At 33.7% G+C, this 57,671-nt stretch carries 60 protein-coding genes (2 of these 60 running past the window's edge); 32 read left to right on the top strand and 28 right to left on the bottom strand.

The genetic code is table 11. The annotated features are described in order from the left end of the window. Together T367_RS23650 and T367_RS0104750 are read left to right on the top strand one after the other, a co-directional pair. Positions 1–855, top strand: the 3' portion of a protein-coding gene (locus T367_RS23650; RefSeq protein WP_051568348.1) for a hypothetical protein. Its footprint begins 555 nt before the window's first position; only the last 855 of its 1,410 coding nucleotides appear in the window; its start codon lies beyond the left edge, outside the window; the stop codon is at positions 853–855. Between the two features lie 235 nt (positions 856–1,090). Next, positions 1,091–1,645 carry a hypothetical protein gene (locus T367_RS0104750; protein ID WP_027418820.1) on the top strand — a complete coding sequence of 185 codons (555 nt, stop codon included), beginning with the start codon at positions 1,091–1,093 and terminating at the stop codon, positions 1,643–1,645. On the opposite strand, the gene T367_RS0104745 is transcribed toward T367_RS0104750, so the two are convergent. Next, positions 1,642–2,070 carry a hypothetical protein gene (locus T367_RS0104745; RefSeq protein WP_027418819.1) on the bottom strand — a complete coding sequence of 143 codons (429 nt, stop codon included), beginning with the start codon at positions 2,068–2,070 and terminating at the stop codon, positions 1,642–1,644. The two genes, T367_RS0104750 and T367_RS0104745, sit on opposite strands and share 4 nt — an antisense overlap. Positions 2,071–2,623: 553 nt before the next feature. Between T367_RS0104745 and T367_RS0104735 the strand changes: the two genes are divergently transcribed. The 18 genes from T367_RS0104735 to T367_RS0104650 all read left to right on the top strand — a co-directional run bounded on the left by T367_RS0104735 (position 2,624) and on the right by T367_RS0104650 (position 15,674). Then, complete coding sequence (locus T367_RS0104735) at positions 2,624–2,827, top strand: hypothetical protein (RefSeq protein WP_027418817.1); 204 nt, start codon at positions 2,624–2,626, stop codon at positions 2,825–2,827. A gap of 56 nt (positions 2,828–2,883) precedes the next feature. Further along, the gene (locus T367_RS0104730) at positions 2,884–3,354 is read left to right on the top strand and encodes an RNA polymerase sigma factor (protein ID WP_027418816.1); all 471 of its coding nucleotides are present in this window, start codon (positions 2,884–2,886) and stop codon (positions 3,352–3,354) included. After that, on the top strand, positions 3,347–3,919 hold the full coding sequence (locus T367_RS0104725; RefSeq protein WP_027418815.1) for a hypothetical protein: 573 nt from the start codon (positions 3,347–3,349) through the stop codon (positions 3,917–3,919). Before T367_RS0104730 ends, T367_RS0104725 begins: the two co-directional genes overlap by 8 nt. Before the next feature lie 109 nt (positions 3,920–4,028). Next, positions 4,029–4,757, top strand: a complete 729-nt coding sequence (locus T367_RS24475) for a lysozyme inhibitor LprI family protein (RefSeq protein WP_084274310.1) — start codon at positions 4,029–4,031, stop codon at positions 4,755–4,757. Between the two features lie 278 nt (positions 4,758–5,035). Beyond that, on the top strand, positions 5,036–5,497 hold the full coding sequence (locus T367_RS0104715) for a hypothetical protein (protein ID WP_157454125.1): 462 nt from the start codon (positions 5,036–5,038) through the stop codon (positions 5,495–5,497). A 111-nt stretch (positions 5,498–5,608) separates the two neighbouring features. Next, positions 5,609–6,070, top strand: coding sequence for a hypothetical protein (locus T367_RS0104710; protein ID WP_027418813.1), 462 nt, complete (start codon positions 5,609–5,611; stop codon positions 6,068–6,070). A 132-nt stretch (positions 6,071–6,202) separates the two neighbouring features. Continuing rightward, positions 6,203–6,604 (top strand): hypothetical protein, encoded by a 402-nt coding sequence (locus T367_RS0104705; RefSeq protein WP_027418812.1) that lies wholly within the window; start codon positions 6,203–6,205, stop codon positions 6,602–6,604. Between the two features lie 111 nt (positions 6,605–6,715). Beyond that, positions 6,716–7,222 carry a tetratricopeptide repeat protein gene (locus T367_RS21390; RefSeq protein ID WP_051568347.1) on the top strand — a complete coding sequence of 169 codons (507 nt, stop codon included), beginning with the start codon at positions 6,716–6,718 and terminating at the stop codon, positions 7,220–7,222. Further along, positions 7,209–8,762: a rhomboid family intramembrane serine protease gene (locus T367_RS0104695; RefSeq protein ID WP_027418811.1), complete on the top strand. Its 1,554-nt coding sequence runs from the start codon at positions 7,209–7,211 to the stop codon at positions 8,760–8,762. The genes T367_RS21390 and T367_RS0104695 overlap by 14 nt, the downstream gene beginning before the upstream one ends. A gap of 293 nt (positions 8,763–9,055) precedes the next feature. Continuing rightward, a complete protein-coding gene (locus T367_RS21385; RefSeq protein ID WP_051568346.1) occupies positions 9,056–10,021 on the top strand; it encodes a hypothetical protein in 966 nt (321 codons plus the stop codon). 163 nt (positions 10,022–10,184) lie between these two features. Further along, positions 10,185–10,880, top strand: coding sequence for a DUF2293 domain-containing protein (locus T367_RS21380; protein WP_051568345.1), 696 nt, complete (start codon positions 10,185–10,187; stop codon positions 10,878–10,880). 85 nt (positions 10,881–10,965) lie between these two features. Continuing rightward, positions 10,966–11,781 (top strand): LytTR family DNA-binding domain-containing protein, encoded by an 816-nt coding sequence (locus T367_RS0104680; RefSeq protein ID WP_027418810.1) that lies wholly within the window; start codon positions 10,966–10,968, stop codon positions 11,779–11,781. Positions 11,782–11,853: 72 nt separating this feature from the next. Then, positions 11,854–12,534 carry an MBL fold metallo-hydrolase gene (locus T367_RS0104675; RefSeq protein WP_027418809.1) on the top strand — a complete coding sequence of 227 codons (681 nt, stop codon included), beginning with the start codon at positions 11,854–11,856 and terminating at the stop codon, positions 12,532–12,534. 159 nt (positions 12,535–12,693) lie between these two features. After that, positions 12,694–13,038: a cupin domain-containing protein gene (locus T367_RS0104670; protein ID WP_027418808.1), complete on the top strand. Its 345-nt coding sequence runs from the start codon at positions 12,694–12,696 to the stop codon at positions 13,036–13,038. A gap of 8 nt (positions 13,039–13,046) precedes the next feature. After that, positions 13,047–13,451: a group III truncated hemoglobin gene (locus T367_RS0104665; protein ID WP_027418807.1), complete on the top strand. Its 405-nt coding sequence runs from the start codon at positions 13,047–13,049 to the stop codon at positions 13,449–13,451. Between the two features lie 119 nt (positions 13,452–13,570). Next, positions 13,571–14,236 (top strand): CPBP family intramembrane glutamic endopeptidase, encoded by a 666-nt coding sequence (locus T367_RS0104660; protein ID WP_027418806.1) that lies wholly within the window; start codon positions 13,571–13,573, stop codon positions 14,234–14,236. A 100-nt stretch (positions 14,237–14,336) separates the two neighbouring features. After that, positions 14,337–14,867: a hypothetical protein gene (locus T367_RS0104655; protein WP_027418805.1), complete on the top strand. Its 531-nt coding sequence runs from the start codon at positions 14,337–14,339 to the stop codon at positions 14,865–14,867. A gap of 48 nt (positions 14,868–14,915) precedes the next feature. Further along, positions 14,916–15,674 carry a hypothetical protein gene (locus tag T367_RS0104650; protein ID WP_027418804.1) on the top strand — a complete coding sequence of 253 codons (759 nt, stop codon included), beginning with the start codon at positions 14,916–14,918 and terminating at the stop codon, positions 15,672–15,674. A gap of 64 nt (positions 15,675–15,738) precedes the next feature. Here T367_RS0104650 and T367_RS0104645 read toward each other — a convergent pair whose 3' ends face one another. The 16 genes from T367_RS0104645 to T367_RS0104565 form a co-directional block, all read right to left on the bottom strand. Continuing rightward, a complete protein-coding gene (locus tag T367_RS0104645; RefSeq protein ID WP_027418803.1) occupies positions 15,739–16,155 on the bottom strand; it encodes a hypothetical protein in 417 nt (138 codons plus the stop codon). A gap of 247 nt (positions 16,156–16,402) precedes the next feature. Continuing rightward, a complete protein-coding gene (locus T367_RS0104640) occupies positions 16,403–16,888 on the bottom strand; it encodes a hypothetical protein (RefSeq protein ID WP_027418802.1) in 486 nt (161 codons plus the stop codon). A 43-nt stretch (positions 16,889–16,931) separates the two neighbouring features. After that, positions 16,932–17,630, bottom strand: a complete 699-nt coding sequence (locus T367_RS21375) for a DNA alkylation repair protein (protein ID WP_035842479.1) — start codon at positions 17,628–17,630, stop codon at positions 16,932–16,934. Positions 17,631–17,675: 45 nt separating this feature from the next. Beyond that, a complete protein-coding gene (locus T367_RS0104630; RefSeq protein WP_027418801.1) occupies positions 17,676–18,428 on the bottom strand; it encodes a hypothetical protein in 753 nt (250 codons plus the stop codon). Positions 18,429–18,475: 47 nt separating this feature from the next. After that, a complete protein-coding gene (locus T367_RS0104625; RefSeq protein ID WP_027418800.1) occupies positions 18,476–18,961 on the bottom strand; it encodes a GyrI-like domain-containing protein in 486 nt (161 codons plus the stop codon). 46 nt (positions 18,962–19,007) lie between these two features. After that, positions 19,008–19,433 carry a T9SS type A sorting domain-containing protein gene (locus tag T367_RS0104620; protein ID WP_084274308.1) on the bottom strand — a complete coding sequence of 142 codons (426 nt, stop codon included), beginning with the start codon at positions 19,431–19,433 and terminating at the stop codon, positions 19,008–19,010. Between the two features lie 381 nt (positions 19,434–19,814). Continuing rightward, the gene (locus tag T367_RS0104610; RefSeq protein ID WP_027418797.1) at positions 19,815–21,209 is read right to left on the bottom strand and encodes an alpha/beta hydrolase family protein; all 1,395 of its coding nucleotides are present in this window, start codon (positions 21,207–21,209) and stop codon (positions 19,815–19,817) included. Then, positions 21,206–22,111 (bottom strand): mechanosensitive ion channel family protein, encoded by a 906-nt coding sequence (locus tag T367_RS0104605; RefSeq protein WP_027418796.1) that lies wholly within the window; start codon positions 22,109–22,111, stop codon positions 21,206–21,208. Before T367_RS0104605 ends, T367_RS0104610 begins: the two co-directional genes overlap by 4 nt. 16 nt (positions 22,112–22,127) lie before the next feature. Further along, positions 22,128–23,150, bottom strand: a complete 1,023-nt coding sequence (locus tag T367_RS0104600; RefSeq protein ID WP_035842535.1) for a tryptophan 2,3-dioxygenase family protein — start codon at positions 23,148–23,150, stop codon at positions 22,128–22,130. A gap of 162 nt (positions 23,151–23,312) precedes the next feature. Next, a complete protein-coding gene (locus T367_RS0104595) occupies positions 23,313–24,119 on the bottom strand; it encodes a DUF3108 domain-containing protein (RefSeq protein WP_027418794.1) in 807 nt (268 codons plus the stop codon). A gap of 201 nt (positions 24,120–24,320) precedes the next feature. After that, a complete protein-coding gene (locus tag T367_RS21370) occupies positions 24,321–25,337 on the bottom strand; it encodes a glycosyltransferase family 9 protein (RefSeq protein ID WP_051568344.1) in 1,017 nt (338 codons plus the stop codon). Then, the gene (locus T367_RS0104585) at positions 25,327–26,097 is read right to left on the bottom strand and encodes a glycosyltransferase family 2 protein (RefSeq protein WP_027418793.1); all 771 of its coding nucleotides are present in this window, start codon (positions 26,095–26,097) and stop codon (positions 25,327–25,329) included. Before T367_RS0104585 ends, T367_RS21370 begins: the two co-directional genes overlap by 11 nt. Positions 26,098–26,135: 38 nt before the next feature. Continuing rightward, a complete protein-coding gene (locus T367_RS0104580) occupies positions 26,136–27,884 on the bottom strand; it encodes a hypothetical protein (RefSeq protein WP_157454124.1) in 1,749 nt (582 codons plus the stop codon). Then, positions 27,881–28,576, bottom strand: coding sequence for a hypothetical protein (locus T367_RS0104575; RefSeq protein ID WP_027418791.1), 696 nt, complete (start codon positions 28,574–28,576; stop codon positions 27,881–27,883). The genes T367_RS0104580 and T367_RS0104575 overlap by 4 nt, the downstream gene beginning before the upstream one ends. After that, a complete protein-coding gene (locus T367_RS0104570) occupies positions 28,569–30,281 on the bottom strand; it encodes a DUF349 domain-containing protein (RefSeq protein WP_027418790.1) in 1,713 nt (570 codons plus the stop codon). Before T367_RS0104570 ends, T367_RS0104575 begins: the two co-directional genes overlap by 8 nt. A gap of 31 nt (positions 30,282–30,312) precedes the next feature. Next, on the bottom strand, positions 30,313–31,242 hold the full coding sequence (locus tag T367_RS0104565) for a PfkB family carbohydrate kinase (RefSeq protein ID WP_027418789.1): 930 nt from the start codon (positions 31,240–31,242) through the stop codon (positions 30,313–30,315). Between the two features lie 123 nt (positions 31,243–31,365). Here T367_RS0104565 and T367_RS0104560 point away from each other — a divergent pair, with 123 nt between their 5' ends. The 3 genes from T367_RS0104560 to T367_RS0104550 all read left to right on the top strand — a co-directional run bounded on the left by T367_RS0104560 (position 31,366) and on the right by T367_RS0104550 (position 33,027). After that, the gene (locus T367_RS0104560; RefSeq protein WP_027418788.1) at positions 31,366–31,722 is read left to right on the top strand and encodes an MmcQ/YjbR family DNA-binding protein; all 357 of its coding nucleotides are present in this window, start codon (positions 31,366–31,368) and stop codon (positions 31,720–31,722) included. 5 nt (positions 31,723–31,727) lie between these two features. Then, positions 31,728–32,108: an RNA-binding S4 domain-containing protein gene (locus tag T367_RS0104555; RefSeq protein ID WP_035842475.1), complete on the top strand. Its 381-nt coding sequence runs from the start codon at positions 31,728–31,730 to the stop codon at positions 32,106–32,108. A 106-nt stretch (positions 32,109–32,214) separates the two neighbouring features. Next, positions 32,215–33,027 carry a hypothetical protein gene (locus tag T367_RS0104550; RefSeq protein WP_027418786.1) on the top strand — a complete coding sequence of 271 codons (813 nt, stop codon included), beginning with the start codon at positions 32,215–32,217 and terminating at the stop codon, positions 33,025–33,027. 6 nt (positions 33,028–33,033) lie between these two features. On the opposite strand, the gene ispG is transcribed toward T367_RS0104550, so the two are convergent. Together ispG and metG are read right to left on the bottom strand one after the other, a co-directional pair. Then, positions 33,034–34,968: a (E)-4-hydroxy-3-methylbut-2-enyl-diphosphate synthase gene (gene ispG / locus T367_RS0104545; RefSeq protein ID WP_027418785.1), complete on the bottom strand. Its 1,935-nt coding sequence runs from the start codon at positions 34,966–34,968 to the stop codon at positions 33,034–33,036. An 11-nt stretch (positions 34,969–34,979) separates the two neighbouring features. Further along, positions 34,980–37,058, bottom strand: coding sequence for a methionine--tRNA ligase (metG, locus tag T367_RS0104540; RefSeq protein ID WP_027418784.1), 2,079 nt, complete (start codon positions 37,056–37,058; stop codon positions 34,980–34,982). A 409-nt stretch (positions 37,059–37,467) separates the two neighbouring features. Between metG and T367_RS0104535 the strand changes: the two genes are divergently transcribed. Beyond that, positions 37,468–38,337: a S66 peptidase family protein gene (locus T367_RS0104535; protein WP_027418783.1), complete on the top strand. Its 870-nt coding sequence runs from the start codon at positions 37,468–37,470 to the stop codon at positions 38,335–38,337. A 50-nt stretch (positions 38,338–38,387) separates the two neighbouring features. On the opposite strand, the gene T367_RS0104530 is transcribed toward T367_RS0104535, so the two are convergent. From T367_RS0104530 to purN, 6 genes are all read right to left on the bottom strand, one after another. After that, on the bottom strand, positions 38,388–40,586 hold the full coding sequence (locus tag T367_RS0104530) for a T9SS type A sorting domain-containing protein (protein ID WP_027418782.1): 2,199 nt from the start codon (positions 40,584–40,586) through the stop codon (positions 38,388–38,390). 42 nt (positions 40,587–40,628) lie between these two features. Further along, a complete protein-coding gene (locus T367_RS0104525) occupies positions 40,629–43,205 on the bottom strand; it encodes a VPS10 domain-containing protein (RefSeq protein WP_027418781.1) in 2,577 nt (858 codons plus the stop codon). Positions 43,206–43,337: 132 nt separating this feature from the next. After that, complete coding sequence (locus T367_RS21365; protein WP_035842472.1) at positions 43,338–45,278, bottom strand: YgiQ family radical SAM protein; 1,941 nt, start codon at positions 45,276–45,278, stop codon at positions 43,338–43,340. A 38-nt stretch (positions 45,279–45,316) separates the two neighbouring features. Next, complete coding sequence (locus tag T367_RS0104515) at positions 45,317–46,165, bottom strand: hypothetical protein (protein WP_027418780.1); 849 nt, start codon at positions 46,163–46,165, stop codon at positions 45,317–45,319. Between the two features lie 29 nt (positions 46,166–46,194). Further along, entirely contained in the window at positions 46,195–46,779 is a 585-nt protein-coding gene (locus T367_RS0104510; RefSeq protein WP_027418779.1) for a MarC family protein, read from the bottom strand. Positions 46,780–46,848: 69 nt separating this feature from the next. Next, complete coding sequence (gene purN, locus T367_RS0104505) at positions 46,849–47,421, bottom strand: phosphoribosylglycinamide formyltransferase (RefSeq protein WP_027418778.1); 573 nt, start codon at positions 47,419–47,421, stop codon at positions 46,849–46,851. A gap of 87 nt (positions 47,422–47,508) precedes the next feature. Here purN and T367_RS0104500 point away from each other — a divergent pair, with 87 nt between their 5' ends. The 4 genes from T367_RS0104500 (at position 47,509) to rnc (ending at position 50,501) form a co-directional block, all read left to right on the top strand. After that, positions 47,509–48,180 (top strand): nitroreductase family protein, encoded by a 672-nt coding sequence (locus T367_RS0104500; RefSeq protein WP_027418777.1) that lies wholly within the window; start codon positions 47,509–47,511, stop codon positions 48,178–48,180. A gap of 66 nt (positions 48,181–48,246) precedes the next feature. After that, positions 48,247–48,483: an acyl carrier protein gene (locus T367_RS0104495; RefSeq protein WP_027418776.1), complete on the top strand. Its 237-nt coding sequence runs from the start codon at positions 48,247–48,249 to the stop codon at positions 48,481–48,483. A 40-nt stretch (positions 48,484–48,523) separates the two neighbouring features. Beyond that, complete coding sequence (gene fabF, locus T367_RS0104490) at positions 48,524–49,777, top strand: beta-ketoacyl-ACP synthase II (RefSeq protein WP_027418775.1); 1,254 nt, start codon at positions 48,524–48,526, stop codon at positions 49,775–49,777. 4 nt (positions 49,778–49,781) lie between these two features. Beyond that, positions 49,782–50,501 carry a ribonuclease III gene (gene rnc / locus T367_RS21360; protein ID WP_051568343.1) on the top strand — a complete coding sequence of 240 codons (720 nt, stop codon included), beginning with the start codon at positions 49,782–49,784 and terminating at the stop codon, positions 50,499–50,501. Positions 50,502–50,503: 2 nt separating this feature from the next. Here rnc and T367_RS0104480 read toward each other — a convergent pair whose 3' ends face one another. Next, the gene (locus T367_RS0104480) at positions 50,504–50,944 is read right to left on the bottom strand and encodes a YqaA family protein (RefSeq protein WP_027418774.1); all 441 of its coding nucleotides are present in this window, start codon (positions 50,942–50,944) and stop codon (positions 50,504–50,506) included. A 126-nt stretch (positions 50,945–51,070) separates the two neighbouring features. On the opposite strand from T367_RS0104480, the gene T367_RS0104475 reads away from it, so the two are divergent. Then, complete coding sequence (locus T367_RS0104475; protein ID WP_027418773.1) at positions 51,071–51,445, top strand: hypothetical protein; 375 nt, start codon at positions 51,071–51,073, stop codon at positions 51,443–51,445. Between the two features lie 56 nt (positions 51,446–51,501). Here the strand turns inward: T367_RS0104475 and metK are convergent, their stop codons facing one another. Beyond that, positions 51,502–52,755, bottom strand: a complete 1,254-nt coding sequence (gene metK / locus T367_RS0104470; protein ID WP_027418772.1) for a methionine adenosyltransferase — start codon at positions 52,753–52,755, stop codon at positions 51,502–51,504. 97 nt (positions 52,756–52,852) lie between these two features. Beyond that, positions 52,853–53,713 carry a pantoate--beta-alanine ligase gene (gene panC, locus T367_RS0104465; RefSeq protein WP_027418771.1) on the bottom strand — a complete coding sequence of 287 codons (861 nt, stop codon included), beginning with the start codon at positions 53,711–53,713 and terminating at the stop codon, positions 52,853–52,855. Between the two features lie 99 nt (positions 53,714–53,812). Between panC and T367_RS0104460 the strand changes: the two genes are divergently transcribed. The 3 genes in view from T367_RS0104460 to glmS are tightly spaced (at most 3 nt apart) and all read left to right on the top strand, a layout consistent with a single transcriptional unit that may run on beyond the window. After that, a complete protein-coding gene (locus T367_RS0104460) occupies positions 53,813–54,631 on the top strand; it encodes a glycogen/starch synthase (RefSeq protein WP_027418770.1) in 819 nt (272 codons plus the stop codon). A gap of 3 nt (positions 54,632–54,634) precedes the next feature. Next, positions 54,635–55,984, top strand: coding sequence for a DUF4270 family protein (locus tag T367_RS0104455; RefSeq protein WP_027418769.1), 1,350 nt, complete (start codon positions 54,635–54,637; stop codon positions 55,982–55,984). A 1-nt stretch (position 55,985) separates the two neighbouring features. After that, positions 55,986–57,671, top strand: the 5' portion of a protein-coding gene (gene glmS / locus T367_RS0104450; protein ID WP_027418768.1) for a glutamine--fructose-6-phosphate transaminase (isomerizing). Its footprint extends 159 nt past the window's final position; only the first 1,686 of its 1,845 coding nucleotides appear in the window; its start codon is at positions 55,986–55,988; its stop codon lies beyond the right edge, outside the window.

Genomic DNA, 57,671 nt, shown 5'->3' with positions numbered 1-57,671 from the left:
GGCGGCTATTATTTTAACAACGATTTGGAGAACTATACCATTGCGCCGTCATTCACCTTATTCAAGAAAAAATTAAACATTGGCCTGAATACAGGTTATCAAGTCAATAATTTATCAGCTGAAAAATCAGCAACTACCAATCGGTGGGTTGGTAACCTCAACGCGACTTATGTGCCGTCAAATAAATTGATTTTTTCGGGTACTTATTCTAATTTCAGCAGTTTTACCAAGAACCGCCCAACCACCGATCCCTTTTATTTCACTGGAGCAGATACCTTAAATTTTTACCAATTAACACAAAATGCTTCGGGTATGGTGAACTATTCCTTTGGTGATGCAGCTGTTAAAAACAATTGCCAATTGCTTTACAATTATCAAGAGTCTACCAGTCTTGTTGGGAATTTAGAAAACGGTGGTGCATTTGGAACCTCAATCGGACAATTACCCGAAGGTGTTCCGGCTAAAACACATTTAGTAAACCTTGCATATACCCGATCGATGTCAAAATCGGGATTCGCCATCACAGCGGCAGGCAATATCAATAAGACCGACGTTGGTGAGTTCAATACATTGTTTATCGGTCCAACATTAAATCTACAAAAGAAGGTAATGTCTCAAAAAGGAAGTCTGAGTTTAGGGAGTACTTATAATCGTCAATATACAGCGGGCTTATTAAATAGCAATATTCTTAACCACCGTTTATCTTTCACCTTTACACCCAAAAAAGACAATGAAAAACTCGGTCAAGCCAGCTTTTCGGCCAATGCCAATTTAATGCAGCGATTTGCTATAGAAGCAACCCAATCCAATGTAACAGAATTGAATGTTTTTGTCAATTTTGGTTATAGTTTTTAGATGGAATAGAGATTGAAAATTTTGAATTTAATTCGTTAATTTAGTAGAACTGTGACATTCAAAAGGAATTCAAATACTTTGTGGTATTTAGCAAATTCTCAAATCTTTAGCGTACATTTGCTTATGTGACGCTTATGTGACGCTTATGTGACGCTTATGTGACGCTTATGTGACTAAACCTTTCTATCACTAACATAACACATTGAATAACAGTGTGTTTATTAAATGTATTAATGTGACTGAGATAGAATTAAACATCCTTTTAAGTGAACTTAGAGCACTACCTGCGGAAACAGAATGGTTAGAATTCAAAGAAAATAATGGCCAAGATTTAGGTCAATATATCTCAGCAAGTCGTAATAGGAAAGATGAACTCAAAAAAATTAGCATTCTCACATTTATATGCCTTTCCCCGAATGTTGCTTGTGCTAAATCTTGGTATGGTCCACCAGAAGGAGTCGTCTTTGGAGTTTTAATAGGAATTGTGCTTTTGGTATTGGGAGTTACCATCTTAATATCTCGAATCATTAAATCAATTTTAGAAAAAAAACGTAATGAAAAGAGAAAACATATCCGGTTTCAGAGCCTAATTGGTACGCTGTTTATATTAGGATTTTTAATAGCTCAAGAAAATTGGTCTTGGTTAAAATCAAAATTGACATTAGAAATCTTTAATGATGAATACTATCCTAATATTTTTACATTAATATTTATGAGTATAATATTTATGTCAATTGGTTCATTAATAGGATATTTTGTCACACCAATTGATAATAAAAAAAGGAATTAATCAATCTTCTCTATTTTGTCTACCCACAATTCACAATATGCTTGACTTGCACCGCGCAAGGTTCCAGTTACTCTAATCCGACTACCCAAGGGAACAATATTCCCATCATTATCATATACTTTAACATCACTAGGGCTGTACTGCGCAGGGAGTGTTCTCATGCAATTTTCGGTTGCATCTTCTAAACTAAGTATCTTTAAAGTAGGTACGCGTACTTTAGTTTTGGTATCTTTTATGCCCATATGCATGCGAGCACCATGAGTAGTCATATTAGCCGGTAAATATAGGTTACCTTCAGTCGTGATGAACTGTTCTTTATATTCTTCAATACAAATTTTATCTAGATCTACTTCGACTGGTGTTGAAGGTCCGCAAGAAGTAACGGAAATAATTAAAAAGGTGATTAGGATTTGAATAGTTTTCATGAAATGAATTTAATTAAAATGTTTTAAAAATTCTGAAATGGCCGCTAAAAAAATGAAAATAGCTAAAGCTTTTGCTACATAATTGTAACCTTTGGTACTAAAAATTCCTTTAATTAATTTTACAAATGGTCTGACAGATCTTTCCTCTTGATCTTTTCCTAGAACAAACCAAAAGTACCCTGATAGTGCAAGTAAAATCAATCCGAAAACAATATGCATGAGACAAATATAATGATAATGACGAATCGAAATAAGGAAATAAATCAATTCTCATTTCCTCTAGATTTCATTCTTGTATAGAATAAGTTAAAATGGTTTTACGACTTATCATATAAATGAAAAAACGAATAAAATAGCTGACAAAATGAATAGTGAAAATCTTAATGAAGCGTTGTATGAATTTATAATGGAGTAGCATAAATACGAACAAAAAAATAGCCGCTGAGATCGTAAATTTAGGTGCGTTGAAAATGAATTAAAATTATTTTCTAAAAAATCTGTAACATTTTACCACACATTGTATCTAAAGAATAACAATACAAAAATTAAAACAATGTGTACAAAAAGAAAATCCAAATGGTTTGCCTTCATTTCAATCGGTCTTTTAATGATCGTATTGCCAAATATTATTGACCATATTCATTCAATATCAATAACAGAATTAACAAAAACGATATTGATGGTAGTCGGAATAACTCTTGAGTTGATTGGCATCATTCTTATTAGCGGAAAAAGCAAACAAACACAACATCAATAAATTTTGTAATTAACTTTGACAAAAGCAATTCAGACAAAGCTTGATTTATTCATTTTATGGATTTTGAAGAAATATATAAAACCTATTCATCAAAAATTTTTCGCATTTGCCTTGGTTATTTTAATGATTATGAAATGGCCAAAGACATCACGCAAGAAACATTTATTGCTGTATGGGAAAACCTTCCAAAATTTAATAATAATGCATCTGTAGGGACTTGGATTTATAGAATAGCAACGAATAAATGTCTGCGTCAAATACAGAAAGAGAAATCCAATCTTAAAGCTGAACTTCCCTCAGACTTAAAGTATGTAGCACCCAATTTTGAAAAAGAAGAAAAACTTTCAAGATTGCATCAGTACATTTCTGAATTACCCGAATTGGAAAAGATAATTATCACACTTTCATTAGAGGACGTACAACAAGAAAAAATTGCAGAAATTATAGGAATCTCACATGCCAATGTTCGTGTGAAATTCCATCGAATTAAAGCAAAACTCACCAAAAAATTCAAAGAAAATGGATGATTTTGACGATTTAAAGCAATTATGGAATACGCATGACTCAGTAGATATTCCAAATTTAGAGCAAATGCAAACGGTTATTGCAAAATACCAAAAAACGAAAAAGCGAAATGCCTTTTTAGCCACTACCTTATTTATATTTTGTGGACTTGCCTTTATTGCTATCATCCTTCTACAAAAACAAACATTTTGGACCACCATATTTGGCGAAATGATGATTTTAAGTGGGTTTGTTTCAGGTATCATACTCAAACTTAATTCGCTAAAAAACATCACGAATCATCAATTAAAACCGAACAAAGATTATCTTCAAGATTTAAGCAATACTACTCATCGAAAAATGAAACACGCTAGTTGGCATTTAATACTTTCAGTATTGCTCTTAGTAATCGGTTACGGTTTTTTTATTTACGAAAAACTGCAAGCAAATCAAACTACATTAATTTTAAGCTATATTGGAATTGGTCTTTTTACCTTAGGCTTGTATTTTATTTTCAGACCATTGGTTAATAAAATTTCGCACAATAAAATCGAGAAAATGATTAAGGAAATTGAGGATTTAAAATGATGCACAACTTTTATATTGAATCCCAATTTGTTTAAGGTGTAAGTGGAATAAATATTATATTACACAGATCCAAAATATAGCCAAGAGCTCATAAACAAACTCCTTTAAGATGAAACGCACCCTTTTTATATTGTTTTTAACTTTTAATTTATGCGGTTATACGCAATCGCAAGCTGAAATGAATGCTGAAGCTTACGAAGAATATAGTGAATCTGACAAATTATTAAATGATGTTTATAAAGTCATTTTATCGAAATACAAAACAGATACCCTTTTCATTACAAATTTGAAAAAGTCCCAAAGATTATGGGTAAAATTTAGAGATGCTGAAATGGAAATGAAGTATCCTGATTATTCTGAAGAAAACTATGGATCTGTTCAACCGACTTGTCGTGCTTTATATTTAAAAGAATTGACAGATCAACGAGTTGAAACACTTAAAGTTTGGGTTCGAGGAATAGAAGAAGGAGATGTTTGCACAGGTTCTGTTCAAATTGTTGAATGGATAGATTCAGATTATATGGGTAAAGCTCAAATAAATAAAAATGGAAGTATTTGGATGAATTCGAATATGAACAAAGACCATCGCATTTTCGGGTATAAAAAAGCCAATGTCAATTCGACCAAAATGATTCTAATTTCAATTTTCACAAATGAAGTTGAATTTAATCCTTTTAATTGCAAGTATGGGGCCTATTATGACACAAGTGGAATGACAGATTTGCAATTAAAATATATTTCAACTGAAAATGAATTCCTAAGAATTCAAGTGATTAAAAACAACAAGAACGTTGATGAAATTTTCATGTTGAAAGAATGCTTTGAGTTTGTGGACTAAATCAATTGGTTAGGACGCTATAAAAAAGCTGATCAAAGCATTTACAAACAGGTTTCTTAGCCTTTGAAAATTTTAAACTAAGTAAAGGTGTATAATACTATCAGAATCTTTAAAAGCTATGTAAAACAACATTTTAACCAACCTAAATCATTAAAAACACGTTATAGTAATATATGTCCTTGGACATATTAAATTTCTTATTAACCGTGTTTTATGATTGCTGTTATATTATGAAGTTTGATCAGGTTAAAACACTCTTTTTTAATCAAAACTATGCTATGAAAAATTTTAAATTCTTGTTAATTATTCTCTTATTATTCACGCTTTTTTCTTGTAAAAAAGAAACCATTGAAACCATTCCTACAGGCTTATATGAAGTAAAACTGCAAAACATCAAGCATAAAGAGCACGATATAAATGAACAAGTGCATGTTGTTGAATTAGTTTCAGTAAATGACAATTATATTGTCTTTGCTCCTGTTGACAGCCCTGGTGAGAATGTTCAACTTTCTCGAGGAAGAAAAGATGACGTTTCGGGCGAGCTACCAATTTCGTTGTTTGGAAATCCACCAAATCCTTTTAGAGCAGTGAAAGCTGATGGTAAAATTTTAATTACTGAAGATATTGTTTATATAGCAGGCAGGTTTACAGGATATATGGAACAACATGGCAGTCCAGGTGGTGCCCCAGTTTCTTACTATCCTGTGGAAGGTGAGTTTTATTTGCTGCGCAAAGAATAATATTAATTTAAATAGTTTGCAGACCTGATTAATTTTTAAAGCGTCTTAATCGAAGTCAGTAATTTTGAAGTTCAACCAAGATAAGCAACATCTTTATTTAAAAAAAACACTATGAAAAAATTAAAATTCACCTTAATTATTCTCCTTTTGGCAAGTTTGTTTTCTTGTAAAAAAGAAACCATTGAAACCATTCCTGCAGGCTTATATGAAGTAAAGCTGGAGCATATAAAAAATAACGATAGTCTGTTTCCCAATCAAACCCATATTGTCGAAGTTGTATCTATAAGTGAAAATTATATTGTTTTTACGCCTGTTTCAGACTATCTTGGAGAAGTTCAGCTACACATAGGTAAAAATGATCATTTTTCGGGCGAATTACCTATTTCGTTGTCTACAGATCCCCTTATTCCATTTAAAACAATAAAAGTCGAAGGCGAATTCTTATTTAATAAAGATTTAGTAAATTTAGAAGGTACTTTTTCCGGATATATCAGGGAAGAAGACAGACCAGGACCTCAGATAAATGCATATTTTCCGGTAACTGGTAATTTTTATATGCAGGCTATAGAATAATATTTGTATTATAGAAAGTCGCGTCAATCTTGCAATTATTATGGAATATTGCAGAATTTAAAGTCTATTCTCAACATTTCAAATCAACCTACACCGATTAAAGTCTTACTTTTGAGGATAGAAAATTACATGATGGACGAGATATACGTAAACCGAGAAATAAGAGAAACCCTAATTGATTTAGCGGTAAAAAATAAAACGGTTACCTATGCGCGATTGAATACGAGTTCAGATTCAGGATATAATTTTCAAGAACCCGAAGATCGCGAAAGTTTTGCTGAGGATATTGAAGCCATTTCATTGAGTGAAGTGAAAAATGGCAGACCTCCTTTGGGTGCTGTGGTTGTTTATAAAAGTGGATCCGTCAGTAAGCCTATTCTTGAGAGCCTTTATAATATGTGCGAAGAGCTCTATGACTTATCTCCAGAAACAACAAAGCCTAATGCCAAGTTTTTAAAAACATTGCAAGCCAAATGCCACGAATTTTGGCAGGAGACTGAAAATTACAAGAACTTTGGGCCGAAAAAGTGGTAAAGCTTGAAAAGTTCTTGAAATAACTATCTAAATTTATTTGCTAGTGCAATCATTTAAACCAGAATTGCTAATTTTAAGCGAAGTAAAAAAATAAATACCCTTTTATTTATAATGACTGAAGGCGAAAAAACTAGAATCAAGAATAAGATCGTCAAGATTAAAAAAGCCTTAACCGCGGATAAAAAGCATTGGGGTGGTGAATACCATGATGGGAGTGGATTACGCTATTTACAACCCGCATTATATATTCAATTGCATGATTTTACCGGTGCATTGAGAAACTTTAATTGGTTCGATAAAAATTTTCCAGATGATTGTTGCTCACCACAATTCTACTTTGAATATGCCCTCACTTTATTTAAAACCAAAAGAATTGAAAAGGCTGAAAAGAAAATTATAGAAAGTTTACAATGTAACCACTATATGGTTAATTATTTTCTAGATCACAATTCACTTAATGGATTGGATCAATCACAATGGGAAATTAAATCGTTAGTGCAATATTTCCCGTATAAAAAAGAAGACCCAATTGTGGAAGGTTTTACAGCATGGTTGACTGATATTTCTAAAAGTAAAAAGTTTATCAAAGCAAAAAAATCAATCATTGAAAGATCTTAAAATAAAAATTCAGACAGTATTTCTGCCTTTTATATATGTTTCCATAATCACCTGCGTTGTTTACGGTATTATTCGGTGGGGTTTCGATTTTCAATTGGGCCTACTCTTATTAACTGATGATATTTTAAATTTCTGGATTCCAATGGCTATTTCAACCATTATTGGTCTTTATTGGATTCGACCAAGAATACGTGTTCTAACTCTCACTAGTAAATCGATTAAAACACAACACGCATTTCAAATAATATCAGTTTTAGCGATTGCCGCGCCAATTATTGTTAGCCAACATTATATAGAGAAATCAGCTTTTAACCTTATTGAAATAAATAGTGTCGAGGAAATCAAATCCCATCCTACCGAAAAATATTTTAAGGTTGTCAATTACGAAGTAGATAGGAATAGTTGGTTTCCTTTTACCTTCCGAGAAATTGCCGGAAAGAATCATGAAGATTTAGATTATTATCAATATTATAACTGCGTTTTCTCAGCTAATAAAAACATTTGGAGTGTTTTAGAATACACGCTATTCTTGGATAATATAGGAAATACATCAGACAATTATTCAAAATACATGGCATTTAACGATGCTTCACTGAAGGATTTCCAAAACTACGATTACGCTGCCGTTCATTATTTTGAGAAACTGTCGAATTCAGAAAAAAGAAATAGAATTTTGTTGGCGATCAAAAAAAATAATGATCAGATAAATCCAGATGAACAAATAATTTTAATGCCGAAAATGGATTCCTTTGAGAACAAACTAGGTAATAATTTTATATGGATATTTGGAACATTCGTAATCAGTGCTTTAGTGATGTTCATCCTCATTTACATCGCCAAAATTGATCCAAAAGGGCTGCAGAATTTTAAAAATAATGTTCCACCGGAAGAGGATGACTTGAAAGAAATCCTCCAATTTTTGAATCCAAAAGGGCCGCATAAAATAACTGCTATCGTTCTATTATTAATGCTCTTTGTCTTCATTGTATTATCCATGCTAGGCTACAATCTGTATGCCCCCATTAAAGACGAATTATTAGCATTGGGAGCAAGCAGGAACAAAGAAGTTGAATCTGGTGAGTACTGGCGTATGTTTACATCATTATTTATTCATTATGGCATCTTACACTTTATAATTAACCTATTCGGACTGGGTGTCGCATTGGCCATGTTAGAAAGAGTAATTGGTGATTGGCGTTTAATTTTCGCAATAATTCTTTGTGCTATAATCGACGCATATGCAAGTATTTATTGGGCTGAATTCTCCGTAATCGTAGGTACGTCAGGGGCAATTTACGGGCTTTTTGGCATTATATTCGTCTTTTATCTCTATCGAAATTTCTTAAACGAACCCTTAGATATTATGTGGCTATCAATTATCACCTTCATTATCATTAACTTTTTGTTCGAATATCAAGGATATGACAATAGCTTTAAAATTGGCGGATTGATAACTGGAATTATTCTCGGATTCATTTATATTTATACAGATAAAACACTATTAAAAAAGCCGAAATTTAATTTTTTTGATCATCAATAGATCAAAAACAATCAATAACTCGTCACCTAAATCGATTAAAGATTGAATTTATCCAAAAAAAGGCACCTTTTTAGCCAAAATCAGCTCATTTTGACTGAAAAAATGAAATTTTCACACCATTTCGACTGAAAATGAATTTTTTTTCATTTTTTTTAAGAACCACAAACCCACATATAACCACCTGATTATATAGATGTTAATAAAACGCCTGTTCAAACACCCGAATCGTAAATTCAAAATAATAATTAACCATTACTTCATCTTTTACGTGTTCTAACAAAACAACTTTGAATATGAAAAAAATGAAAATGTTCGCCTTACTCGGCACAATATTAATCGCAACGTCTTGTAAAAAAGATGAACCTGTTATAGTAGATCCAATTGATGAATCAGGACCTAGTGCAACAGCTTTAACTAACTTCATTAATAATAATATTGAAGACAGAACGCAGCACTTTACAGTAAATGCAAATGCTACTATTTTAGTTACCGGCGCTAACGGAACTACACTTTCTTTAGGAGCAAATATGTTAGAAGATGCTAGTGGTAATCCTGTAACTGGAAACGTAGATATTTCTTTAATTGAAATCGATACAAAAGCAGATATGGTTTTGCTTGACAAATCAACAAATGGATTAAAAGCAAATGGTGATCATTCAACTTTAATATCTGCTGGTGAATTCTTTGTAACCGTTACACAAGGTGGTGATGAAATGGTTTTATTAGAACCAATGAAATTAAAATCCCCAGTTAGAGAATATGATGATGAGATGAGAAAATTTGTAGATGTTGGAGAAGAGGATTTATTGTGGGGTATTGCAGAAGATAGTCTTCTTGAACTTATTGATACAATGATTGATGGACGCGTTATTTTTACGGTAGAATATGGAATTCTTCCTGGCGAATGGGGATGGACGAATATCGATAAATTCTATAACGATCCTCGACCAAAGACAATGATCTACGCAGAATTACCAGATGGTTTTGACAATACCAATACTGAGGTTTATATCTCTTATAATGGAGAGTCGAATGCCTTGGCAAATTTTGATGTTTGGGAAGATGGAAGATTTACTGAACACTATGGCTTAATTCCAATTGGTTTAGAAGTGAATTTTGTTGCTGTAGCAATAATTGATGGTGTATTAAACTATGTGATTCAACCAACTACAATTGTTGATAATCACGTGGAAGAAATCACTGGATTTACAAGTATAAGTGAAGATGAATTGACAACTTTAATCAATGATCTCCCATAATTAGAACTTAAATACTTACGCTGTAGAAGAGCTACTTCCGTAACGGGAGTAGCTTTTTTTTAGAACGTACATAATTACGAGTAGTAAAATTTATAAAATAAAAGTGAATGCTTAAATACATTCGCCTTTATTAATCTCCTATTTTTGAGCAAAAATTAAGAATTTGGCAACTGTATCTCAGAATATCTATTTAACGAAGAAAGAAAAACTAAAATGTTCAAAATGTCATTCCCCTATTCTTGCAGGTGAAGCATTCGTTGGCGAAACAGAACAATCTAGAGGTACCTGTTTTTCATGTTCTGACTTTGTTGGTTATCCTTTATTACCTCCTGGTAATGCTGCATTGACAAGAAGATCAAAAAAACATTCAGCACTTTGTGGTGTTTTATTGACTTGGAATCAAAGACGAAAACGATTTGCACGCAAAGGACAATACGTTGAAGCAGCTGCCATTGAAAAAGCTAAAATAGAATGTGCAGCGGATCAAAAAATAAGAGATGAAAAAAATGCGAAAGCTGCCATTGTTCGAGAAAAACAAGATAAGATTTACATTGAAAATTTTGCCATAGCTATTAGAGAGATTTACCCTTCTTGCCCTGTAAAAAGAGAATATGCTATTGCCCAACATGCTTGTGAAAAACATAGTGGTCGTGTAGGTCGAACAGCAAATGCGAAAATCTTTGATAAACAAATGATCGACTTAGCCGTTGAAGCGCATATTCGACACATGGAAACAAACTATGATGCACAGTTCGGAAAAGGTAAACGAAAAAAAGAAATTCGATCTGATGTAAAATTCGACATTAAACGTGTAATGATGCAATGGCGACAATTGCCAACGCTTGATTTGTTTGAATAATTTGATTTAATTCATTTAAATCAGTTATCAATTCAATAATATGGCTAGTTTTAAGTATGCTATTTTTTCAAAAACCTTTCGTTAGTTGAATTTCCTGCATCAACAAATACACTTTATATCGTCTTTAAAAAAGAAGGTCATAGCTGCTTTTATTTTAGGTGTTTTTCTGTCATTTATTATCCTTTTTCTTGAGCCTTTTGACACCAATCAATACGAATCAAACAATAGACTTTTAAATTTATTGGGCTTTGGTGGTTTACTAACACTTGTATTTCTATTGCAAAGTATTCTTGAAAATAAATGGTATTACAATAACAGCAAAGTTTGGACAGTGACTTATGAAATCATTTCGGTATTCCTATTCTTTGCTATTTCAGGATCGGTAATTTATTTTTATAATCACTTTTATATCAATGGACTTGAATACAAAATAGCATCCCATTGGTGGTATTATAGAACAATCGTCCTCATTATGATTCCTGTAATTGCACCAGTATATATTTATTTAAGACAGCGATTTGGCGAACGAATTGTTCCACTCGCTAAAAGCACAATAATTATTACCGGTGCAAATAAGAACGAAGAATTAATCATTGAAAAGGATGATTTGTACTTTATCAAAGCCATTGAAAACTATATTGAAATAGGTTATATAGACGCCGATAAAAACCTCATCACAAAAACCTTTAGGCAGTCCCTCTCAAAAGTCCAACAACAAATCCCTTTCATTGAAAAATGCCACCGATCATTTCTCGTAAATATGAATCAAATTAGTGCTATTGAAGGCAATTCTCAAAGTGCTAAAATTACTTTTAAAGATATCGATAAAAAAATTCCATTGTCCAAAACACTTTACAAAACGATCTCGGACAAATTTAACTTATCGGTTCGTCAAAAATAGAATCGTTTCATCACTTTTTGTAGCAAATAAAAGGAATTCGTGCTTTATTTGAAATAAAAAAAATTCTAGTTTATGAACGCAATTAAAAAGGTGAACCTTATTCTTTTGATTATATCTTTATTGATTATACCCAATATTGGTTTTAATCAATCCAATGAAATTACAATTAGATATATCGGAAACTGTGGTCTACATTTTACCGATGGAGAAACCGATATCTATACAGATTTTCCTTATAAATCAGGCGCACATCATTATGCGGAATATGAGGATTCAGAATTAGAGAATTTAAAAGAAAATGCTTTTTATATTTTCACTCATAAGCATAGTGACCATTACTATAAAGGCAAAATGAATAAAATACTTAAAGCTAAAAATGGTAAAAAATATGGTAAATGGAATATTCAAGCATTAGAAAATCTCGCTGCAGTGATTCCAGCATTTCACATAGAAGTATATAAAACCAAACATCTATTTTCATTTGCGCATTATTCTTATTTAATTACTTGGCACGGGAAAAAATTATTTCTTTCAGGAGATACTGAACATAGTGAAACAATTGCGGGAATTGAAGGATTAGAATGGGCCTTTATTCCAGCTTGGATTGCAAGGGATATTTGGGAAAGCGATTTAAAAATCGATTCGAAAATGATTGGTATATATCATATCGGACCGCGAGACAAGATCAATATTGTAGGCGAAAAGTACTTAATGTTAGACAAGCAAGGTGAAATCATCATTGTACCCTATTAATATCGTCTAAAAAGTATTTTCAGTCCCTTCGTCTTTTTTTGGATTAACAAAATTTACATTTCTAAAACCTAACAAAAATCATATATTCTATATTCGGATAGTTTTGTCCTTAATAGGATTCGATGTAACTTTGCACAAGAATCACAAAATCCTATCAAAATGAAAATAGCATCATTTAATGACGAATTAGAATATAATGAAACACGTGTTGTTACCAAAGTAATTGTTGAATCATCTTTTTCAAAAGAGATAAGAATACTGTTTAAACAAGGACAAATAATGAAAGAGCACAAGACGGCTTATCCAATTATTGTTCATGTATTAGAAGGTGAAATAGAATTTGGTGTTAAAGGAGAAACGCTTCATCTAACTGCTGGATCGGTGATTTCTCTTGAAGGCAATATTCCACATGATTTAACTGCACACGCTGATAGTATTGTTCGATTAACACTTTCAAAATTAGACAAAGTTGAACGGGTTGAAAAGGTCATCAATAACGATTAATAACAGTTATGAAAGAAATAGATAGCAGAGTAGACGTGCGTCTTTTGGTGCATTCTTTTTACGCTAAAATTCGAAAAGACGATTTATTAGGCCCCATATTTAATGGACATATCCCTGATCAGGCTTGGCCTGCACATTTAGAAAAACTGACTGACTTTTGGGAAACCAATTTGTTTGGTATTGCCAAATTTAAAGGAAATCCTGCAGCAAGACATGCCACTGTTGATGCTAACCTCGAACATAGCATAGACCAAGTTCACTTTGGAAAATGGCTGCAATTGTGGTTTGAAACGATAGATGAATTGTTTGAAGGTGACCGTGCATTAAAGGCAAAACAATCCGCCAGAAAAATGTCAACTGGTCTGTTTTTGGCGATTTGGAATAATAGGCCGAAGGAGAAGAAGGAACTTTAATCGAGCTTTATACCTGTAGACCAGAAATCGTAGTTTATTTGTTTTTAAAAACGAATTCAGTACATCATTTATTTAAGTGGAAAGCAAACAAATTATATTTAAATTAGGCTAAAAAAGTTTTGAAAACTATTGCAGTCACCATTTTGTCTACGCTAATCTTTATTATTGGCATTGAGCTTATTGTCTCTTGGATTTTTATAGCAATAACATTAGAAATTCAGGGGTACTATGTGATTTTTCAATTTATTCAAGGTCTTTTACAATTAACGGCGGTACTAATTTTCACATACTTAGTCAGGAAAAAATCTTTTAAAAATTTAATTGCAAGCACAGCTTATAAATGGTATTTGATCGGGTTTATTTTAGGTGTAATTTTTGTATTTATTCAAACGCCCTTAAATTGGTGTTATAATTATCTTTTTTCAAGTCAATATTCTATTCGCTATAATCTTGATGGTTTTCCGACTTTATTTGATTTAAATATTATTCCATTAGTTTTCTTTATTCCTATTGCCGAAGAATTGTTCTTTAGAGGGTATATTCAAAATATTTTGCAGAAAAAATTAAATGTATATATAGCGATTATTATTGCGTCAGTTTTGTTCGCTTCAATACATGCACCTTATTCAAATTTATTTACAGAATATTCAAATCAAGACTGGCATTCATTCTATATTACGTTGTTTGGTGGAGCAATTTCCGGAATTCTTTATTTTAAATCTAAATCAATCGGCCCTTCAATTATCTTTCATATTTTCTGGAATTTAATGGTTTTGATTGTTTGAAGAAAACTGGGCTAACAACTCAAAATATGCGTCAAAACTGATCTTGTCAAGGGTTTAATTTTTATACATCTATAAATTTTTAAACTAAGTTAATAGTTAATTGAAAGCCAAAATACAAAGAATTACACTAGTATGTTTATTCCTACTACTCAAATTAACGACTGTTAATGGTCAAGAACTTTTCTTTTCTGACGGCATTGGGGAAATTGATAGAATAACATATAAAAACTTAATAAAATCTATTGGCGAGCCAGATACGTTAATTAAAACTTCATTCTCTATTGGCAAAGTAAAACCAAACATCAAAGTTATTTATGGGGAGCACGATATCATTTTCAATTTTTTTCCGAAACGTAAATTGGTTAAACAGAACCAACCTCATCGTTTAAAATCAATCGAGATTAGTGGTGATTCTAAACTTAAGATCAATGATTTTTATATTCATCAATTCAATCTAACTACAATCGTAGATTGTTTCGGTGTACCAACAGCATCCTATAAAACCGACGATGGTCAATTAAATTATACTTTTCAATTGAGACATAAAAGAATTAGTTATACTATCCATTCAAGATTTAAAATTGATGGAAGTTTAATATTCCTCCGTATTGAATTGAACACCATTGAATAAATTATAGGGCTATAAAACTCGTATATTTATATGCTCTGTTATGACCTTATGGAACAATCGAAACTAATTATTGTATTTCTCTTAATCATTCTATTTCCATACATCTCTTTTGCAGATGCTGCCCCAAAGCTTGATCCAAAATTGGAAATAGAAATAAATGCTGAAACTGGTGAATTAATCCGTTTTGATACAATAATCGTATTCGTACAATATCAACAAAGAGAAAACATAGACACCTTAACCAACTTCCATAAGACAGGAACATGGTGGGAAACTGGAGGAGTAAGTAATTTTCCAGCCGATAGAATTATAATTCATTTTAGACATGAAGTGAAACACTTTCAGCTATACATACAAAACGGTAGTGAAACATATACTTCCAAGTTTATTTATCCAATTAGAAGTTGGAGCTACCTCGAATTTTCAGCAAAAAACGGTGAATTAATACTTAACAATAATCTTTTCTATACCCAATGGTTCAATTACTTTATTTCTTTAGGTTTGACCATATTTTTAGAGCTTTTAATTCTTTTACTTTTTAAACAGTTACGTGATCAATACAAGGCCGTTGTTCTGTTTGTCTTTAACGCTAATTTTATAAGTCATCCTTTATTATGGTATCTTGATACAAATTTTGAAAATTCATTGATTTTACTTGAAATTGGCGTAATTCTAGTTGAATTCAGTCTATTATTTTGGTTTTTTAGAAATAAAATGCCTTTTCCGATCTTAATCATATTTATATTAACTGCAAATTTATTTAGTTGGATTTTTGGTGGAATCTGTTATTGGATTATCACAAATTAAAAAGGTGAAGTTCGACATCAAACTTCACCTACTAAATTATATACGCTATTCAAATTGGTTTTACCTATTTAAAAAGGTGAATCCAAGATTGTTCTAAATTCAATTTTACGGGTGCTGGAAATTCGGCATGAACGATTAATGTATTCTCGTGATGTTGCTCTAAATTATCCAACACTTTACGGTCTAATAATAAAATTGTAGACTGCCCGTGGTGATCTGTCTTATCTAAGATCGTTTTGCCGTTAAATTCACAAATCCACAGTGTTTCAGGCATATTCTCTTCATAGAAAACCTCAAGTGAAGGCACTTGATAATAGTTCAATTCTTTCACATCTTCTAAGTCAAAAACTAAACGCAATAAACCACCCTCAAGGTCAATTGCCTCTTTTGTTACTCCTAAGTCTTCAAAAGATAATTTACCTGCAGTTGCTGCATCGAATTTTACTTTTATTTCTCCTTGATTTATTTCTACTTTGCTCATCTTGTTTGTTTTATTTGTACACTTAAATGTAGTGCAGATGAGGGTATTTAATAATGACTTATGTCAGTAGAAGAAGCGTGATTTATCAGTTTGACTGCTTGAAGTTCATATAATTGTATATTGAACGAAAATTTTCCGCCAGGGATTGTATTGGCAGCTTGTGCGCAACTTGTTGAGCACAACTATAAAGGAAAGCCCGACAGCCAATTCCCAATGTATTGGGGATTGGGGGTGGTGGCCAAATAAACTAACTTTTATTGACCGCAATCTTTGTTAAAAAAGTCTTTAATTCGTCTGCTTTTTGGGTTCCGATTAAATACTTTTTACCCGATTTCAATTCGATTGATAAACCTTCGTTTCCCTTGACATTATATACCGTTCCGTACTTAAAGGAATACCTGAAGCCCCATCCAAAGACATTGTGTTTTACAACTTGCGCTGACTCAATATCTGCCCATTTGAATGATTTTTTAAGTACCGGAAAATAATGAATTCGAATTTCTTTTTGATCAATATTGGTTTTTAAACGCAATAAGGCAAAAAAGACAATCAATGCGGCCATTAGCAAGAAAACCAATATCAATTCAGTATCTGACGAAGGATTGTCTCCAAAAGGAACGTCAGCGATTAATTGTTGGTAAAGACCATAGAGTATAAATCCTGTCGTTCCGATGAGGATGACCCATAATATCCAGGATGTGAATTTTTGATTTTCTTGAAACGTATTGTTCATAATTCAATGTCTTGATTGATTAAGAAAGATAGTGATAAATGTACTATGGACGATAAATAGCGCGTGGATAATCAAGTATATTGACTTTTTCTCCTGTTAATTCTCTGATCGCATCCTTAGCGATCCATTGTGCAGACTTGCTGGGGTTTTCAAGGATTTGATATGCCAATTCAACCGCCATTTTATTGAGATCAACATTCCTTTTACCAATAGAGCGTAAAGCCCAATTGACGGCTTTTTTCACGTAAATTCGTTCGTCATTTATCGCTGACATGATGATGGGAAAAAAATCTATATAGACTTGATTTTCTGCCTTTTTATCCGCCATACAATAGGATGACATGGTCGCAAAAGCTGCTCTTTTTTCGAATTCAGATTCACGCGTATACCAATCCAATATTTTAGGAACTGCCAATTTACTTTTGGCGACTACACCCATACAAAACGAATCGCAAATTTCCCAGTTTTCGAAAGTTGTGACCCACTTCTCAGTTAAATTGTCTGTTAAATTCTTTGGATTAAATATTTTACTGCACAATAAACGGCCTTCGTAAATGCCACTATCGAATAATGCGATGGCCAATTCATCATTCCGACCAATCTCTTTCGCTATCACTTTTAAATCTTTATGATAGATACCTAATGAGTTGTTCGCAATTACCCCGAATTTTTTCTGTTTAAATGCTACTTTTTCGGGATCTTTTAGATCATTAAATGCACTGATAACTTCTTGATAGGTCATTTTTGGCGGATAGATTTGCCAATAAAATTAGTGAATTTACATCAGTTAAAATGGATACTCATTCCCTTTTAGATCGATATAGCCCTTTTTACCATTCGGATATTCAACAGCTGCCAAACTATATACAAAATTCGATACTTTTTTAAATTTTGGCTCAATAATGGTGGCAAAACCTTGTAAATTGTCGTTTACAGTTACAATATGACCGTAATAAGTGAAAATAAATTCATCGTATTGCATAGAAGGTTCGGATAAGAAACTGTATTTACCATCCTTCATCATTACAATTGTATTAGGTTGAATAGACGATTGACCGCCTACATTATAATTAGATGTATAATTCATTTTTTGCATGCCGTTCATAAACATTAAACTATCAGCTTCATCTGTAGATACACGATGTACTTCTTCAGCTGGTATACGATTTCCGCCGTCATAAAAAGTTTCATCCGTCATGACGATATGAAAGCCGTCTTGTTGTAATATTTCAAGTTCATAATGCGGTACAGTTCCACATACAAAGAAATAATCTTCAACCTCATATACCTGATGACCTTTATCATTGATATAAAAAATTTTATTTTTTGCACTTAGAACTTGGTAATAATTTGCGATCCTTTGCACATATTTTAATTTTTTCATGTGTGTATCCTGCAACTTATTCCAAATTGAATAGGTTTTAGAATTGGTATGATAAACAATTCGAATTCCTTCCGAATCTGTTATGAGCGAGTCAGCAGAGAATGCATTCGATCCGTTTAAAAGTAAAGCGATAATAACTAAGCCCAAATATTTCATAATTCAAATTGATTTCACTTTACAGTACAATTAAAATGCCAATTGGTTCATTTTGGTCGAATGGGAATCCAGATTTCTTCTTCCGAGTTGGGATCGTTGTTTTTATACTTCTCCCCTAACAGTTCAAAATGTGGACGATGGTCCAATTGATATTCAGCATTTGGAAGCCATTCCCCGAAAATACTTTGTATGTTTTTCATGAAGGCTTTTACATCCCCTTTATGGAGAAAAACGGCATATAACCCCCCTTGTAAAGTGAAAGGTTTAAGGTTGTCAGGAATATTTGCAAAATCTGTTACCTCAACAGCAGCCCACTTTGTGAAGATTGCATTGGGATTAAACTGACTGAAATCGGGTTGATGTGGGTAGACCTGAATGGAATAGAAGTTTTGATCTACCTTATTGGATAATTCTTTTTGAATTGGCATAAAACTACTCCATAATTCGAAGGTTCTATTTGCCGAGATGGACATTTCAAGTTGCTGTCCGACAAGGAGTTTTTTGGGTAATGATACAATTCGAAGTAAATTCATTTGCCAACGAATTTAGCAAATGAATTTAAATGAATTGGTTGCACATTTAAAGTTTTTCGAAACGAACAACGTGATCGTTAATCATGATGTAATATACACCACTTTTTAAGTCGGAAATGTCTAACCCAATATTTTGGGATTCCATTTTCGGCACACTGATTTGATTACCATCGGCATCAAATACAACTAAAAGATTAACATCAGTTTTGTCCATTCCTGAAATCACAATCTTTTTAACATCTGGGCTAGCTGTGCTTTCCGGAATTGGATTCGAATGCTTAGCTTTTAAAATATTATTTAAGCGAGATTCGTTGACCTTCGACAGGCAGTCATTACCTATTTTCACATATTCCATGCTACGCTCTGGGTAAATAGGATAAAAATCTGATTCAATTTTCTCTCCTCCACCAAAAACTATAGCAGAAATCATTAGTGCAAAAATTGTAGTCGATATGTTTTGGGTTAATATCATGCTGCTAAGTAAACGAAAGTTTTCAACATAAGGTTGTTTATTTCGACCATGATAGGGATATTTTCGACAAATTTAATTTAGGATTAACATCAAAAAACAAAGCTATTTGTACTGTTCGTCAAAAAATACTTATTCGCAAGACTAGTAGGTGTTTAAACTGAGATAAAACGAATAAGTATCAAAATATCAATCGAATAGAATTCTGTTTTTTTATGGGATTTCACGTCAAAAAATTGCTTTTTTCACTGAATAATTTCGCTAAAAAAGGTCCCAAATCGCCCATATTAAAAAATTTAGTTGGAAACGATAAATTAACGATAAATCGACAATTTGACAAAGATGTTCGATAAGCTGTTTTCAACAGATTTTTGTAAAGCACTACTACAATTTTAAAATCCACTTCGAAATTATGGCCATTGCTTCAGGTGAAAATGTTTCGTCTATTGTTTGATATTCTGACACCGCTCCTGTCTCTGCTGTTTGAAAAAGATGATTTAAACCTTCTATCTCTTCAACTCGATAATCAGTATTGCCTGCTTTTTTTAGCGCTTCATTTATAGCCGCAAGATTTTCTTCAGGTGAAACTTGAAGGTCTTTACTTCCATTTAATGCTAAAACTGGACATTTTAAATGTTCGAGGTATTTTGCTGGTTCATGTTTTAGGAAATACCGCATCCAAATGGTGTTCAACTGATTAATTTGACCGTTTATAACATCGTTTTTATCTTGATCAGGAGGTAAGCGCAACGCTGGATTTTCATCTATAGCCGCCCCTAAATAGGCGCGCAATTTTATTTCGGCATCAGGTCTATTCTCCGAGGCTTTTATAATATCAAATGCTCCTTTATTAACACGAATGATATCTTCGATGTAAGCATCGTCTAACCCCATACTCTTGCTTACTAATTCTTGTTGCTTCAGTAATAATTCGTCACATGGCACACCTGGACCGGCGAGCATCACAATAAAATCAACCACTTTATTGTTATTCGCTACGATTGGTGCAATTAATCCTCCCTCACTGTGTCCAATCAAACCAATAGAACTTTGTTTTAAGTCTTTTCTTTTTTTAATATAGTCTACGGCTGCGCTTACATCGTTTGCAAAATCGAAAGAAGTTGAAGTTATATGTACGCCGGTAGATTTGCCTACCCCTCTATCATCAAACCTCAATACACCAATGCCGTTATTCGTCAAGTAATCAGATAACACTAAAAACGGTTGATGCCCTAAAGCTGTTTCATTTCTGTCTTGCGGTCCACTCCCACTTATTAAAATAACAATAGGATAATTCTTTTTCTTATTCGGTAAGGTTAAGGTTCCTGCAAGTGTTACCCCATCCACTTCATTAAGAAAAGTAACCTCTTCGCTTGTGTAATTGAACGGAGGAACCGGATTCTGTGGTCGTTTTATTTGTTCTATTTTTGGCAGACCTCGCATAAAATTGAGCGAATCCGACATGGCATTTTGTTTATACTTACCTTGTATGTATTCATTGTCTAATAATTCACCTGAATAAGAAAAGTTCCCTGAATTAATATGCCAATTTAACTTATTGTCAACAAAGGTAAATTCATCAACAGGAATTCCACTCACTTGCTGATCGGGGCTATCCATTAAAACCGCATAACCATTATCTGCTTCTCGCACATGCAAAACAATTTTAAGACTAATACCGTTGGCATTAATTAGTCCATGCCAATCTCCAATTATGCTTTGCGCTCCAAGTGTATTAATAAAGAAGAGAAAACAGATTAATAAATTGAGTTTTTTCATGATTTAATGTTTTTTGTAGTGCCGTTATTTGTCAACGCATCACCAATATTTTGTCCGCCTTTAATCCCAAAATCTAATGTTCGAATTGGGAAAGGGATTGTAATACCATTCGAATCATAAGCTTTTTTAACAGCTTTTACGCCATCACTTATACCTTGTAAATATTCGAAATATGTTTCGTAAGGAACCCAATATTGAACCTCTAAATCAATTGAACTATCACCAAAACCTTTAAAGAGGATGTTAACATCATTGGTCTTTAACAAATTATTGATTCCTAATATTGCATCTTTTGTAATTCTCTCTACATCATCTAAATTCTCGCCATACGACACACCTATTGATAAATCTATTCGCCTAGTTTTAGTGCGGTAATAATTCGTTAAAGGATTTTCAAATAAAATTCGATTGGGGATGATGATTTGATTTCCGTCAAAGGACATAATTTCAGTACTGCGCAGATTCATGGATAGCACTGTACCTACAATATCATTTACCTCAATTACATCTCCAATTTCAAAAGGCCTTTTGGCTGCCATTGCAAAACCAGAAACAAAATTTGCTGCTAAATCTTGAAAAGCGAATCCTAAAGCTAAACCAATAATTCCGGCCCCAGCAAGGATAGAAGTAACTGTTTTTTCTAATTGCAGAACAGAAAGCGCCAACATAGCACCACCAATCATAACAACTACAAAAACTATTCGACTCAATAAATTAGTCATTTCCGGATTCTTATAAGTCCGGTTTAGCACTTTGATAAATACCCTACGAATAATTTTAGCCGCAAAAAAGAAAACAATAAGAATGATAATAGAAAGGATGAAATTGGGAAGCATCACAATTAAATGATCGAGCCATCCATACACCTTATCCAATACGGCATCAATAGATTTGAAATTCATGGACTGAATTTACAAATTATTTAGGTAATTTTTTTTCTGTTTTTAAATGATCGGCGAAAACTTCCTCTACCCATAATTTTCCCCATTCATTTATTTCTTGCTCAGACCATAATTCTGGATAGAATACACGTCTTTGGAATCTTGGAGGTAGATAGTTTTGCCAATTCGTTCCACCCGTTCCTTTTGATTCACCGCCAGCTTGCGCTAGATATCTTGCTGCCGTTCTGAAATGAATAAGCGGCCAATTAATATTAACATTCACATCTAACTCCCTTAGCTCTTTAATAATGTCCGGATTCTTTTGATCTTCCTCACTTAAGTTTTTAAACTTCTTCCAAATATTCATTGGTTGATATTCGTCAGCAAATTCGTGGAATTTTTCCAAATACTTGTTTTCAAAATCAACTAATGTTAATGTTTTTTCACCTGTTCCTTCAACTATAGCGCCGCGACGCCAATATATATTATCTAATTGCTCATGGATATCACCATTTAATAATTCGTCTCTTTTGGTTTCATGTACCAAATACTTTAAATCTGTACAAGCAATTTCAATATAACGGTAACTTGCTGCTTGGAATCCACTTGCAGACAATAAAGACATTCTGAATTTAGTGAATTGTTCTTTTTCCATTCCGAAACGCATGATGTCGAAAGAATGCGTTAATGCTTCGAAATATTTATTCACTCTTTTTAATCGTTCAATAAAGAATTTAGGCGAAAGTTCATCAAACCAACCTAAATCTTCTCCATTTTCACTAATATTCTTACCATTCTTACATATTTGTTCAATTTCATGAGAAATTAACGAAAAATATAGTTCAGTAATTTGATGGTAAACAATGAATATTTTCTCATCAGGAAAATCAGTTTTAGGCTTTTGCAAACTCAACAAGGCATCAACCTCTATATAGTCCCAATATGTTAATGGGTTTGCATAGATAAGACCATCCAAATAAGCATCTAAATCTTGCCCAATTGAGGCATATTTGGCTTTTAAAACCTTTATTTTTTCTAATGTATTATCTGATAATTCCATTGCCTTCATTTTTATAGTATCGTAAATTTAAATAAAACTTCACCATTAAAGTTGACAATTATCATTTAACTCATAATCGATCACTAAATCAGCCAAAAGAAAAGCCCAACACAATTTCTTGTATAGGGCTTTATGTTAAATCAAAATATTTATAACAACTGCTTAATCAACTTTAGCCATTGGATTTGCTAATCCATCCCAATCAACTAAATGCATTTTCATAGAACCTACTTTTAGATTGGCTTTGGCCATAATCGGAATTTTATTTCCATCATCAGTAATCCAAATGGTTAAATCATCCTCACTGTTAAAAACGCGTCCTTCTTGCACGACCGGCGCAAATTTTAAACAACGGTACTTACCCGTTCTTGTTTTAATCACTTCTTTACCTAAAAATTTTATTTGAGTAGGATAAAGTTCGTCATCTAAAAAGATGTCAACTGAGAATGTATCGCCAAGTTTAGCATTTTTATAATCTAAAGTTCGTGCATAATAAAAGCTAGATATCATATCCTGAACAAGGTCTGGCACTTCGAATTTTTTCCCTTCTCCGTTATCTACTTTATTCTGATGTTGGAAAAAAGTATAATCTTGATTGATAATATGACCACCTTCATTTACACGTCTAACGAATAACCACGGGAATACACCTTCAGCATCAATATAAGACTCGTAACGATCGTTTACTTTATAGAACCACTCAAAAGCTGAGATTGTTTTACCTACGCCTTTAACCTGCCATAATTTTCGACCATTTACAATTTTTTCAGATTGATTAACTGTAAGCACAGCTTCACCAGCATCAAAAATCCCATAACTTAATCTATATACGAGTTTTTCACCCGGCTTAAAAGCTGAGTTTCTGGCATTTCTAAAATCTTCTTTAATACCACTTGAATCAAAATTTTGGCTCGTCATGCCAACGTTGATAGCTAAAATTGCGATAAGTGTGAATGCTAATTTTTTCATAATTCACTTTATTGGTTTGATAGTCTAAAATCAAATTCAATGCCAAAGTGCTAAAAACCTGTATAAAACGGCAAATACTTGACGAATTAATAATTTTCATCAAGTATTTTAAAATAAAATTTGTTTTAACCGCGAAATATACTTACATTTAAGGACAGAGTAAGTAGTTTTTTTCATTTCAAAGTTATAAGTCTGGTTCGTTTAGCGCGTTCCAGGCTTATTTCTTTTTAGGGCAGTAGCATAAACCCCTTTTATAATAGAACGGTGATTAATAAGTAAAGGTTGGGTCTTTTCTGATTTTTTTTCATCTTCCATAATAACCACATCATTTCCAAGCGGTTGCCATCTACCAGCGTGCATTGGTTTTAAGTTCGCAAAAAGGCCAATTGTTCGAATACCTAAAATTCCTCCAATATGCAATGGACCAGTACTTGCAGCAACTATTGCATCAGCATTTGCAATGAAAGCGATTAAGTCGAATAGATCCATTTGACCTGATACATCATGAATATTCTCTTGAATAGGAAGTAAAGATCTAAAATATTCAGATTCCTTTTCTGTGCCTGTAAAAAAGATATTTACCTTTTCAGGATCAAGCTCTATTGCAAGTTTTATGAAATTTTCAACACCCCATTCAATTGCACTTCCTTGTGATTTGGAATGAAGGATCAAATTTATTTTTGTTGGATCAAGAAGTGCCTTGAAATTATCTTTAAGCGTTGGAATATTTTCAAAACCAACGAAATGATTTAATTCAGCTAAACTATAATTGCCCCCAATCCCCAATGGACTTAATAGCTTTGTATTTAATTGCGCTTCGTGCAATTCAGAGTTTTTTCTGGTAAAATTCGGTCGGTAATTACACGTTGTTAAATGATAGAGGCGATGAGATGTTCCTATTCTTATTTTAATCCCAGCCTTTTTGACAAGTCTTGCTAATTCCTTTCGTGGAAAAATATGTATAAAAGCATCAATATTTTGTGATTTCAGCCACTTTAACTGTGTTTTCTGGTCTTTTTTGACAAATTCTGCCCATTCCCAAATTTCATCAACATGAACTGAAGAGGTAATAATTGGTTGTGTATAAGTATTGCCAAAGAAAATAATTTTTGCATCGGGATACTTTTGTTTTAAGATCCCAGCTATAGGCAAGGTTAAAATAACATCTCCAATACTGTCTGTTCGACTTATAACTATTTTATCTAACTTATTTTGCATGCTTTTTTAATGCATTTATTTTTTTATACTTAAGGTAAGCTGCATAACTAGATTTAACACTAATTATCCACCCTTCTTTGCCATCTAAGAATCCTAATTTTATAAAATAGCACTTGATAAATTTTAGAATTGCACTGAGATACCTTTGCATAAAGAAGGTTGATTTCCCTTTTTCTACATGCGTTTTCGCAGCAATATTTGTAAAATATTCGATCTGTTTATCGTGATCATCTGGATGATGATAACTATAATGTAAGATATCACCTTTTAAATGTCCAATATTGGCGTTTTTGTCGAACAATACAAATTCGTCATGTGGATTTTCACCTGTCCAATGTCCTTTTCCTTTTTGCCAAAGTCTCAATTTAACATCAGGATACCAGCCCGTGTGGCGAATCCATTTGCCACAATAATTGGTCAGACGATTCATTTTATAACCTTCAAATTGCCAATCAACTTTCAACGACAAAATCGATTTTTGCAAGGTCTCATCCAATGCTTCATCCGCATCTAGTGACAATACGATATCACAAGTGGCTTGTTCTCTTGCCCAATTCTTCTGTTCAATATGACCATCAAATTTATGTGGAATAAAACGAGCGCCGTACTTTAAACAAATACTCTCCGTCTTATCTGTCGAGAAACTATCAACTACAACAATTTCATCGACGATTCCTACCAACGATTTAAGACAGGTTTCAATGTTCTTCTCTTCATTATAGGTTATAATAACCGCTGATATTTTTTTTAGCGTCGACATGTTTTCTTATAGCATTAGCCTTTCAAAATTAATAGAATTTAAAAGTATTCATCCGAATAATATTGTTTGACTTCGATATCTTTAATTTCTACACCTTCATTTGAATCACCATTCCAGAAATAAAATTGTATAGCATCATCGAATGATTCAAAATCCTGGACTAAGAATTCCATCGTTACCCATTCACCCTTTATCGTATAATCCGACAAAAACAAAGTTCGCGCCAAAGCAGGTTCAGTATTCCCCAGAAAGACTACCATTCTCGTAAGTTCGACATCAGTTGAAGCTTTAGCAGAAAAACGAATCAGGAGTTTGCTCCCTTCTATAACACCATTGAAATTCACTTGGCAAGTAGCAGAATATGATTCGTACGCAGCCACCCTTATGGCATCACCGTAAACATGACCTTTTATAATCGATTCGCGATCTTGCAAGTTCAGTTGCTTATAATTCAATGTCGTCCAATGTGATGGTGGATAAATTTTCGCAACTTTCTTCAATGATAAAAAATTATCCCAGTATTGCGCTTTAGTCGCTGACCCAAATTGTATGATTCCTGTTTTTATCTGAACTGCTTGAAAAACATTTAAAAAGACAAGTAAAGTAACAACAAGATAAAGGGGCCAACTTCTTTTACCCAATTGTTGTGCTTTCATTAAAATCAATCCCAACAAATAAGCAAGGACAATTGTATAATCAATCATCACTCTTTGACTCATTCCTGCGCCATAATACCAGCACCACCAACTACTAAAAACATATACCAAAACAGCGAACAATGTTATGCCTATAACAAATTGTTGTTTGTTCTGTTTCCACAAAATCCCAAATCCTAACAAAAGAATTATTAGTGCTAAAGGTGTATACAACCACCACCCTTTAAAATAGGAAAATAAGAAATTAAAAATCTCTGGATGTTTGAAATCAAAACCTTCGTCACCATAAGAATAAACCACCCAATGACCAGTTTGTAGTTTCCATAAAATAAAAGGAATTAAGAACAATGGAACGGTTGATAAAACGACCATTATGAATGGTTTCAATTGAAATAGTCTTTGAAGCAATTCTCGATAGAAACTAACTGTTGGAATGAAGAAAACGATCAGTCCAATAACTAAAACATTAGTTGGTCTTGTAATACCTATTAAAGCCAATGTAAACAAGGCAGTATATATAAATTTAAGCGCCCCTGATTCTCGGTATTTTAGAATATTCATGAGACAGTAATTGATCAAGAAAAAATTATGAATATGTGTTACCGATTGATCAAAAACCACGTAAAAAAACATGTTTGTCCCCAATACAATGATTAGCAAAACCCAATTGGTGATTTGTTTTGAAAAACTCAATTGAAGTAAGACCTTTTGCATCGCCATTAGCCCCAGCAATAAATAAACAAAATGCCCAATGGTAAAGCAAACTTGATAGATGGAACTATAACCATCCATTTCTGCTCCAAAAAGGAAAGTAAGGACATGGGCGATGAGGAAGAACGGTAAATAGAGCAATGCAATCCCAGGGAAAGTCTTATTTACTTTTTCACCTTGAAAATCTATTAAGAAGTCTTTGGTATTGTCAGCGTAATACTTTTTATTAACCTCGCTTAGGAAGTTGTAGTCAAGATCGTGATAGATTATTATTGCAGGTAAATAAGAGTAATAAGCTTCAGCATCACCAGTTATTGATCGTTGATTCGGATTATTAAAATCTTTAGAGATAAGTAGCACCAGAAAAAGTCCTAATACAATAGTTATTGGGACTTTAATTTGGATTCTACTCAACATCATTCTAAACTTCTAAAATCGCTGTCAATATAAATATTCTTGTCGCTGTTCGATTCAATGCTTTTAATCAAATTATTACGAAATGGAATTAGGTCCTGTTTTTCGATAGCATCTAAAGGCAAAAAGAGATTTAATTCACCTTTATATTGAAAGTTAATTAAATCTTGGTGGAGCTCAACTCTTCTCAAACCTGAAAAGTAAAAGATATAAATCTCACGGTCAAAATAAGCGACTAATTTTTTATCAACTCCAATGTTAAAACCGTTACCTGCTTTAATCATTCGAGCTAAAAAGAAAATTGATTCGGCCATTAATATACTCACAACAACAATCATTGGTATTGTCAATTCAGCATTAAGTTGCGACAAATTGTATAATACGTAGATAAATCCTCCCATAAAAACAATCTCAACCATTGTGAATATGCGACCTAGATTCATGCGTGATTTAGCGACGGGAATAACAAATTTAAATTGTTTAAACTTGACAATATCCTTCAAGCCTTGCCATCTTCTTTTAGCACGAAGTACACCAAGAATCAATAATATAAAAGTCAATGCCGAACAAACTTCTTTTTGATACGGCATTGCTTTAAAGCTATAACTAGAGAAAGATAAATCGTAAATAATACTCATTGCAATGAAGCAATAAATGACTACTACAATTGCAGAGAATATATTTATAGATTTATTCATTTTCAGTTTTACGTAATAAAGATAATTGAGTTTTTAACCCTTCAATTTTATCTTTTGTTTGATCAATATTAAGGCGAACATTTTTTAATAGCGGGTTAGATTCATCAGCACCAGAGAAAAAACTAATATTGTTTTCCAACTGATTCAATTCTGATTTTAATCCATCTATTTGCTTACGTAATGAATTACGTTCACGATCTAAAAGCTCTTCTTTATTAGCGCTACCAGACATTGTATCTAGTTTAGCTTGGAACATCATTTTAGACTTGTCCTTCTTATCCATTTTAACACTATCATACTTACTATCTAAAGCAGTTTTGTATGATTTATAAATAGCATCTTTAACTTTATAAGGTACATTACCAATTTCAGCGAATTCTTTTGAGAACGCTTTTAATTCAGCAATCGTTTCACTTGGATTATTACTTACTTCGTAAGCTTCTATTCTTGCGATTAACGCCTCTTTAAGTGCCAAATTTTCTTTTCCTTCAGCATCTAGCGATTCGAAATGCTTATCCTTAGCGTTGAAGAAAGCATCAATTGGTTCACGGAATTTTTTCCACAATTGATTTTCAAACTTAGGACCAGCAGAACCTATTTCTTTCCATTCCTTTTGTAATGCAATGATTTTTTGAGAAGTTCCTTTCCAATCCGTTGAAACTTTCATTTCAATAGCTTTTTGGATTAAAGCTTCCTTTTTCGCTTTAATTTCTTCGAAAGCTGCGTTTCGAGTATCATAATATGATTGTTTTTTATCGAAAAAGGCATTACAGACACCTCTAAATTCTTCCCAAACTTCCTCATTCTCCTGACGAGGGCCATATCCAATCTTTTTCCAACTTTCTTGTAAAGCCAATAAGGCATCAGTAGCTTTTTTAAACCCACCATGATCATTGATCTCCTGTGCATTTATCTCCTTCGCTTGATCGATTAACGCTTTTTTCTTTACAATATTTTCGCCTTGCTCTGCTCTTTTGGCATCATAAAAAGCATGAATTTTTTCATAAACTTTATTTACTGTTGCCCAATATTCATCTTTGATTTTGTCCCAATCTTCCTGATTCGTTCCACCAATATTATTCCAGTCATCTTGATAAGCATGTAATTTACTTTCGATGTCTTTAATTTTAGACAATTCTAAAAGTCCTTTCAATTTCTCAATAACCTCTTGTTTTAATTTGAAGTTACGTGATAAATCGTGGTCTTTAATTTCTTTATAGATATTGATATTGTACTGAAACGTATCTATCAATTGTGAAAATTCTTGCTGAACTTCTTGTCTTTTATCCCGTGGTATTGGACCTATTGTCTTCCAACTATCCTGAATGTCTTTGTATCTTCCAATAGCTTTGCCAATATTCTCCTCGTTTTGCACCAAATCAGTAAACGCAGCGATTAAAGCCCTTTTCTTCCCTAAATTGACCTTTTCAGCATCTTTCTTTGCCGTATATTCAACTTTTTTCTTCTCTTTGAATAAATTGCTGTACAATTTAAATTCATTTAAAAGTGAGTAGATTGGTTTCTCAATCGATTCGTGCTTCTCACCTGCATCAATTCGTATTGCTTTCGCGATTTCCCATTGACGCTCTTCTTCGTCTTGAATTTTATAGAATTCTGTTACTAAATCATTAAATTCATTTACAGAGGCAGATACCGTTTCTTGTTCAGAAAGGATTTTAATTTTTGATAGAATTTCAGCTTTCATTTTCCTAATTTATTGGAATACTTTAATAGACTTAATTGTTAATCTCAATTTCGAATTGGGCTAAGTTTACAAACTCCATTATTCTTTTATTAATGTCGTTCTCGCTTAGATTTTCAATACGTTCAGTTCCGAATTTTTCAACGCAAAAAGATGCCATGGCCGATCCAGTTATAACTGCACGCTTCATGTTTTCAAATGTAATATCGTTAGTTTTTGCCAAATAACCTATAAATCCACCAGCGAATGTATCACCAGCTCCAGTAGGATCAAAAACAGATTCTAACGGTAAAGCAGGAGCAAAAAATACGTTGTTATCATTATTAAACAATAAAGCACCATGCTCTCCTTTTTTAATAATAACATAACGTGGACCCATTGCCATTATTTTCTTCGCAGCTACTGCTAACGAATATTCTTTGGACAATTGTCTTGCTTCTTCATCATTAATGATTAAAACGTCAACCATTTTAATCGTTTCCATCAAATCATCCCATGCGATATCCATCCAAAAATTCATGGTATCCATTGCAATTAATTTAGGACGTTTATCTAAACGCTCAATCACTTGCTTTTGTACAGATGGCGCAAGATTACCTAACATTAAGAATTCAGCACCTTGGTATGAAGCTGGAATAACTGGGTCAAACTCACCCAATACATTCAGTTCAGTTACCAAAGTATCTCTAGTATTCATATCATTATGATATTTACCTGACCAGAAGAATGTTTTTTCACCTTTTTTAATTTGAATTCCTTCAATATCTATTCCTCTTGCTTTAAGATCTTCTAAAGTTGCTGATGGAAAGTCATCCCCCACAACAGAAACTAATTTTTGCTCCTTAGCAAAATAAGAAGAAGATAAAGCAATATATGTACCGGCACCACCGATAATTTTATCAGTTTTTCCGAATGGTGTTTCAATTGCGTCAAACGCGACACTCCCTACTGTAATTAAACTCATTTCATTTATTTTAGGTTGCAAATATACGGTTTTACGGTTCAAAAGCTAGGATATTTAAAGTCAATGGTTTTACACTTTTTAAAATTCTTAACTTTAACTTAAAATTGAACGTTAATTATTTTTATGAATATTGAAGATTATAGGGAGTATTGCCTCGCTAAAAAAGGTGTTTCAGAAGGGTTTCCGTTTGATCATAACACTTTAGTTTTTAAAGTGATGAACAAAATGTTTGCTTTGACTAACGTTCAAGAATTTAATAGCATTAACCTTAAATGTGACCCTGAAAAAGCAATTGATCTCAGAGATAGATATCATGCCGTTGTTCCAGGTTATCACATGTCCAAAAAGCACTGGAATACCATTACAGTAAATGAAGACGCAACGGATGATGAAATATATGAATGGATTGATGATTCGTACAATTTAATAGTGAAAAGTTTAACTAAAAAATTACAAGCTGAATTGAAGGAGCTAGGATAATAATTATGGCAAGAATAGATAAATTTATATGGGCTGTTAGGCTTTTTAAAACAAGGAGTTTAGCTGCTAATCAATGTAAAACGAATAAAATATTGGTAAATGATGAAGCTGTTAAGTCTTCTAAAACAGTTAAAGTGGGCGATATTGTTACAGTTCGTAAAAGTGGTGCTGCTTTTAAATATAAAGTAATAGAATTGTTAGAAAAAAGAGTAGGCGCGAAATTGGTTGAAAATTATATTGTCGATATCACTGCGCCTGAAGAGCTTGAAAAATATAAATTGTACATGCTCAGCCAATCTTCTTATAGAGATAATGGAATGGGTAAACCAACAACAAAAGAACGCAGAAGGTTAGAACAATTCTTAAAAAGAGGCTACGACGATTAAATTGCCTTTTTCATAACGCAAGGCATTATTTGCAATCTTCGCATATTCTTAAAGGATTTGCTTAATTCAATAATCACAATCTGCGACTATGCTTTATTTTTGACGCATGAAACATATTTTTTATTCTTTCTTTTTAGGATTGTTGTTTGCCAATTGTGCGGGAGTATATATTCCTCCAGCGCCTCAAATTCCGTTGTTCCGTGAAGCGAAAGAATTGAATTCAGATTTAGGCATCAGTACTAACTCACTTTATTTGAATACTGGATATAGCTTTACTGATAAGTATGCCGCCATTGCGAATGTTAATGTTTCATACCGAAATCTTTCGCCATATTACGATATTAGTAATTTAGTATTTAAAGAATTAGACATTTCAGGTGGAAACGAATATAAACATAGTGGTGCTGAATTTGCATTGGGCAGATATTGGTCGAAGCCAACTTCTTTTTGGGTATCCGCAGTGTTTGCAGGTTTTGGTTTAGGAACATCAGCATACGAAACCACTATTCCCGATCAATACAATACTAATAATTATTTGTCCGGGCATATTATGTATGATATTGGCTACGAAAGAAGAATATTTTCGATCGGTTTTTCGGCTAAGCTTTTCTACAATTCCATTGATGTAACTTATAAAGAAGGTGGATTTGAAGCGCACAAACCAATTAATCTTTATGGCGGACAATTGGGTGGGAAAATTAGAATCGGTAAAAAGCGGGTCTTCTTTTTTATTGCCGGTGCGTTAACGATGAGCTCGACCTTTGGAGCTACTGGAGGTCCTGGATTTAGTAATAGTAATTTGTCGACTGAACTTTTCAAAAATTTCTTAAATACAGTATATGATGCAGGTTCTATCCAAACCCGTTTAAGTCCACATTCTCCTGCTCAGATATCTATTGGTATTAGTTTAAGGATATAAACTAGTTTATAATTTCATTGGAATCCAGTCTCCATGCTCTTTAATCAATTCGATTAATTCATCAACAGCATCAACCTCGGGAATATTTTTCTTAACGACTTCTCTTTCTTTATAAAGGTTGATTTTTCCTTTACCCACTCCTACATAGCCATAATCAGCATCAGCCATTTCTCCTGGTCCATTGACAATACAACCCATAATTCCAATTTTTAAACCTTTCAAATGATTGGTTTTAGCACGAATTTTGGCTGTTGTTTCTTGTAAGTCAAACAAAGTCCTACCGCAAGATGGGCATGAGATATATTCAGTTTTTGAAATCCTTGTTCGCGACGCTTGCAAAATTCCAAAACTAGTTGATGTTATAATTTGAGGGCTTGCAATGTTTTCAGCCCCTATCATAATTCCATCGCCCATTCCGTCCAATAATAATGCGCCCAATTCAACCGCACTATACAATTGAAAGGATTCAACATCTAAATCGTTATAAGAACGGTGTAGTATAACCGGATTAGTAATTTCTAATTGCATCATTTCTATCATGAAACGTCGCATTTCCAAAACAGGATTCGTTGATGAAGAGGATAAAATTAAAGTAACCTTGTCAAAATTTGAGACTTCCATTAATTCAGGTAAAACCTTCAAATCTTCAGCATTTACACGTAAAAAATTCAACTCGTCCGAGAAAGTATTCGCTGTCTTAAATTGTTCTATCGTAAATACAGGATAAATTTGATTTTTTGGCACCCAAGCTTCAGCCTCTACTAATACTCCTAGGGTTCCAGGTAATTCGAAAGTTGGAATGTGATTCGCTGTATAAATATAATCTACCGCTTGATCTCGTAAATGCCATTTATCATCAGAAATATTATAAGTATAACCTAATGCGAATAAATTAGCAGGTTTCAAAACGTCGTAATGGCTTACGTCCTGAATGACTACAGGCACATGATGATCACCAATATTACCAATACTTTGTGTTAATCTTCTTTGATAATCAAAAGGGTTATAAGGCAAACTTCCATTAAAACCGGCAATCGATTTATCAATTGTTGGATGGTGAAATTTCTCCGCTAATTTTCTGGCAACAGGAATTTCAAATTCAGGTTCTTCCGTTAACGATACACGGATGGTATCACCCAAACCATCAATCAATAAAGTTCCGATTCCAACAGCTGATTTAATTCTACCATCTTCACCATCACCAGCCTCAGTGACACCAAGATGCAAAGGATAAACTCTACCTCTACCAATCATAACACTTGCCAAAATTCGATAAGCCTGCACCATAACATGTGTATTACTTGACTTCATCGAAATAACAAGATCAAAATAATCATTGTCTTCACATATTTCAATAAACTCAAGTGCAGATTGCACCATTCCTTGAGGTGTATCACCGTAACGACTTGTTATTCTATCTGAAAGTGAACCATGGTTTGTACCAATCCTCATTGCTCTGCCTTTTTCTTTGCATAGCAGAACAAGAGGAGTAAATTTTGCTCGAATTCTTTTTAATTCATCTTGATAAGAATCATCTGTATACTCTATTTCCTCGAATTTCTTTTTATCGGCATAATTCCCTGGATTTACGCGAATCTTTTCAACAAACAAAGCAGCTACCTCAGCGGCATTTGGTGTAAAATGAATATCTGCAACTAAAGGTGTAGTTAAACCTAAATCTGTTAAACCTGATCGGATTAATTTTAAATTTTCAGCTTCTTTTTTTGAAGGCGCTGTATATCGAACCAATTCACAGCCAGCAGCAATCATTCTTGCTCCCTGATCTATGGAGCCCTTCGTATCCATTGTATCAACGGTAGTCATTGATTGCAATCGAATAGGCTTATCGCCTCCAAAAAAAATATTTCCAACCTTAACCTCTTGCGTTTTAAGACGAGAATATTCCGTTAGACTGTTACAATATTTCAGATCCTTATCCATTCAATAAATTCTTATCTAATTTCAGACCCCGCATTAAATCCTTCGGCAGGCTCTACAAAACTCAATTTACCTTCTGTGTTTTCTGCCATTAAAATCATTCCTTGTGATTCAACCCCTCTAATTTTTCGAGGTGCTAAATTCAATAAAACAGAAACTCTTTTTCCGATTACTTCTTCCGGCGTAAAATGTTCTGCTATTCCAGAAACAATTGTTCTTTTATCTAATCCCGTATCAACAGTTAATTTAAGCAATTTGTCTGCTTTCTTAACTTTTTCTGCGGTCAATATTTCACCGACACGAATATCCATTTTAGTAAAGTCATCAAAAGAAACAAGCTCTTTTTGTGGATCTGTTTTTACCTCAACAATTTCTTTCACGGATGCTTTTAATTTTTCAACTTCTTTAGTCACGAACTCATCCTCAATTTTTTCAATTAGAATACTTGGTTTTTCAGGATTAATTTTGTGATTATCTTCAAGGATCGTTGCTGTTCCAGCTAAAGACCAATCAAGTTCTTCAATATTTAAAAAATCTCGAATCAATTGGGCTTTTTTCGGTAAAAATGGCGCCAAAACAAGTGTAAGATTTGCGGTTATCTGCAAAGCAAAATTCATAATGGTTCTTACTCTGTCTTGTGCTTCCTCAGATTGATCTTTCGAAATTTTCCAAGGTTCTGTTTCAGCCAAATACTTATTCCCCAGACGAGCAACATTAATTGCTTCAGCCTGCGCCTCACGAATTTTATATTTAGATATTAAATCAGCAATTCGCTGAGGGAAGTCAGCCAATTGTTTCAAAACATCCTCATCTAGCTCCGTTAGTTTACCTTTTGCAGGAACATTTGCATCGTAATATTTATGAGTAAGAATGACAGCTCTATTAACGAAGTTGCCTACAATATCAGCCAATTCATTATTAATTCTGTCTTGAAATTCTTTCCATGTAAATTCAGCATCCTTACTCTCGGGAGCAATTGCTGTTAAAACATATTTTAATTCATCAATTTTTGTAGGGTGATCAGCAATAAACTCATGCAACCATACTGCCCAATTTTTAGACGTTGAGAATTTATTTCCTTCTAAATTCAAAAATTCGTAAGCTGGAACATTATCCGGCAATACTAATCCGCCATGTTCCTTTAATAAAATAGGAAATATAATAGCATGGAAAACAATATTGTCTTTCCCTATGAAGTGAACTAATTTTCTATCACCAGTCCAATAATCTTCCCAATTCTTATTTTGTTGTTGCGCCCATTCTTTCGTCATTGAAATATAACCGATAGGGGCATCTAACCAAACATATAAAACTTTTCCATCCGCGCCTTCAACTGGAACTTTTACGCCCCAATCCAAATCTCTTGTCATTGCTCGTGGATGCAATCCCCCGTCAATCCAGCTCATACATTGGCCATTAACTTGGTTTCTCCACAATTTAGGATCGTGTTGTTGAACACCATCTAATTTTCCCTCTTTTATCCATTCTCTCAACCAATCTTCGTGCTTCTCCATCGGTAAGAACCAATGTGTTGTTTCTTTTAAAACCGGCGTGTTTCCACTCAATGTCGAAATAGGGTTAATCAAGTCTGTTGGACTTAATGCAGAACCACACTTCTCACATTGATCACCATAAGCATTTTCATTCGCACAATTCGGACACTGCCCAGTGATATACCTATCAGCTAAAAACTGATTGAATTCGGCATCGTAATATTGTTCTGTTGTTTTTTGAATGAAACTCTTCTTATCGTTCAGCGTGGTAAAATAATCTTGCGCCGTTTTATGATGAATTTCATTCGAGGTTCTTGAATAAATATCAAATGTGATATCAAAATCACTGAAAGCTTGTTTTATGATATTATGGTATTTGTCTACAATTTCTTGTGGAGTTATGCCTTCTTTCTTCGCACGTAAGGTTATCGCAGCTCCATGCTCATCACTTCCACATACAAAAAGAACATCTTCCTTGATCATTCTTTTGAATCGAACAAAAATATCTGCAGGTAAATAAACTCCCGCAACATGCCCTAAATGTAAAGGCCCATTTGCATAGGGTAAGGCAGCAGTAACTGTAAAACGATTATCTTTCATTTAAATTTATTCAAAAATTAATTGCATTTATCTTATACAAATATAAGTTGAATGCATTGATAAAATGTATTATTCGGCGATTTATCTCATAGATATAGGAACAGAATTATTTCGAAACCGACGATATTAAGGATCAATTATCAATATTCGAACAAGATGAGTTAAGTTGACATTACAACTAATTATATAGTTTAATTATTTTGCGAAATCAATAGGAAACTATATTATATAAAGCTTTAAAAGCTGTCTTTCTGGTCGACGCAGCTTTATAAATCAATACTAAAAGCTGACCGGAATTGTACTAAAAATCGAAATCAGGAGAATAGATTCAGTAATCTCAGCAATTTAAATTAAAATATAATCTACATTTACAATAGAATTGCCGACTTGCAACAAAACATATTTAGTCATGAAAACCATTCGAATTGTAGCACCTGCGAAAGCGATAGAAGCGGATAAAATTGCATTCGCGCACAAAGTTTTATCTTTAAATAATTTCAATGTTCAACTATCAAATAATTTAAACGGTAATTATCATTATTTTTCAGGAACATTAACAGAGCGGTTAGCGGATTTTCAGTCGGCAATTGATGATAAGGAGGTCGATATTATTCTTTGTGCCAGAGGCGGATATGGATGCGTTCAACTTATTGACCAATTAGACTTTACACAATTCATTCAACATCCTAAGTTAATTATTGGTTATAGCGATGTCACCGTATTTCATCAACATGTTTATGGTAATTTTAATATTCCAACAGTACACGCTTCGGCTCCATTGAATTTTGAAGATAACTCAATGGATTCTTTAAGTTCATTAATTAACGTTTTTAATGAAAAGGTCAATACCTATGAATTTCCTGCTCATCAGTTAAATATTACAGGGTCATTAAATGGAGAAGTGATCGGTGGAAATTTAGCTGTAATTTGCGCATTAATTGGCACCAATTCAGATTTTGATTTTACTGAAAAAATTCTTTTTATAGAGGATATAGGCGAAGCCGTTTACAGTATTGATAGAATGATGTATACGCTTAAAAAAGCCGGTAAATTAGACGGAATTAAAGGATTGATTGTTGGAGGAATGACGAATATGAAAGATTCTGCTGTTCCTTACGGTGAATCAGTTGAGCAAATAATTCACCATCATATTAAACCGTTTAAAATTCCACTTTGTTTCAATTTTCCAGCGGGTCATATTGACGATAACCGCGCCATTATCATTGGCAAAAAGGCAATTATTAAGATTGGTGACGACAAGGTAATTTTCGAGCAATAAAAAACCTCCCCAGTAGGAACCGAGGAGGTTTTATTAAAATGTTATATTGACTATTTCTGAGTTTTCACAATTCTCATACCTTCATTCGTTGAGATTTTCACTACATACATTCCCGACGCTAAATTCGCATAGTTAACCTTCACTAAGTTTGAATTTAAATTAGAGCTTGTATAAGCAATGTTTCCAGCGATATCATAAATCACGACACTATTAATTAATGCGCTAGATTCGATATTTAAAACATCTACTACTGGATTAGGATAAAGGTTAACAGCAATCGATAAGTTTTCCTCTGTCAAGCCCAAAGTACATTCTGCAAGCACATAAGCCGCGTCAGCTTCTCCAATACACCCATCTTCGTTTGTAACAATTTGGTTATATGTTCCTTCGGCAGTAGCATCATACGTATCGCTTGTTGCTCCTGGAATATCAGTTCCATCAAGTGTCCATTGCATCGTTTCTCCAACAATTCCTTCTAATAAAACTGGTTCGTCACAAAACTCATCAGCATCAAATTCGTTCGTAATTGTTACAGTAGGCAATACTCCGTCCAAAATAGTAATTGGTTCACCCATTCCCGAACAACCCTCTTCATTTATTACAGTTTGATTATACGTTCCCGCTTCATCAATTATAAGAGTAGAACCAGTTTCACCATCAATTTCATCACCACTCATAAACCATTGTTGTGAGCCTTCATCTGAACCAGTTAATTCTATTGAACTTCCAGGACATAAAACTGATGTTTCACTTGTTATTTCAACAACAGGATTTTCAGCAGTAACTATTGTTATACCTACTGCAGCTGAATCCATACAACCATATTCAGTTGTTACCATTTGATTATAAACACCGCCTTCAGTAAAAGTAATACTTGCCAATGTTGCTCCATCAATCATTTCACCATCTTTATACCATTGCATAGAAACATCTTCAATTCCGACAATACTTCCAGTTTCTCCACCACATAAAACTTCAGTCTCTGTTGTCAATAGAACTTCAGGATTTGGTCTTGCAATAATCTCAATCGAAACATCTGCAGAATCAGAACAACCTGACATATTCGTTTTTAATTGATTATAAATTCCAGCTTCTGTAACAGTATAAGTTGCACCTGTTGCATCATCAATTTCTTCACCATTCATTAACCATACCACTGATCCTCCTCCAGGAGCAACACCAGTAAGTTCAATTTCTTCACCAATACATAGGTCGTGATCACCTTCTTCTTGTGTTACAGTAACAACTGGCGAAGCTAAAAATGAAACTGAAATTACTTCAGACCACATATAATAATCTGATTCACCTTCACCTATTTGCATTAAGGCTTGATAATCTCCAGTTTCTTTAGCATAAATTAAATCATCTGCTTCATCTGCAATTAATTCACCATCTCTATACCATTCAACATCATTCACTTCATACAATAATTGAATTTTGGTACTATCATCTCCAGGACACGCATCAAATTCGATTTCGGTACCTTCAGCTCGGAGCGTTTGAATAATACAAACATCCATAACGCCGCCCTCATCACTAATTGCCAAAGACTCTGTTTCGTTATATTCTTCATTAACAGTCTCTCTTAAATCTCCATAATATTCAGTAATTAGAAATCTATCCTCTTCTTCGTCATAAAAAGCACCATGGACTTCAGTCTCTTCCATACCTGGCATATGCATTTCTGTGAATTCGCCAGATTCAGGATCATAACGATATACAAAATGTTCTTCTCCGTCATCTCCTTGGAAAAGATATAGTGAGTTGTTCGAATTATTATACTCTAAACCCCAAGGTCCTCGTAAACCAGTTTCGAACAATAATTCAAAATCAAGTGTTCTTATATTTAAGGTAAAAATTCTACCAGGCTCTTCATCCGCATTCCCTGTAATTAAATACAATAATCCGTCATCACCAATATCACCTGAATTAAAAAACTGTTCTTCAAAATCATACACTCTTGTATAATCACCAGTAAAAGGATTTACACGATATAAGTCTCTTGGAAATTCGTCTTCTCCATCCGAATCAAGCAAGGCATAAGTTAAGCTATCGTCAGGATTAACCGCAATAGCATACATATTATACATATCTCCATCTTCTGTCGTTAATTCGTCATATGAATCGTCAGCATAAAATACAAAGCCAGGAATACCTGAAGCACCGATCAATCGGTTGGCGGTTGTTTCTTGCCCATAGGAAAGAAAGCCTGCGCCTGTCATTATTAACATTAGTAGTTTTGTTTTCATAATTTAAAGTTTAGTTATTACTTGTTATTCAAAATTTACGCATTAATTTTTTACAATCTTACCTGAATGACTTCCCATCTTATAAAGATAGACTCCTTTAGCCAATTGCGATACATCAAACTTATTCGTTTGGAAAATTGATTCATAAACCAAATCTCCTTGAATATTATAGAGATAAAAACTATCTCCATTTGGATTACCCGAAATTCTAATTTCATCCACAAATGGATTTGGGTACAAAACAATCTCCTCAATCGTGTCATCTACTACCGACGAATGATCGATATCAGTTAAGTCATCTAACCAACTTATATCATAAGACCACATCGATCTTGAAAAAGTCCCTGCAATTAATTTCTTATTCTCAAAATCTATCGCTAATTCACTAACGGTTAAAAAGGGCAAAACGTTGCCTACGTACGACCAGATCTCACCATTGTTCTCACTGAAATAAACTCCACCATCTAACGCCGCAAATAAATATTCATCTAAATCATATCCTGGAACAATTAAAATATCATTGACTGTTATTGCAGGCAGATCACTTGAAATATTCTCCCATGACTCACCATAATCCGAAGACTTATACAGATATGCTATGCCATCATCAACTTTATACCCTGACATTGCCACATAAATAACACCATGCTGATTCGGTGAGCAACGAACACCTGTTATATATCTATTTGGCAGATCTCTAGTAATATTTGTCCAATTCCAAGTACCACCTGTTCGATTTCCTCTCCACATCAATCCGTCAGTTGTACCAGCGTATAAGATATCACCGTTGTTATTAGGTTGATCAATTTCAGAAATGGTATGATAATCCTTTCCATTTTCAATTTCTCCTAGTCCCACTCTTGTTAAATCTGGACTGATATATTCATAGGAATCGAACGGAGCATCATCCATTAATTGGATATGAGCCGAACCAATAAACAACTCGTCTTTCGCTTCATTGTAAACATAAGGCATGTCCCAATTTACTCTGTCTTCAGGAATCAAATCCATTTCTACATTCCAAACTTCTGCAAATTCATTTTTATAATAAAGTCCACCATTCTGCGTCTCATAAAAAGCTGCATTAGGCGTTTCTTTTAGATAAGTTATTCTAAATCCATCCCCTCCAAATAGTCGATCCCAACTATTAAAACTTAATTGATTCCCTGACATCGTACCATTGTCTTGGGCACCACCTCCGTAAACTCCAGTATTATTTGGATCGACTGCGACATGATAAAATTGTGTTATCGGCAAATTCTCAATATCCTCCCATGTTGAACCGTTGTTTACTGTTTTATAAATGCCCCCATCTGTACCAATTATATAAGAGGTTTCATCCAAAAATAAAATCGCATGTTTATCCGCATGTACTTCATAAATCCACCATTCAGGCACATTCAATTCCCATGAAATACCGCCGTCTAAAGATTGATACATATCAACCCCTGGAATGATTAGATGGTTATTATTAAATGGATTCATATAAACCTCACCAAAATACCAGCCAAAACCACCCAATGCATACGCAGGTAATCCATCCATACCGTCGTGAACACCTATAGCTGTCCACGATGATCCTGCATCATTCGATTTATATATTTCTTTGACGTCGAGTGTTATTCCATCAACATAGAGTGCTAAAACGGTATTGGGGTCTTCGTTTGAAATGGCCAATCCAATTCGACTTTCATCAGTAATTGGTAGACCTCCCGAAAGAACGTTCCATGTATCACCACCATCTGTTGTTTTATAAATTTTTGCATTTGGTCCAACCACTGTCGAACTCATATAATTCCGCATTCTATTAAATCCAGCAGCATATAAAATATTCGGATTTTCAGGATCCATTACTAAATCAATAACACCAGCAGAATCAGCTATAAAAAGTGAATTCGACCAAGTTTCTCCTCCGTCTAACGAACGATAGACACCTCTTTCAGCTGTTTTTATGTGAGGATTACCCAATGTACTTGCGAAAATTATTTCTGAATCAATTGGATTAATCAAAATTTCTGTCACCGATCCAGTCGCCTCAAGTCCCATATTTACCCACGATTCTCCCGCATCTTCGCTTAAATAAATACCGTTTCCAATCATAGCAGTACCCGAAAAATTACGATCTCCTGTTCCAACAAAAACTCTATTCTCATCTTCAGGATCTAAAGTAATTGCCCCAATAGCTAAAAAGGATTGATCATCAAATATCGGATTCCAATTTTCTCCTCCATCTATCGTCTTGAATATTCCTCCATTTGTTGACCCGGCATAAATAACATCTGGGTCACTTGGACTTTTGGTTAAGACATCTATTCTACCACCAATATTTCCAGGTCCCTCTTCTTGCCAATCAAGATCTAAACTAACCTCCCTACTTCCTCCTCCGCCATCTCTATCTCTTCTGACATCTTCAATTCTGGCCAAGAATTCGTTTTGATTAAATCCGTCTGGATAAGATCTGATTTTCAACCATTGATCGTGTGGTTCGAGACTTTTAGGATGAATTTTTTGTGCTTCACTTTTAGGGTCAACCACAAAATAAGGTGCGAAAATTAACGATCCCACAAGTGCGACGAAACAAGACACAACAAATATCAAGGAAGATTTAGGCATTTTCATGGTAAGTATTTATTTCTAAAAATACCACTTTTTCTACTATTCTCAAAAGCCTAAACAACAGATCGATTGAAAAATATACAATTCTGTCTATTTTTCAAAATAGCTGACCACTAAAACGTTAAAGAAAAAAAATTACTTTCTTCTCCCTCTAGACGAACGACTTTTAGATGCGCCTTGACCTGCTTTACGTTTTTCAGCTAACCATTTTGGGATGTCTTTTTCTTTACCAGCACTTCTTGATTTGCCTAATAAACGTTCAACCAATTCTGGTTTACCTGCAGAAGTTAACTTATCTTTAATCCACTGCTTATTCTCTGGTTTATACCAGAAAAAGAAACGGTGTTGATCTTTTTTCTCTTCTTTAGTTTTAGGCGCGAATGTAGGTTTTAGTGTATAAGGATGGACACCTGAATAATAAATAACGGTTGCCACTGTCATTGGAGTTGGTGTAAAGTCTTGCACTTGTTCCAATTGAAAACCCATTTCTTTAGTTTCCGCCGCTAAATTTGCCATATCTTCTTCTTTGCATCCAGGATGTGAAGAGATAAAGTAAGGAATTAAAGGTTGATTTAAATCATTCTTCTTTTGAATGCGATCGTATGACTCTTTAAACTTATGAAAATGCTTAAACGAAGGTTTTCGCATGATTCTTAGCGTGTCGTCTGCGGTGTGCTCGGGCGCAACTTTCAAACGACCGGATACATGTCGTGTTACAACTTGCTCAAGATATTCTTCAGCTGCCTCTTCGTCCAAGTTTTTATTGTAATCTTTCACCAATAAATCGTAACGAATACCTGATCCTACAAAAGCCTTTTTAATCTTTGGATGATTATCAACTCTTTTATAAATACTAGTTAAAGGTTTATGACTCGTATCTAGATTCGAACAAACTACTGGATGAATACAAGAAGGACTGACACATTTTTCACAAATGCTTTCAACAATCCCTTTCATGCGGTACATATTTGCAGATGGACCTCCTAAATCAGACAAATATCCTTTAAAATCGGGATCTTGAACAACCTGTTCAACTTCACGCATAATAGATTCTTCACTTCGCGAAGCAATGAACTTACCTTGATGCGCAGAAATCGTACAAAAACTACATCCTCCAAAACATCCCCTATGCATATTGATAGAAAATTTGATCATATCATATGCCGGAATTGCTCCACGGTTATGATATTTAGGATGTGGCAATCTTGTATAAGGAAGATCGAATGATTTGTCAATTTCCCCTTCCGTCATTGTTTTATAAGGCGGATTGATAATTAAATATTTATCCCCTGTATCTTGAATGATTCGTCGCGCAACCAATTTATTCGATTCAACCTCGACAATTTTAAAATTACTCGCATAAGCAATTTTATCTTGGAGACATTTTTCGTGTGAACTTAATGCAATGTCTTCCCAATTCTTATTCTTTGGTAATCCCTCTTCTTTACTCCTTAATATTGCCGTTTGAGGCACTGTTGTTAGAGAATTGAAAGGAACACCTTTTTTTAATAAAGTTAAAATGTCACGCAATGGTTTTTCACCCATTCCATAAACCAACATATCCGCTCCACTCGTTTCCAAAATGGTTGGCATCAATTTATCTGACCAATAATCGTAGTGAGTTACTCGACGCAACGAGGCTTCTATTCCACCTAAAACAACTGGAACATCAGGGTAAATTGATTTTAAAATTTTAGCATATTCAATTGATGCATAATCTGGTCTGAATCCAGCTTGACCACCTGGTGTATATGAGTCAGTTGATCTTTTTCTCTTTCCTGCGGTATAATGATTCACCATCGAATCCATACATCCAGCAGTAACACCAAAGAAGTATTTTGGTTTACCAAATTTCTTAAAATCTCTTAAATCGTCTTGCCAATTGGGTTGTGGAATGATACCTATTCTGAATCCTTCACTTTCAATTATACGCCCTATAACGGCGGGACCAAATGATGGATGATCAACATAAGCATCTCCAGAAACTAGAATAATATCTAACTCTTCCCATCCATGCGCTTCCAATTCTTTTTTCGTAATTGGTAGCCAATCTGATACCGGTCTCCTCTTATTCATAGTTACAAAGGTACGAAGTAATTTCTAGCTCGAATTTTTTATTGAAAATACAAACTAATTTTGTTTTTCAAAACCTTTTTGTCAATAGAAGCATAATCCTTTCTAAAATGCTCAGCATAAAACATTTCACCAGTAGCAACCTTAACCAACGCAACTTCTGTAAAAGTGTTTTTGGCAAAATAAAGTAGGACATGTGTTGGGTCTTTCTTTGCTATTGTTGCATAATATTCATCTTCGCTTAATAAACGGTAAGTAATATTAAACTCTTTTAAAAGGTCTTCAGAAATGGCGTGTCTAGTTTGCTCTCTATTAATAATTAATATATTTCCCACTGATGGCACACCAGCAGCGCTTATGGCTTCCGTAATTTTTTCATTAATCTCTTCGTCTTCACCGCTAAACTGATTGTCTCTTATCAAAGTCAAACCTTTATTTAAACTTTTAATTAGTAGGTAAATAAATTTATATTCGTTAGGCTCGTCAACTAAAGGATAGAAGCCATTGAAATACATATAACCTAAGGTTTCCAACATATTAACTTCCATTCTCGGCTTATAATCATCAGCTGTTTTAAGGACGAGTATATGCTGGTTATTTCTATCCATCATATGTTTATTCGTCTTCTCTTTTGTTGTTACAAACAATGCGTTTGATGTTTTTTCAGGGCGTTTATATTGTTCAACAACTTTAAAATCCGTGATGGTCCAATTTTCTTCCAAACAAGCAATCATAACACTATCAAAATTAACATCTCCCGTTTTAACGTATGTAATTCCGTTCGTTAAAAATTTTTTAAAGGCAATCTCATCAGTTCCAGAATTAAATACTTGTGCATGCGCATTTAGGAAATTGAAGAAGAGTAAGCTAATCAGAAATAGATTTTTCATAAGAATTGTTTAGCAAAATTTACGCCAATCTAGACGAATAACAATTTAGCATTGTCTGCAAATAATTTAACTGCGATGGCCAATAGAATAATTCCAAAGACTTTTTGTAGAATGGCAATTCCACCTTTACCTAATAATTTTTCAATTCGTTTGGTTAATTTTAATACCACCAAAACAATTATCATATTCAAGAATATGGCAATAGCAATATTAATTGGTTGGTACTCTACATTCAAAGAAACGATTGTAGTCATTGTACCAGCACCAGCGATTAATGGAAATGCAATGGGTACAATTGATGCAATTTTAAGAGACTGTTCGTCATCATCTTTGAATAATTGAATGCCAAATATCATTTCTGCACCAAGCGCAAAAAGAATCAACGAACCAACCACAGCAAAGGCTTCAACTTCTACACCTAAAAACCCTAAAATACCTTCTCCTAAAAATAAAAAGGCAAGCATAATACCTAATGCGACTAGTGAGGCTTTTAGCGCATGAATATCTCCAGCTTTTCGTTTTATCTTAATAATTAAAGGAATTGAACCTAAAATATCAATCACCGCAAATAGTACCATAAACGCTTTACCTACTTCTAAAATATCAAAATTCATAGCTTTAAATTTCTTAAATATTCAGTGTTTTTTGCAAAAAAAATGCAAAGGTACACTTATTTAAATGGTTTATTGATTTTGCTCAATTAACGTTTCAATACTAGACGCAAAATATTGATGTTCGAGACTTAATACTTTACGTTGAATGTCTTCAGCAGAATCTGACAAATTTAGCTCACAAGTATATTGTTTAATAATACTTCCTTCATCATAATTTTCATTCACAAAATGAATAGTAATTCCGGACTCTCTTTCTTTTGCTTCAGCCACAGCCCTATGTACATTCATTCCATACATTCCTTTCCCACCATATTTAGGCAGTAATGCAGGATGAATATTAACAATTTTATTAGGAAAAGCGTTGATTAAATTAGGAGTAATTTTTTTTAAATAACCCGCGAGCACAATAAAATCAATTTTATAAACCTTTAAAATCGACATCATTAATTCACCTTCCATATCACCGGTCGCGTGAACATAAAAAGGAATATCATGATTTGTTGCGCGTTCTAAAACGTAAGCGTTTTCATTATTACTGACTACTAATGCAATTTGAATGGATTCATGATTGTGAAAATGACGGATTATTTGTTCCGCATTACTTCCTCCACCTGACGCAAAAATTGCAATATTAGTTTTCATAGTCATTCATGTTTTAGACACAAAGGTAAAATGTAAGAATGAATTATTTAAAAATTTACTATATTTAAAAATCACTAATACAAATTTGTGGAAGAGAAAAATACGTTTATTCCTTATCAAGGAGAGAGTTTTGAAGAAAAAGAAATGATTAGTAGATCTGAGCGCTACTTTGAATTTATGAATAAGCGAAGATCTATTCGTGATTATAGTGACAAAGATGTACCTAAGGAAGTTGTTGATAACATTATTCGAACAGCTTCGTCTGCACCATCAGGTGCACATAAACAACCTTGGGTATTTTGTGTTATTCGTAATTCAGAATTAAAGCATCGGATCAGGGAATTAGCTGAAGAAGAGGAAAGAAAAAATTATAGTGGTCGAATGAGTGAGCGATGGATTGAAGATTTAGAACAATTTGGAACAAATGAAGTAAAAGAATTTATTGATATTGCCCCTTGGATTATTGTAGTAATGAAAAAATCATATGATATAGATGAGGCAGGAAACAAGTCCAATAATTATTATGTAAATGAGTCGGTAGGTATCGCCTGTGGATTTTTAATTTCAGCGATTCATAATGCCGGTTTGGTCACCTTGACACACACACCAAGCCCCATGAATTTCATTTCAAAGGCCTTAAATCGGCCAGAAAACGAAAAACCTTACTTACTTTTACCAATTGGATATGCAGCTACAGGCTGCACTGTGCCTGACATTGACAGGAAAGCACTAAAGGAAATTGCAATTTATTATTCGTAAATTTTGATTTTCTGCTTATTTAGTATTTTCTTTGCACACTGAATAAACCATTTAAAACAGATAAATATGTCTGATGTAAAATCAAAAGTAATGTCTATCATCGTAGACAAATTAGGAGTAGCAGAAGATGAAGTTTCTGCAGATGCAAGCTTCACGAATGATCTAGGTGCAGATTCGTTAGATACTGTAGAATTGATCATGGAATTTGAAAAAGAATTCAATATTGCAATTCCGGATGATCAAGCGGAAAAAATTCAAACTGTAGGAGACGCTGTTTCTTACATAGAGGGGAATGCAAAATAATTTGACACATCAATAAGTCTTAAATCTAAGAGATAAATAAATGGAGTTAAAAAGAGTAGTAATTACTGGGCTTGGTGCTTTGACACCGATAGGAAACACAATTGACGAATATTGGGACGCGTTAAAGTCTGGAGTCAGTGGAGCTGCTACAATAACAAAGTTTGATGCCTCTAAGTTTAAAACTCAATTTGCGTGTGAGTTGAAGAATTTCAATGTGGAAGATTTTATGGACCGCAGAGAAGCTCGACGACTAGACCCATTTTCACAGTATGCCATGGTTTCGGCTTCCGAAGCCGTGGCTAATTCTGGGCTTGATCTAGAAAAAATTAACCTTGAACGTGCTGGCGTAATTTGGGGTTCTGGTATTGGTGGTTTAACCACTTATCATGAAGAAACCAAACAATTCGTTGAAGGTGACGGTACGCCAAGATTTAGTCCTTTCTTTATTCCAAAAATGATTGTTGATATTGCCGCAGGTCATATCTCAATGAAATTTGGATTTAGAGGTCCTAATTATGTTACAGTTTCTGCTTGTGCATCTTCTAATAACGCCATGATTGACGCATTCAACCTAATTAGATTAGGAAAGAGTGATGTAATTATTACTGGTGGATCTGAAGCTTGTGTAAACGAACCTGGCATGGGTGGATTTAATGCTTTAAAGGCGCTTTCAACACGAAATGATTCTCCGGAAACGGCTTCAAGACCATTTGATCTTGATAGGGAAGGTTTTGTTCTAGGTGAAGGCTCTGGCGCATTAATTCTTGAGGACTACGATCATGCAATAGCACGTGGAGCAAAAATCTATGCCGAAGTTGTAGGTAGTGGCCTTTCTGCAGATGCTCATCACATTACAGCTCCACATCCCGAAGGATTAGGTGCAATAAGTGTAATGGAACAAGCACTAGAAGAAGCTGGTTTAAAACCTGAGGATATTGATTATATTAATGTTCACGGAACATCTACTCCACTTGGAGATATGGCCGAAACAAAAGCGATTAAACACGTTTTTGGAGAGCACGCTTATAAACTTAACATTTCTTCAACTAAATCAATGACTGGTCATTTATTAGGTGCTGCTGGTGCAATTGAAGCTATCGCTTGTGTGAAAGCGTTGGAAAACAATCTTGTTCCCCCTACAATCAATCACTTCATGGATGATCCCGATATTGATCCAAAATTAAATTTTACTTTCAATAAAGCACAAGAGCGTAATGTACGTTATGCATTGAGCAATACCTTTGGTTTTGGAGGTCACAATACTTCAGTGATTTTCAAATCATATGAGGGATAGCATCATGAAAATAACAAAATTCTTCTCAAAGAGCAAGAATTCAGAATTTCAAGAACTCAATAAATTTGTCACTAAAAAGTTTAGTTATAAGCCGAAGGATATTCAGCTTTTTGCTACCGCTTTTACCCACAAATCTTACAGTAATTCACGTGAAAATGTCGAAAGTAACGAACGGTTAGAATATCTCGGCGATACTGTCATTGATCTAATTGTTGCGCAATATTTATTTGAAAAATTTCCAGAAGAAGACGAAGGTTATTTGACGAAAGTTAAATCCAAAATTGTAAATCGGAAAATGCTGGCTTCAATTGGTGGTGAAATTGGTTTAGTAGATCATTTACGATACAGAACTGGTCGTTCAATCAAGATTGAAACCATTGAAGGAAATGCACTTGAAGCCATAATCGGTGCAATGTATCTCGATTCGAATTTTGAAAAAACAAAAGCTGTTTTCGAAAAATGTATCATTAAACGTTACATTAATTTCACGGTTGTACTTGAACAAGAAATTGATTTTAAAAGTCAATTGCTAATTTGGGGACAAAAGAATAAATTCAATATCTCATTCGAGATCATTGATGACGCTTCTAAAGAGAATAATTTTATTTATACGGCTATTGTTATTGTCAACGAAAATAAATGGGGTCAAGGTAAAGGAACGTCCAAAAAAGAAGCTGAACAACAAGCTTCCAATGAGACAATGACTTTGTTGGGATTACAGTAAAATTAATTGGTTATTGAAGCGTACAACCATAATACTAAATAATACCTTCCAAAAATTCCCACTACCATTAAAACCGCCAATTTCCAAAAATTGAGTTTAAAATACCCCAGTAAGATTGTTATCAGCTCACCAAGAATAGGAATCCACACTATTAGACCTAATATAATGCCCCATTTTTCAATTTTAACAGACCAATAGTCTATTTGGCTGTCTTTAATTTTTAATCGTCTGTGGACTGCTAAATTTTTGATTTTATAACCTATAATATAATTGGTGCTCGAACCTAAGAAATTTCCAATTCCTCCGATTAAAAGAACCAGCCAAAAATTTTGCTCCAATTGGTAAGCACCAATTAATATCGCTTCTGAAGGGAACGGGATAAGCGTGGCAGACAAAAATGTGCCAATAAATAATCCTAATAAACCCCAATTTAACAAAGCCATAATTCCAATCTTATTATGCCACGAAGATAGTATTCAATTAATCAGTAATAAAATTAATCCATAATATTCTTGCATTCAATGAATTAAATTATTACATTAACACTTAACCTAAAATATATTTCAATTATGAAACAGTTATTTACATTAATTTTATTTATTAGTTGCTTCTCGTATGGTCAAGTCAACAATTTAGAACTTTCAAATTCTTCAGGTCATGATGTTTATGTACAAGCTCATGCAGTTACAAATTGTGACGGATCTGGCAGTCTTTCAACAGTTTGGATTCCTTTATCTGGTTATGGTTCAACAACCATTACCCCATTATCAGCATCGCCATCTTATTTTTGGTTGATTGTTGCTGTTTGGAACCCTTCAGATCTGTCACAACAATTAAACATGACAAATCCTTGTTCAGGATGTAGTATTCCAGATTGGGATTATCATCCTGACGTCAATGGATACTGGGAAACAACAGACTGTATTAAAATACAAATATTTTAATACGCAATTAAGAAATAAATAAACCGCGATAAAAATTTATCACGGTTTTTTTTATTTTATAAGATAAACGCTTTCTTCACTTGGTCAACATAATCTAATTTTTCCCAAGTAAATGTTTCTACTTCAATACTCTTTTCGTTTGCACCGTTTTTAAACGTGATGGTTTTTTTCTCTGGAGTACGACCCATATGGCCATAAGCTGCAGTTTCAGAATATATAGGGTTTCTTAATTTTAATCTAGTTTCAACTGCGTAAGGACGCATATCAAAAATTTCACTTACTTTCTTTGCAATCTCACCATCCGTCATGTCAACTTTCGCTGTTCCGTATGTATCAACAAATAACCCCATAGGTTCAACAACACCAATCGCGTAAGAAACTTGAACAAGAACTTCGTTACACACACCTGCCGCAACTAAATTCTTTGCAATGTGACGTGTTGCATATGCGGCAGAACGGTCAACTTTAGATGGATCTTTTCCAGAAAATGCACCACCGCCGTGAGCACCTTTACCACCATAAGTATCAACAATAATCTTACGTCCCGTTAATCCAGAATCACCATGTGGACCACCGATTACAAATTTACCAGTTGGATTGATATGATATTTAATGTCATCTCCGAATAACGCTTGTAAATTAGCAGATAGTTTTGCCTTTACTCTTGGAATTAAAATTGAAAGTACGTCAGATTTAATTTTCGCTAACATCACTTCATCAGATGAATCAAAATCATCATGCTGCGTAGATAAAACTATAGCTTCAATTCTTTCAGGTATATTATCATCAGAATATTGAATAGTAACCTGTGCTTTAGCATCCGGTCTTAAATAAGGAATTTCTTTAGTATCTCTTCTTAAGTCAGCCAATTCAATCAATAAACTATGTGACAAATCTAGCGCCAAAGGCATATAGTTTTCCGTCTCAGTTGTTGCATAACCGAACATCATTCCTTGATCTCCTGCTCCTTGATCCATTGGATTACCTCTATCAACACCACGATTGATATCATCCGACTGTTCATGAATCGCAGAAATAACAGCACAAGATTTTGCATCAAATTGATACTCTGACTTCGTATAACCAATTTTCGTAATTGTATCACGAGCAATTTGCTGTACATCTAAATAAGCATTTGAATTTACTTCCCCGGCTAAAACAACCAAACCAGTTGTAACCATCGTTTCACATGCTACTTTTGACTGTGGATCAAAAGCCATAAAATGGTCAATCAATGCATCAGAAATTTGATCTGCTACTTTATCTGGATGTCCTTCTGAAACGGATTCGGAAGTAAAAAAATATGACATAATCTTTATTTATATAAATGAATAGTGTGCAAAAATAGTCAAATTGATAAAATGACCGACCACTTTACTCAAAAAACAATTCTATAGATTAGTTGAATTACTTAATCGGCAGATTTAAACCCATATTGTCGATTAAACGAACAGATCCGCAGTATGCTGCCATACAGATTCTACTATTATTGTCAACAACATCAACACTCAACAGTGTTGTACTATCCACTATTTCGACATATTCTAGTTCTAAGTTTCCCTTTTTAAAAGTACGGAGTATTTCTTCAGTAATATGTAGACTACTATTAGATTTGACCGCATGCAAAACACCTGCTAATAATGATTGATAGATGATCTCTGCATCTTTCAACTGTTCCTCACTTAGTAATGCATTTCTAGAACTCAGTGCCAATCCATTTTTATTTCTTTGGATTAAAACACCAATTACCTCAACATCTATTTTTCTAATCTCAACCATTTTTCTAATTATGGCAAGTTGTTGAAAATCTTTTTCTCCAAAGAATGCTTTGTTCGGTCCAACCATTTCAAACAGTCTTTCCACCACCATACATACACCGTTAAAATGACCAGGACGAAATTTCCCTTCTAAAACCTGATCGATTCCTTCTAAATCTATTGTATAACCTGAATTTACACCGTTCGGATACACACTATCGACATCTGGAATTATCAGCACGTCACAATTTACAGATTCCAATTTCTCAGTATCTTCAGCTATTGTTCGTGGGTAAGTAGCCAAATCACTGGGGTTATTAAATTGAGTAGGATTTACAAAAATATTGCAAATCACGATATCACAAACAGCTTGCGCAGCGTTGATTAGACTTAAATGTCCTTCGTGTAAAGCACCCATAGTTGGAACGAAACCAATCTTTTTTGCTGGGTCTGAACTGCGAATTGAAGAAATCAAAGCATTAATTTCTCCTAAATTTTTTACAATTTTCAATTCCGAATTATTTGGTAAAACCTACAAATCTATGTTTTACAATTGAATATCTGCTATATTTTTCGTACTTTTGTACATAAATTAAGCGATACCTACAATATGGAAAAGAAAAGAGTACTGTACATTTCACAAGAAATTTCACCTTTTTTACCAAAATCAGACATTTCAAAAGCAGCAAGAAAATTGCCTCAGGGAATTCAAGAGGCGGGGAAAGAAATACGTGCATTTATGCCTAGATACGGGTGTATTAACGAGAGAAGACATCAGTTGCACGAAGTGATAAGGTTGTCTGGAATGAATTTAATCATTAACGATGTTGATCATCCATTAATCATTAAAGTTGCTTCTGTACCTCAAGCTAAAATTCAAGTTTATTTTATTGATAACGAAGACTTTTTTACTAGAAAAGCTACCGTAAAGGACGAAGATGGGGAGTATTTTGAAGATAATGATGAACGTGCAATGTTCTTTGGACGCGGCGTTTTAGAAACGGTCAAGAAATTAGGATGGAAACCAGACATTATTCACTGTCACGGATGGATGACTGCGTTAACGCCTCTTTATATTAAAAAATTATACAATAACGATCCGCATTTTGCAGACGCTAAAGTTGTATATTCTGTTTATGACAATTCTTTTAACAAAAATTGGGATCCAAAATTTAATGAAAAACTTAAATTTGATGGCTTTAACGAAGCAGACGTAGCGGATTTAGAAAATTTAGATTGGGTTACACTTAATAAAAAGGCTATTGAAGTCTCTGATGGTGTAATACAAGGAAGTGAGAATATGGATGCTTCGATATCAGAATATATTGAAAAATCAGAAATTCCATTTCTTGAATACTATTCTGAAGAAACATGCGTTAAACCCGTAAATGAATTTTACGACCAAATTTTTGAAGAAATAGTTGTTTAGTCAATGAGAAAAAATCTAAAAATAAATTTACGGCGGAAAGTTACTCAACTTTCCGCCACTTTTTTTACACTATTATTGGTATCAGTTAGTTGTAAAAAAGAACTCACCTCAGTTGGAGATAATTTAGCCAATACGAAATTGAATCATACTATTGTTGATACTTTTAGTATGGTTACTTATTCTGAATTATTAGACACTTTAGAAAGTGATGAAACCAGTATTAGTTTGTTAGGCGCATATATCGACCCAATATTCGGTCGCGTCGATTGTGGTTTTGTAACTCAACTCGTGCCTGATACATACAATCCAGTATTTCCTGCAGCGCCAATTGTTGACTCTGTTGTTCTAGCTTTACAATTCAGTTCAATTGAATATTATGCTGATCTCACAAATTTAAATGTCGAAGTTTACGAGATTTCTGATGTTTTAATTAGAGCAGATCAAGAATATTATACTAAAACAGTACCCAACATTGTTGGTAGCGATTTAGTTAAAGTAGGTTCGTCTACTATTCGACCGGATATAGTGAAAGACGTTGTTGTTGGCAACGACACAATTTCAGCGCAGTTTAGAATCAACTTAAAAACTTCCCTAGGTGATCAATTGATTGCTATTGCGAATAGCGGTGGAATGAATGAAAGTTTTCAGTCATCTGCTTTTAAGGGACTCTATGTTAAAACAATTGATCCTATTGATGGAAATGGTACTGTATTATATTTCTCATTAGAGGATATTTTATCTAAGCTTACAGTTTATTATCATATAGAAGGTGGTGCGACCGAGTTTTTCGATTTAGATATTAATAGCGAATGTGCTCGTTATAATTCTATACAATTTGATAGAGCAGGAACGGATGTTCAGGCAGTTTTAGACAATACACTTTTAGGACAGGAGAAATTTTATACACAAGGCAGTGCTATAAGAAGTATCATTAAATTTCCACATATCTTAAACTTAAGAAATAACGTGGACGGAGAAACGGATCCAAAAATCATTAATCAGGCGGTATTAGTACTGCCCGTGCAAGATTTTGTTGCTGATCCATTCAATCCTTCTGCTAGACTGTTTATTGGAAGAATTGTCGATAACGAATTGTCAACTTTTACTTCTGACTACGGGTTCGGTTCGACTATCAATGATAATACAGAAGCTTATGATGATGTGAATAAAGAATATCGCTTTGATATGACACAAGAGATTCAGGGCTTATTACTTGGAGACATAGAAAATGTTGGATACCGTGTTTATTCTTCAGCTTTCTTTGGCTCAACTATAGAAAGAATTATATTTAATGGTTCAAAATCAAATTTGAAAAATAAACCTAGATTAGAAATTACTTATACAGAATATTAATATGTGTGGAATTGTTGGTTATATAGGAAACAAAAAAGCTTACCCAATTTTAATTAAAGGGTTAAGTAGACTTGAGTATAGAGGTTATGATAGTGCAGGTATTGCATTATTACAAGCTAACGATATAGTAAATGTCTTCAAAAAAGAAGGTAAAGTTATTGACTTAACCGAGTTTATTGGTAATGCAAATACCGAAGGTACAGTTGGTATCGGACATACAAGATGGGCGACACATGGTGAGCCAAATAACGTAAATGCGCACCCGCATACGTCAGGTGATGGTACTCTTACACTTGTTCACAATGGTATAATTGAGAACTATGATGTATTAAAAAAAGAATTAATAAAAAGAGGCCATACTTTTAAGAGTGAAACAGATACTGAAGTGTTGGTCCACTTAATTGAAGAAATCAAAAAAAATAGTGGTGTATCATTAGTAGAAGCTATCCGTATCGCGCTTAACGAAGTTCATGGAGCTTACGCTATTGTTGTAATTTCTGCTGAAGAGCCGAATAAAATAATTGCAGCGAAAAAAAGTAGTCCATTGGTAATTGGAATGGGTGAAGATGAATATTATTTAGCATCTGACGCAACACCAATTATTGAATACACTAAAAATGTTGTTTATTTAGAAGATGAACAAATCGCAATTATTGATAGAAATAATGGATTAAGAATTATTAGCATTAGTAATACTGAGGTTTCTCCATATGTTCAGGAACTTGAAATGCAATTGGAAGAACTTGAAAAAGGTGGATTCGAACATTTCATGCTTAAAGAAATTTATGAGCAACCACGTGCTATTCATGATAGCTTTAGAGGTAGATTAAATGCAAAAGAAGGCTGGGTTTCTTTAGGTGGAATTAAAGCTTATGAAGATAAAATAGCAAAGGCAAATAGAATTATTATTATCGCTTGTGGTACTTCATGGCATGCCGGATTAGTAGCCGAATACTATTTTGAAGACCTTGCTAGAATTCCTGTTGAAGTTGAATATGCTAGTGAATTCAGATATAGAAATCCGATCATTCATAAAGACGATGTTGTAATTGCAATTTCACAATCTGGTGAAACAGCAGATACACTTGCTGCTTTAGAAATGGCTAAAGCTCAAGGAGCAATTTTATTAGGAATTGTAAACGTTGTTGGATCAACTATCTCAAGAGTGACTGATGCTGGTTCTTATACACATGCTGGACCTGAAATAGGTGTTGCTTCAACTAAAGCTTTTACTACCCAATTAACTGTTCTTGCCATGATGGCTTTAGCAATTGGTAAGAAACGAGGTACAATCACCGATGAGAAATTCCAATTATTGTTGGATGAAATGGAAGCTTTACCTGCTAAAATCGAACAATTATTAAAGAATGCCGATTATATAGAAACTGTTTCAGCTAAATATAAGGATGCTCAAAATGCATTATACTTAGGTAGAGGTAGCAGTTTCCCAATTGCGCTAGAAGGAGCTTTAAAACTAAAAGAAATTAGTTATATCCATGCTGAAGGTTATCCTGCGGCAGAAATGAAACATGGACCGATTGCTTTGATCGATGAGAATATGCCTGTTTTTGTGATTGCAACACATGGTGATAATTACGAAAAATTAGTAAGCAATATTCAAGAAGTTAAAGCTAGAAAAGGTAAAATTATTGCAATTGTTACTGAAGGTGATACCAATGTTAAGGAA

The organism is Crocinitomix catalasitica ATCC 23190 (assembly GCF_000621625.1).
Taxonomy (GTDB): domain Bacteria; phylum Bacteroidota; class Bacteroidia; order Flavobacteriales_D; family Crocinitomicaceae; genus Crocinitomix; species Crocinitomix catalasitica.
The sequence above is the reverse complement of the archived record's forward strand: the minus strand, read 5'-3'. Positions and strand labels throughout refer to the sequence as shown.

Coding starts and splice junctions, on each gene's coding strand:
- T367_RS0104675 (WP_027418809.1), top strand. CDS start 11,854: ATGAACGCAATTAAAAAGGTGAACCTTATTCTTTTGATTATATCTTTA.
- T367_RS0104575 (WP_027418791.1), bottom strand. CDS start 28,576: ATGAATAAATCTATAAATATATTCTCTGCAATTGTAGTAGTCATTTAT.
- T367_RS0104480 (WP_027418774.1), bottom strand. CDS start 50,944: ATGGCTTTGTTAAATTGGGGTTTATTAGGATTATTTATTGGCACATTT.
- purN (WP_027418778.1), bottom strand. CDS start 47,421: ATGAAAACTAATATTGCAATTTTTGCGTCAGGTGGAGGAAGTAATGCG.
- T367_RS0104555 (WP_035842475.1), top strand. CDS start 31,728: ATGGCAAGAATAGATAAATTTATATGGGCTGTTAGGCTTTTTAAAACA.
- T367_RS24475 (WP_084274310.1), top strand. CDS start 4,029: ATGAAACGCACCCTTTTTATATTGTTTTTAACTTTTAATTTATGCGGT.
- T367_RS0104525 (WP_027418781.1), bottom strand. CDS start 43,205: ATGAAAATGCCTAAATCTTCCTTGATATTTGTTGTGTCTTGTTTCGTC.
- T367_RS0104605 (WP_027418796.1), bottom strand. CDS start 22,111: ATGAATTTCAAATCTATTGATGCCGTATTGGATAAGGTGTATGGATGG.
- T367_RS0104630 (WP_027418801.1), bottom strand. CDS start 18,428: ATGAAATATTTGGGCTTAGTTATTATCGCTTTACTTTTAAACGGATCG.
- T367_RS0104565 (WP_027418789.1), bottom strand. CDS start 31,242: ATGAGTTTAATTACAGTAGGGAGTGTCGCGTTTGACGCAATTGAAACA.
- T367_RS0104650 (WP_027418804.1), top strand. CDS start 14,916: ATGGAACAATCGAAACTAATTATTGTATTTCTCTTAATCATTCTATTT.
- ispG (WP_027418785.1), bottom strand. CDS start 34,968: ATGGATAAGGATCTGAAATATTGTAACAGTCTAACGGAATATTCTCGT.
- T367_RS0104730 (WP_027418816.1), top strand. CDS start 2,884: ATGGATTTTGAAGAAATATATAAAACCTATTCATCAAAAATTTTTCGC.
- T367_RS0104670 (WP_027418808.1), top strand. CDS start 12,694: ATGAAAATAGCATCATTTAATGACGAATTAGAATATAATGAAACACGT.
- T367_RS0104640 (WP_027418802.1), bottom strand. CDS start 16,888: ATGAACAATACGTTTCAAGAAAATCAAAAATTCACATCCTGGATATTA.
- T367_RS0104610 (WP_027418797.1), bottom strand. CDS start 21,209: ATGAAAAAACTCAATTTATTAATCTGTTTTCTCTTCTTTATTAATACA.
- T367_RS0104595 (WP_027418794.1), bottom strand. CDS start 24,119: ATGAAAAAATTAGCATTCACACTTATCGCAATTTTAGCTATCAACGTT.
- T367_RS0104735 (WP_027418817.1), top strand. CDS start 2,624: ATGTGTACAAAAAGAAAATCCAAATGGTTTGCCTTCATTTCAATCGGT.
- T367_RS0104745 (WP_027418819.1), bottom strand. CDS start 2,070: ATGAAAACTATTCAAATCCTAATCACCTTTTTAATTATTTCCGTTACT.
- T367_RS21390 (WP_051568347.1), top strand. CDS start 6,716: ATGACTGAAGGCGAAAAAACTAGAATCAAGAATAAGATCGTCAAGATT.
- T367_RS0104535 (WP_027418783.1), top strand. CDS start 37,468: ATGAAAACCATTCGAATTGTAGCACCTGCGAAAGCGATAGAAGCGGAT.
- metG (WP_027418784.1), bottom strand. CDS start 37,058: ATGAAAGATAATCGTTTTACAGTTACTGCTGCCTTACCCTATGCAAAT.
- T367_RS0104620 (WP_084274308.1), bottom strand. CDS start 19,433: ATGATATTAACCCAAAACATATCGACTACAATTTTTGCACTAATGATT.
- T367_RS21375 (WP_035842479.1), bottom strand. CDS start 17,630: ATGACCTATCAAGAAGTTATCAGTGCATTTAATGATCTAAAAGATCCC.
- T367_RS0104710 (WP_027418813.1), top strand. CDS start 5,609: ATGAAAAAATTAAAATTCACCTTAATTATTCTCCTTTTGGCAAGTTTG.
- T367_RS21385 (WP_051568346.1), top strand. CDS start 9,056: ATGAAAAAAATGAAAATGTTCGCCTTACTCGGCACAATATTAATCGCA.
- T367_RS0104665 (WP_027418807.1), top strand. CDS start 13,047: ATGAAAGAAATAGATAGCAGAGTAGACGTGCGTCTTTTGGTGCATTCT.
- T367_RS0104600 (WP_035842535.1), bottom strand. CDS start 23,150: ATGGAATTATCAGATAATACATTAGAAAAAATAAAGGTTTTAAAAGCC.
- T367_RS0104530 (WP_027418782.1), bottom strand. CDS start 40,586: ATGAAAACAAAACTACTAATGTTAATAATGACAGGCGCAGGCTTTCTT.
- T367_RS0104495 (WP_027418776.1), top strand. CDS start 48,247: ATGTCTGATGTAAAATCAAAAGTAATGTCTATCATCGTAGACAAATTA.
- metK (WP_027418772.1), bottom strand. CDS start 52,755: ATGTCATATTTTTTTACTTCCGAATCCGTTTCAGAAGGACATCCAGAT.
- T367_RS21365 (WP_035842472.1), bottom strand. CDS start 45,278: ATGAATAAGAGGAGACCGGTATCAGATTGGCTACCAATTACGAAAAAA.
- T367_RS0104550 (WP_027418786.1), top strand. CDS start 32,215: ATGAAACATATTTTTTATTCTTTCTTTTTAGGATTGTTGTTTGCCAAT.
- T367_RS21370 (WP_051568344.1), bottom strand. CDS start 25,337: ATGCAAAATAAGTTAGATAAAATAGTTATAAGTCGAACAGACAGTATT.
- T367_RS0104645 (WP_027418803.1), bottom strand. CDS start 16,155: ATGAGCAAAGTAGAAATAAATCAAGGAGAAATAAAAGTAAAATTCGAT.
- T367_RS0104580 (WP_157454124.1), bottom strand. CDS start 27,884: ATGATGTTGAGTAGAATCCAAATTAAAGTCCCAATAACTATTGTATTA.
- T367_RS0104455 (WP_027418769.1), top strand. CDS start 54,635: ATGAGAAAAAATCTAAAAATAAATTTACGGCGGAAAGTTACTCAACTT.
- T367_RS0104725 (WP_027418815.1), top strand. CDS start 3,347: ATGGATGATTTTGACGATTTAAAGCAATTATGGAATACGCATGACTCA.
- T367_RS0104715 (WP_157454125.1), top strand. CDS start 5,036: ATGAAAAATTTTAAATTCTTGTTAATTATTCTCTTATTATTCACGCTT.
- T367_RS0104510 (WP_027418779.1), bottom strand. CDS start 46,779: ATGAATTTTGATATTTTAGAAGTAGGTAAAGCGTTTATGGTACTATTT.
- T367_RS0104560 (WP_027418788.1), top strand. CDS start 31,366: ATGAATATTGAAGATTATAGGGAGTATTGCCTCGCTAAAAAAGGTGTT.
- T367_RS0104570 (WP_027418790.1), bottom strand. CDS start 30,281: ATGAAAGCTGAAATTCTATCAAAAATTAAAATCCTTTCTGAACAAGAA.
- fabF (WP_027418775.1), top strand. CDS start 48,524: ATGGAGTTAAAAAGAGTAGTAATTACTGGGCTTGGTGCTTTGACACCG.
- T367_RS0104460 (WP_027418770.1), top strand. CDS start 53,813: ATGGAAAAGAAAAGAGTACTGTACATTTCACAAGAAATTTCACCTTTT.
- T367_RS0104585 (WP_027418793.1), bottom strand. CDS start 26,097: ATGTCGACGCTAAAAAAAATATCAGCGGTTATTATAACCTATAATGAA.
- T367_RS0104515 (WP_027418780.1), bottom strand. CDS start 46,165: ATGAAAAATCTATTTCTGATTAGCTTACTCTTCTTCAATTTCCTAAAT.
- T367_RS0104625 (WP_027418800.1), bottom strand. CDS start 18,961: ATGAATTTACTTCGAATTGTATCATTACCCAAAAAACTCCTTGTCGGA.
- T367_RS0104705 (WP_027418812.1), top strand. CDS start 6,203: ATGGACGAGATATACGTAAACCGAGAAATAAGAGAAACCCTAATTGAT.
- T367_RS0104475 (WP_027418773.1), top strand. CDS start 51,071: ATGAAACAGTTATTTACATTAATTTTATTTATTAGTTGCTTCTCGTAT.
- rnc (WP_051568343.1), top strand. CDS start 49,782: ATGAAAATAACAAAATTCTTCTCAAAGAGCAAGAATTCAGAATTTCAA.